At 58.6% G+C, this 54,644-nt stretch carries 61 protein-coding genes and 2 tRNA genes (1 of these 63 running past the window's edge); 26 read left to right on the forward strand and 37 right to left on the reverse strand.

Going from position 1 to position 54,644, the window contains the following annotated elements; translation table 11 throughout:
* The 3 genes from tig to ACIONG_RS08115 form a co-directional block, all read right to left on the reverse strand.
* Nucleotides 1-750: trigger factor (gene tig / locus ACIONG_RS08105; protein ID WP_401298031.1), on the reverse strand; the 750-nt coding region annotated here is incomplete at its 3' end.
* Nucleotides 751-1,152: 402 nt separating this feature from the next.
* Nucleotides 1,153-1,228, reverse strand: a tRNA-His gene (locus ACIONG_RS08110).
* A gap of 32 nt (nt 1,229-1,260) precedes the next feature.
* A tRNA-Arg gene (locus ACIONG_RS08115) sits at nt 1,261-1,337 on the reverse strand.
* 275 nt (nt 1,338-1,612) lie between these two features.
* On the opposite strand from ACIONG_RS08115, the gene folD reads away from it, so the two are divergent.
* Both folD and pbpG read left to right on the forward strand, forming a co-directional pair.
* Complete coding sequence (gene folD / locus ACIONG_RS08120) at nt 1,613-2,467, forward strand: bifunctional methylenetetrahydrofolate dehydrogenase/methenyltetrahydrofolate cyclohydrolase FolD (RefSeq protein WP_064389226.1); 855 nt, start codon at nt 1,613-1,615, stop codon at nt 2,465-2,467.
* A gap of 230 nt (nt 2,468-2,697) precedes the next feature.
* Nucleotides 2,698-3,636, forward strand: a complete 939-nt coding sequence (gene pbpG, locus ACIONG_RS08125; RefSeq protein ID WP_103305229.1) for a D-alanyl-D-alanine endopeptidase — start codon at nt 2,698-2,700, stop codon at nt 3,634-3,636.
* Nucleotides 3,637-3,688: 52 nt separating this feature from the next.
* Here pbpG and ACIONG_RS08130 read toward each other — a convergent pair whose 3' ends face one another.
* The 3 genes from ACIONG_RS08130 to ACIONG_RS08140 form a co-directional block, all read right to left on the reverse strand.
* Nucleotides 3,689-3,892, reverse strand: a complete 204-nt coding sequence (locus tag ACIONG_RS08130; RefSeq protein ID WP_103305228.1) for a hypothetical protein — start codon at nt 3,890-3,892, stop codon at nt 3,689-3,691.
* A gap of 12 nt (nt 3,893-3,904) precedes the next feature.
* A complete protein-coding gene (locus ACIONG_RS08135; RefSeq protein WP_103305227.1) occupies nt 3,905-4,111 on the reverse strand; it encodes a DUF6021 family protein in 207 nt (68 codons plus the stop codon).
* Between the two features lie 89 nt (nt 4,112-4,200).
* On the reverse strand, nt 4,201-4,872 hold the full coding sequence (locus ACIONG_RS08140) for a peptidase C39 family protein (RefSeq protein WP_103305226.1): 672 nt from the start codon (nt 4,870-4,872) through the stop codon (nt 4,201-4,203).
* A 233-nt stretch (nt 4,873-5,105) separates the two neighbouring features.
* On the opposite strand from ACIONG_RS08140, the gene ACIONG_RS08145 reads away from it, so the two are divergent.
* Nucleotides 5,106-5,273: a hypothetical protein gene (locus ACIONG_RS08145; RefSeq protein ID WP_177431430.1), complete on the forward strand. Its 168-nt coding sequence runs from the start codon at nt 5,106-5,108 to the stop codon at nt 5,271-5,273.
* Between the two features lie 243 nt (nt 5,274-5,516).
* On the opposite strand, the gene ACIONG_RS08150 is transcribed toward ACIONG_RS08145, so the two are convergent.
* Together ACIONG_RS08150 and ACIONG_RS08155 are read right to left on the reverse strand one after the other, a co-directional pair.
* Complete coding sequence (locus tag ACIONG_RS08150) at nt 5,517-6,266, reverse strand: TerC family protein (protein WP_103305225.1); 750 nt, start codon at nt 6,264-6,266, stop codon at nt 5,517-5,519.
* Nucleotides 6,267-6,295: 29 nt separating this feature from the next.
* Nucleotides 6,296-6,538, reverse strand: coding sequence for a hypothetical protein (locus ACIONG_RS08155; protein ID WP_103305224.1), 243 nt, complete (start codon nt 6,536-6,538; stop codon nt 6,296-6,298).
* Between the two features lie 143 nt (nt 6,539-6,681).
* On the opposite strand from ACIONG_RS08155, the gene nhaR reads away from it, so the two are divergent.
* Entirely contained in the window at nt 6,682-7,581 is a 900-nt protein-coding gene (gene nhaR, locus ACIONG_RS08160; protein ID WP_401298037.1) for a transcriptional activator NhaR, read from the forward strand.
* On the opposite strand, the gene ACIONG_RS08165 is transcribed toward nhaR, so the two are convergent.
* Nucleotides 7,576-8,739: an MFS transporter gene (locus ACIONG_RS08165; RefSeq protein ID WP_103305222.1), complete on the reverse strand. Its 1,164-nt coding sequence runs from the start codon at nt 8,737-8,739 to the stop codon at nt 7,576-7,578. The genes nhaR and ACIONG_RS08165 overlap by 6 nt on opposite strands.
* A gap of 338 nt (nt 8,740-9,077) precedes the next feature.
* Between ACIONG_RS08165 and sstT the strand changes: the two genes are divergently transcribed.
* The gene (gene sstT, locus ACIONG_RS08170) at nt 9,078-10,310 is read left to right on the forward strand and encodes a serine/threonine transporter SstT (RefSeq protein ID WP_103305221.1); all 1,233 of its coding nucleotides are present in this window, start codon (nt 9,078-9,080) and stop codon (nt 10,308-10,310) included.
* Between the two features lie 255 nt (nt 10,311-10,565).
* Here the strand turns inward: sstT and ACIONG_RS08175 are convergent, their stop codons facing one another.
* Nucleotides 10,566-11,075 (reverse strand): DUF1993 family protein, encoded by a 510-nt coding sequence (locus ACIONG_RS08175; RefSeq protein WP_123529389.1) that lies wholly within the window; start codon nt 11,073-11,075, stop codon nt 10,566-10,568.
* Between the two features lie 125 nt (nt 11,076-11,200).
* On the opposite strand from ACIONG_RS08175, the gene ACIONG_RS08180 reads away from it, so the two are divergent.
* Complete coding sequence (locus ACIONG_RS08180) at nt 11,201-11,845, forward strand: YceH family protein (RefSeq protein WP_103306619.1); 645 nt, start codon at nt 11,201-11,203, stop codon at nt 11,843-11,845.
* A 117-nt stretch (nt 11,846-11,962) separates the two neighbouring features.
* On the opposite strand, the gene ACIONG_RS08185 is transcribed toward ACIONG_RS08180, so the two are convergent.
* Nucleotides 11,963-12,481, reverse strand: coding sequence for a cupin domain-containing protein (locus tag ACIONG_RS08185; protein ID WP_401298042.1), 519 nt, complete (start codon nt 12,479-12,481; stop codon nt 11,963-11,965).
* Between the two features lie 346 nt (nt 12,482-12,827).
* Nucleotides 12,828-13,646, reverse strand: coding sequence for a shikimate 5-dehydrogenase (locus tag ACIONG_RS08190; protein WP_401298045.1), 819 nt, complete (start codon nt 13,644-13,646; stop codon nt 12,828-12,830).
* 256 nt (nt 13,647-13,902) lie between these two features.
* Here ACIONG_RS08190 and ACIONG_RS08195 point away from each other — a divergent pair, with 256 nt between their 5' ends.
* From ACIONG_RS08195 to ACIONG_RS08205, 3 genes are all read left to right on the forward strand, one after another.
* Nucleotides 13,903-14,262: a hypothetical protein gene (locus ACIONG_RS08195; RefSeq protein WP_212809588.1), complete on the forward strand. Its 360-nt coding sequence runs from the start codon at nt 13,903-13,905 to the stop codon at nt 14,260-14,262.
* 230 nt (nt 14,263-14,492) lie between these two features.
* Complete coding sequence (locus ACIONG_RS08200; RefSeq protein WP_103306624.1) at nt 14,493-14,687, forward strand: hypothetical protein; 195 nt, start codon at nt 14,493-14,495, stop codon at nt 14,685-14,687.
* 102 nt (nt 14,688-14,789) lie between these two features.
* Complete coding sequence (locus ACIONG_RS08205) at nt 14,790-14,972, forward strand: hypothetical protein (protein WP_103306625.1); 183 nt, start codon at nt 14,790-14,792, stop codon at nt 14,970-14,972.
* Here ACIONG_RS08205 and ACIONG_RS08210 read toward each other — a convergent pair.
* Complete coding sequence (locus ACIONG_RS08210) at nt 14,969-16,030, reverse strand: AI-2E family transporter (RefSeq protein ID WP_103306626.1); 1,062 nt, start codon at nt 16,028-16,030, stop codon at nt 14,969-14,971. The genes ACIONG_RS08205 and ACIONG_RS08210 overlap by 4 nt on opposite strands.
* Before the next feature lie 111 nt (nt 16,031-16,141).
* On the reverse strand, nt 16,142-16,828 hold the full coding sequence (locus ACIONG_RS08215) for a cysteine hydrolase family protein (protein ID WP_401298051.1): 687 nt from the start codon (nt 16,826-16,828) through the stop codon (nt 16,142-16,144).
* Between the two features lie 190 nt (nt 16,829-17,018).
* On the opposite strand from ACIONG_RS08215, the gene yegQ reads away from it, so the two are divergent.
* On the forward strand, nt 17,019-18,356 hold the full coding sequence (gene yegQ / locus ACIONG_RS08220) for a tRNA 5-hydroxyuridine modification protein YegQ (RefSeq protein ID WP_401298054.1): 1,338 nt from the start codon (nt 17,019-17,021) through the stop codon (nt 18,354-18,356).
* A gap of 178 nt (nt 18,357-18,534) precedes the next feature.
* On the opposite strand, the gene ACIONG_RS08225 is transcribed toward yegQ, so the two are convergent.
* A complete protein-coding gene (locus ACIONG_RS08225) occupies nt 18,535-19,401 on the reverse strand; it encodes a LysR family transcriptional regulator (RefSeq protein WP_401298057.1) in 867 nt (288 codons plus the stop codon).
* 100 nt (nt 19,402-19,501) lie between these two features.
* Here ACIONG_RS08225 and ACIONG_RS08230 point away from each other — a divergent pair, with 100 nt between their 5' ends.
* The gene (locus tag ACIONG_RS08230; RefSeq protein ID WP_401298059.1) at nt 19,502-20,398 is read left to right on the forward strand and encodes a DMT family transporter; all 897 of its coding nucleotides are present in this window, start codon (nt 19,502-19,504) and stop codon (nt 20,396-20,398) included.
* A gap of 198 nt (nt 20,399-20,596) precedes the next feature.
* On the opposite strand, the gene ACIONG_RS08235 is transcribed toward ACIONG_RS08230, so the two are convergent.
* Nucleotides 20,597-20,827, reverse strand: coding sequence for a hypothetical protein (locus ACIONG_RS08235; RefSeq protein ID WP_401298062.1), 231 nt, complete (start codon nt 20,825-20,827; stop codon nt 20,597-20,599).
* Nucleotides 20,828-20,919: 92 nt separating this feature from the next.
* On the reverse strand, nt 20,920-21,633 hold the full coding sequence (locus ACIONG_RS08240; RefSeq protein WP_103306632.1) for a FadR/GntR family transcriptional regulator: 714 nt from the start codon (nt 21,631-21,633) through the stop codon (nt 20,920-20,922).
* 355 nt (nt 21,634-21,988) lie between these two features.
* On the opposite strand from ACIONG_RS08240, the gene ACIONG_RS08245 reads away from it, so the two are divergent.
* Both ACIONG_RS08245 and gudD read left to right on the forward strand, forming a co-directional pair.
* A complete protein-coding gene (locus ACIONG_RS08245; protein ID WP_401298066.1) occupies nt 21,989-23,335 on the forward strand; it encodes an MFS transporter in 1,347 nt (448 codons plus the stop codon).
* A gap of 25 nt (nt 23,336-23,360) precedes the next feature.
* Nucleotides 23,361-24,704 carry a glucarate dehydratase gene (gene gudD, locus ACIONG_RS08250; RefSeq protein WP_401298069.1) on the forward strand — a complete coding sequence of 448 codons (1,344 nt, stop codon included), beginning with the start codon at nt 23,361-23,363 and terminating at the stop codon, nt 24,702-24,704.
* Between the two features lie 120 nt (nt 24,705-24,824).
* On the opposite strand, the gene ACIONG_RS08255 is transcribed toward gudD, so the two are convergent.
* Nucleotides 24,825-25,703 (reverse strand): LysR family transcriptional regulator, encoded by an 879-nt coding sequence (locus tag ACIONG_RS08255; RefSeq protein WP_401298071.1) that lies wholly within the window; start codon nt 25,701-25,703, stop codon nt 24,825-24,827.
* A gap of 160 nt (nt 25,704-25,863) precedes the next feature.
* Here ACIONG_RS08255 and ampC point away from each other — a divergent pair, with 160 nt between their 5' ends.
* Nucleotides 25,864-27,030 (forward strand): class C beta-lactamase, encoded by a 1,167-nt coding sequence (gene ampC / locus ACIONG_RS08260; protein ID WP_401298074.1) that lies wholly within the window; start codon nt 25,864-25,866, stop codon nt 27,028-27,030.
* An 80-nt stretch (nt 27,031-27,110) separates the two neighbouring features.
* Here ampC and ACIONG_RS08265 read toward each other — a convergent pair whose 3' ends face one another.
* The 4 genes from ACIONG_RS08265 to ACIONG_RS08280 form a co-directional block, all read right to left on the reverse strand.
* Nucleotides 27,111-27,377 (reverse strand): hypothetical protein, encoded by a 267-nt coding sequence (locus ACIONG_RS08265; protein ID WP_103306637.1) that lies wholly within the window; start codon nt 27,375-27,377, stop codon nt 27,111-27,113.
* 16 nt (nt 27,378-27,393) lie between these two features.
* The gene (locus tag ACIONG_RS08270) at nt 27,394-27,687 is read right to left on the reverse strand and encodes a DUF6124 family protein (protein WP_401298077.1); all 294 of its coding nucleotides are present in this window, start codon (nt 27,685-27,687) and stop codon (nt 27,394-27,396) included.
* 231 nt (nt 27,688-27,918) lie between these two features.
* A complete protein-coding gene (locus ACIONG_RS08275) occupies nt 27,919-28,146 on the reverse strand; it encodes a hypothetical protein (protein ID WP_401298080.1) in 228 nt (75 codons plus the stop codon).
* A 22-nt stretch (nt 28,147-28,168) separates the two neighbouring features.
* A complete protein-coding gene (locus ACIONG_RS08280) occupies nt 28,169-28,738 on the reverse strand; it encodes a DUF4174 domain-containing protein (RefSeq protein ID WP_401298083.1) in 570 nt (189 codons plus the stop codon).
* Between the two features lie 208 nt (nt 28,739-28,946).
* Between ACIONG_RS08280 and ACIONG_RS08285 the strand changes: the two genes are divergently transcribed.
* Nucleotides 28,947-29,411 carry a GNAT family N-acetyltransferase gene (locus ACIONG_RS08285; RefSeq protein WP_401298086.1) on the forward strand — a complete coding sequence of 155 codons (465 nt, stop codon included), beginning with the start codon at nt 28,947-28,949 and terminating at the stop codon, nt 29,409-29,411.
* 28 nt (nt 29,412-29,439) lie between these two features.
* Here the strand turns inward: ACIONG_RS08285 and ACIONG_RS08290 are convergent, their stop codons facing one another.
* The 4 genes from ACIONG_RS08290 to ACIONG_RS08305 all read right to left on the reverse strand — a co-directional run bounded on the left by ACIONG_RS08290 (nt 29,440) and on the right by ACIONG_RS08305 (nt 32,960).
* The gene (locus ACIONG_RS08290; RefSeq protein WP_103306643.1) at nt 29,440-29,766 is read right to left on the reverse strand and encodes a hypothetical protein; all 327 of its coding nucleotides are present in this window, start codon (nt 29,764-29,766) and stop codon (nt 29,440-29,442) included.
* A 9-nt stretch (nt 29,767-29,775) separates the two neighbouring features.
* On the reverse strand, nt 29,776-30,561 hold the full coding sequence (locus ACIONG_RS08295) for a sulfite exporter TauE/SafE family protein (RefSeq protein WP_103306644.1): 786 nt from the start codon (nt 30,559-30,561) through the stop codon (nt 29,776-29,778).
* Nucleotides 30,562-30,791: 230 nt separating this feature from the next.
* Nucleotides 30,792-32,006: an MFS transporter gene (locus ACIONG_RS08300; RefSeq protein ID WP_401298090.1), complete on the reverse strand. Its 1,215-nt coding sequence runs from the start codon at nt 32,004-32,006 to the stop codon at nt 30,792-30,794.
* A 204-nt stretch (nt 32,007-32,210) separates the two neighbouring features.
* A complete protein-coding gene (locus ACIONG_RS08305) occupies nt 32,211-32,960 on the reverse strand; it encodes a hypothetical protein (protein WP_401298093.1) in 750 nt (249 codons plus the stop codon).
* Between the two features lie 272 nt (nt 32,961-33,232).
* Here ACIONG_RS08305 and ACIONG_RS08310 point away from each other — a divergent pair, with 272 nt between their 5' ends.
* On the forward strand, nt 33,233-34,381 hold the full coding sequence (locus tag ACIONG_RS08310; protein WP_401298096.1) for an aldose epimerase family protein: 1,149 nt from the start codon (nt 33,233-33,235) through the stop codon (nt 34,379-34,381).
* A 59-nt stretch (nt 34,382-34,440) separates the two neighbouring features.
* On the opposite strand, the gene ACIONG_RS08315 is transcribed toward ACIONG_RS08310, so the two are convergent.
* From ACIONG_RS08315 to ACIONG_RS08340, 6 genes are all read right to left on the reverse strand, one after another.
* Nucleotides 34,441-34,968 carry an Imm15 family immunity protein gene (locus ACIONG_RS08315; RefSeq protein WP_401298099.1) on the reverse strand — a complete coding sequence of 176 codons (528 nt, stop codon included), beginning with the start codon at nt 34,966-34,968 and terminating at the stop codon, nt 34,441-34,443.
* A 62-nt stretch (nt 34,969-35,030) separates the two neighbouring features.
* The gene (locus ACIONG_RS08320) at nt 35,031-35,537 is read right to left on the reverse strand and encodes a DUF4265 domain-containing protein (protein ID WP_401298101.1); all 507 of its coding nucleotides are present in this window, start codon (nt 35,535-35,537) and stop codon (nt 35,031-35,033) included.
* Nucleotides 35,538-35,597: 60 nt separating this feature from the next.
* Nucleotides 35,598-36,062, reverse strand: a complete 465-nt coding sequence (locus tag ACIONG_RS08325; protein WP_401298104.1) for a hypothetical protein — start codon at nt 36,060-36,062, stop codon at nt 35,598-35,600.
* Nucleotides 36,063-36,206: 144 nt separating this feature from the next.
* Complete coding sequence (locus ACIONG_RS08330; protein ID WP_401298106.1) at nt 36,207-36,611, reverse strand: hypothetical protein; 405 nt, start codon at nt 36,609-36,611, stop codon at nt 36,207-36,209.
* A 41-nt stretch (nt 36,612-36,652) separates the two neighbouring features.
* Nucleotides 36,653-37,057 carry a hypothetical protein gene (locus tag ACIONG_RS08335; protein WP_401298109.1) on the reverse strand — a complete coding sequence of 135 codons (405 nt, stop codon included), beginning with the start codon at nt 37,055-37,057 and terminating at the stop codon, nt 36,653-36,655.
* Nucleotides 37,058-37,155: 98 nt separating this feature from the next.
* Nucleotides 37,156-37,752: a hypothetical protein gene (locus ACIONG_RS08340; protein ID WP_401298112.1), complete on the reverse strand. Its 597-nt coding sequence runs from the start codon at nt 37,750-37,752 to the stop codon at nt 37,156-37,158.
* Nucleotides 37,753-38,377: 625 nt separating this feature from the next.
* On the opposite strand from ACIONG_RS08340, the gene ACIONG_RS08345 reads away from it, so the two are divergent.
* Both ACIONG_RS08345 and ACIONG_RS08350 read left to right on the forward strand, forming a co-directional pair.
* The gene (locus tag ACIONG_RS08345) at nt 38,378-39,199 is read left to right on the forward strand and encodes an aldo/keto reductase (RefSeq protein ID WP_401298114.1); all 822 of its coding nucleotides are present in this window, start codon (nt 38,378-38,380) and stop codon (nt 39,197-39,199) included.
* 25 nt (nt 39,200-39,224) lie between these two features.
* On the forward strand, nt 39,225-39,695 hold the full coding sequence (locus ACIONG_RS08350; protein ID WP_401298117.1) for a DUF1810 domain-containing protein: 471 nt from the start codon (nt 39,225-39,227) through the stop codon (nt 39,693-39,695).
* Here the strand turns inward: ACIONG_RS08350 and ACIONG_RS08355 are convergent.
* On the reverse strand, nt 39,660-42,020 hold the full coding sequence (locus ACIONG_RS08355; RefSeq protein ID WP_401298120.1) for a DNA polymerase II: 2,361 nt from the start codon (nt 42,018-42,020) through the stop codon (nt 39,660-39,662). The genes ACIONG_RS08350 and ACIONG_RS08355 overlap by 36 nt on opposite strands.
* 363 nt (nt 42,021-42,383) lie before the next feature.
* Between ACIONG_RS08355 and ACIONG_RS08360 the strand changes: the two genes are divergently transcribed.
* Nucleotides 42,384-42,824, forward strand: a complete 441-nt coding sequence (locus ACIONG_RS08360; protein ID WP_103306656.1) for a CBS domain-containing protein — start codon at nt 42,384-42,386, stop codon at nt 42,822-42,824.
* 104 nt (nt 42,825-42,928) lie between these two features.
* On the opposite strand, the gene ACIONG_RS08365 is transcribed toward ACIONG_RS08360, so the two are convergent.
* Complete coding sequence (locus ACIONG_RS08365; RefSeq protein WP_212809646.1) at nt 42,929-43,552, reverse strand: glutathione S-transferase; 624 nt, start codon at nt 43,550-43,552, stop codon at nt 42,929-42,931.
* A gap of 463 nt (nt 43,553-44,015) precedes the next feature.
* Here ACIONG_RS08365 and ACIONG_RS08370 point away from each other — a divergent pair, with 463 nt between their 5' ends.
* The 4 genes from ACIONG_RS08370 to ACIONG_RS08385 all read left to right on the forward strand — a co-directional run bounded on the left by ACIONG_RS08370 (nt 44,016) and on the right by ACIONG_RS08385 (nt 46,531).
* A complete protein-coding gene (locus ACIONG_RS08370) occupies nt 44,016-44,537 on the forward strand; it encodes a DUF3455 domain-containing protein (protein WP_401298124.1) in 522 nt (173 codons plus the stop codon).
* A 156-nt stretch (nt 44,538-44,693) separates the two neighbouring features.
* The gene (locus tag ACIONG_RS08375) at nt 44,694-45,230 is read left to right on the forward strand and encodes a sigma-70 family RNA polymerase sigma factor (protein ID WP_401298127.1); all 537 of its coding nucleotides are present in this window, start codon (nt 44,694-44,696) and stop codon (nt 45,228-45,230) included.
* Nucleotides 45,227-45,919 (forward strand): anti-sigma factor domain-containing protein, encoded by a 693-nt coding sequence (locus tag ACIONG_RS08380; protein ID WP_401298130.1) that lies wholly within the window; start codon nt 45,227-45,229, stop codon nt 45,917-45,919. Before ACIONG_RS08375 ends, ACIONG_RS08380 begins: the two co-directional genes overlap by 4 nt.
* 132 nt (nt 45,920-46,051) lie before the next feature.
* Nucleotides 46,052-46,531: a hypothetical protein gene (locus ACIONG_RS08385; RefSeq protein WP_401298133.1), complete on the forward strand. Its 480-nt coding sequence runs from the start codon at nt 46,052-46,054 to the stop codon at nt 46,529-46,531.
* A gap of 71 nt (nt 46,532-46,602) precedes the next feature.
* Here the strand turns inward: ACIONG_RS08385 and ACIONG_RS08390 are convergent, their stop codons facing one another.
* Nucleotides 46,603-47,694 (reverse strand): DUF1615 domain-containing protein, encoded by a 1,092-nt coding sequence (locus tag ACIONG_RS08390; RefSeq protein ID WP_401298136.1) that lies wholly within the window; start codon nt 47,692-47,694, stop codon nt 46,603-46,605.
* Between the two features lie 362 nt (nt 47,695-48,056).
* Here ACIONG_RS08390 and ACIONG_RS08395 point away from each other — a divergent pair, with 362 nt between their 5' ends.
* Both ACIONG_RS08395 and ACIONG_RS08400 read left to right on the forward strand, forming a co-directional pair.
* Nucleotides 48,057-50,261 carry a TonB-dependent receptor gene (locus tag ACIONG_RS08395; protein ID WP_401298139.1) on the forward strand — a complete coding sequence of 735 codons (2,205 nt, stop codon included), beginning with the start codon at nt 48,057-48,059 and terminating at the stop codon, nt 50,259-50,261.
* Between the two features lie 252 nt (nt 50,262-50,513).
* Nucleotides 50,514-52,049, forward strand: a complete 1,536-nt coding sequence (locus ACIONG_RS08400; RefSeq protein ID WP_401298142.1) for an FAD-dependent oxidoreductase — start codon at nt 50,514-50,516, stop codon at nt 52,047-52,049.
* A 128-nt stretch (nt 52,050-52,177) separates the two neighbouring features.
* Here ACIONG_RS08400 and hemB read toward each other — a convergent pair whose 3' ends face one another.
* On the reverse strand, nt 52,178-53,152 hold the full coding sequence (gene hemB, locus ACIONG_RS08405) for a porphobilinogen synthase (protein WP_123529451.1): 975 nt from the start codon (nt 53,150-53,152) through the stop codon (nt 52,178-52,180).
* A gap of 243 nt (nt 53,153-53,395) precedes the next feature.
* Nucleotides 53,396-54,094: a glutathione binding-like protein gene (locus ACIONG_RS08410; protein WP_315448999.1), complete on the reverse strand. Its 699-nt coding sequence runs from the start codon at nt 54,092-54,094 to the stop codon at nt 53,396-53,398.
* A 345-nt stretch (nt 54,095-54,439) separates the two neighbouring features.
* Here ACIONG_RS08410 and ACIONG_RS08415 point away from each other — a divergent pair, with 345 nt between their 5' ends.
* A protein-coding gene (locus ACIONG_RS08415; RefSeq protein ID WP_103306668.1) for a histidine phosphatase family protein crosses the window boundary here: on the forward strand, nt 54,440-54,644 show its 5' end (the start). The gene runs 470 nt beyond the window's last position; 205 of the gene's 675 nt are visible here — the first part of the coding sequence; the start codon lies at nt 54,440-54,442; its stop codon lies off the right edge, out of view.

Here is a 54,644-nt window from a genome sequence, read left to right on the forward strand (position 1 = left end):
TTCGTTCAGCTCAGGCAGTTTTGGCTCGGAAACGGTGTTTACAGTGACGGTGAACTCGGCGGTTTTGCCAGCCAGGTCCAGGTTCTGATAGTCCTCAGGGAAAGTCAGGTTCAGAACGCGTTCTTCGCCAGCTTTAGCACCTACCAGACCTTCTTCGAAGCCCGGGATCATGCGGCCGGAACCCAGCACCAGCTGAGTGCCCTTGGCGGAGCCGCCAGCGAATGCTTCGCCGTCAACCTTGCCAACGAAATCGATGTTCAGTTGGTCTTCGTTCTGGGCAGCGCGATCGGCCACTTCGAAACGGGTGTTCTGCTTGCGCAGGATGTCGAGCATCTTGTCCAGATCAGCGTCAGCCACGTCAGCGCTCAGGCGCTCAACGGTGATGCCTTCGAAGCCGGCAACGGTGAACTCAGGGAACACTTCGAATACAGCAACGTATTCCAGATCCTTGCCAGCTTCGAGCGACTTAGGCTCGATCGATGGCGAACCTGCCGGGTTCAGCTTTTGCTCAACCACTGCTTCATAGAAGGAGGACTGGATGACATCACCAACAGCTTCCTGACGAGCATCAGCACCGAAACGGCGCTTGATTTCGCTCATTGGCACTTTGCCTGGACGGAAGCCAGCAATCTTGGCCTTTTGGGCAGTCTGCTGCAGACGCTTGTTGACCTGAGTCTCGATGCGCTCTGCCGGCACGGTGACGCTCATGCGGCGCTCGAGAGCAGTAGTATTTTCAACAGAAACTTGCATGGATATTCCTCGTTGCACAGACGTTAGCCGGCCGTTTCCGACCCCAGAATCAAGGGCATGCATTCTAGTGGGTCAAACTCAAGAAGTCACCCTACTGAAAACGGGTAAAAAAACAGCGGGCAATTTATAGGGATAGATGCACAGATGCAGCGCGTCCCACAGGCGAATACAACCAATCACGCCAAGGCTCTGCGCCGACCTCTTCTATATATAGAAGGGACTGCCCATCACTCCTTGACGGCCGTTCTTGCAAGCAAGCCCGGCGAGCAGTGCAGCATCATCGAGCAACATAAATACGACGAAGCGCCCTGCCCCTGCGACCGAAAACCGGCAAGCGCCGGTTTTTGAAACCGCAAAAACAAAAAAGGCGCCAGACTGTTAAATCTGGCGCCTTTCGAAATATGGGGTGGACGATGGGGATCGAACCCACGACAACGGGAGTCACAATCCCGTGCTCTACCAACTGAGCTACGCCCACCATATAACGCTACTTGTGCCAAAGCTGCCTAATGGCGCACCCGGCAGGACTCGAACCTGCGACCATCCGCTTAGAAGGCGGATGCTCTATCCAGCTGAGCTACGGGCGCCTTATTAATCTGTACTCTTAAAGGACTACAAACTAAGTGCTTTCCAGTGTTGCAGAACGTTGATTCCGCCTCACCTTCTTAACCAGTGCTAGGCTGTGCCCGACAAGTGCGACGAATAGTATAGAGCGCTCCGAAGGTCGTCAAATCATTTTTGAAAAAAATTCATTTAATTAAAGGAGTTAGGGGAATTTGCTGACCAAGCGCCTTTGCCCTCACCGCTCGACATGCGAGAATGCGTTCTCTTTTTTTCCCCTCTCGATGGTTAATCACGCGCAATGACTGCACAACTAATCGACGGCAAATCGATCGCCGCCAGCCTGCGCCAGCAGATCGCCCAACGAGTTGCCGAGCGTCGCCAGCAAGGCCTGCGCACTCCCGGCCTCGCGGTGATCCTGGTCGGCAGCGATCCTGCCTCTCAGGTTTATGTCTCGCACAAGCGTAAAGACTGTGAAGAGGTCGGCTTCCTCTCTCAAGCCTACGACCTGCCCTCTGAAACCACTCAGCAGGCGCTGACCGATCTGATCGATCGTCTCAATGACGACCCGGCAATCGACGGCATCCTGCTTCAACTGCCGCTGCCCGAGCATCTGGACGCCTCCAAGCTGCTGGAGCGCATCCGCCCGGACAAAGACGTTGACGGTTTCCATCCTTATAACGTCGGTCGCCTGGCCCAGCGCATTCCGCTGCTACGCCCGTGCACGCCTAAAGGCATCATGACCTTGCTGGAAAGCACGGGTGCTGATCTTTATGGCATGGACGCCGTCGTTGTCGGCGCGTCCAACATCGTCGGTCGCCCGATGGCGATGGAGCTGCTGCTGGCCGGTTGCACCGTGACCGTGACCCACCGCTTCACCAAGGATCTGGCTGGCCACGTCGGCCGTGCTGACCTGGTGGTCGTGGCCGCCGGCAAGCCGGGGCTGGTCAAAGGCGAGTGGATCAAGGAAGGCGCGATCGTCATCGACGTTGGTATCAACCGTCAGGACGACGGCAAACTGGTCGGTGACGTTGTCTACGAAACCGCCCTGCCGCGCGCCGGCTGGATTACTCCGGTTCCGGGCGGTGTAGGCCCGATGACCCGCGCCTGCCTGCTGGAAAATACGCTTTATGCAGCGGAAACCCTGCACGCTTAAACCGTATTTTTCGCAGTACCGAAACCCCGCCCCGTGCGGGGTTTTTCATGCCTGAGAAAAAACACTAACCGTTCGCCGGAAACCCCTCTTTTTTCAGGCCTTTTCACGAGATTTTCAGGTCTTCCAAACAACCATCGACAGTTCTTCAGCCATACTCCTAAAATGCGCCGGTTTTAAGAAATAACCCGTTACAAACTAACGGAATATCCAACCTTTATGAGTTTGCCAGCGTGAAAATTCGTCTTTCGATTCTGAGCCTGTTTTTTGCTTTTACAGGCACATTCATCACGCCAACGATCAACGCTGCGGAAACCACCGCTGCCCCACGTGACGCTTCGACATTGAAGATCGCTTCCGGCAGCGCCCTGCTCATGGATATGCAGACCAACAAAGTCATCTACTCCAGCAACCCTGACGTGATCGTGCCGATCGCTTCCGTCAGTAAGCTGATGACTGGATTGGTAGTGGTTGAAGCCCGACAGAACATGGACGAATGGATCGATGTCGATATCAGCCACACGCCGGAAATGAAGGGCGTGTTTTCCCGAGTCAAACTCAAGAGTGAGCTGCCGCGCCGCGAGATGCTGCTGATTGCCCTGATGTCCTCGGAAAACCGTGCGGCCGCCAGCCTCGCGCATCACTACCCGGGTGGATATGTCGCTTTTATCGCGGCGATGAACGCCAAGGCCAGGGCACTGGGCATGACCAACACCCACTACGTCGAGCCGACCGGTCTGTCGGAGCGCAACGTTTCCACTGCCCGCGATCTGAGCAAGTTGCTGGTGGCCGCGAGCAAATATCCGATCCTCAGCGAACTCACCACCACCAAGGAAAAAACCGTCTCTTTCCGCAAACCCAATTACACCCTGGGTTTCCGCAATACCGATCACTTGGTCAATAAGGCCGACTGGGATATCAAGATCACCAAAACCGGCTTCACCAATCCCGCCGGCCATTGCCTGGTATTGGTGACGAAGATGGGCAACCGTCCGGTGGCGCTGGTGATTCTCGACGCGTTTGGCAAGTACACGCATTTTGCCGATGCCAGCCGCATTCGCAGCTGGATGGAAACCGGCAAGAGCGCCAGTGTTCCGGCGGTGGCTCAGCAATACAAAGCCGAGAAAAACCTCAAGGCGCGCCAGAGCGGCGTGGTTGAAGCGTCCAAGTAAATCGCAGCATAAGAAAAAGCCCCGAATCTTCGGGGCTTTTTTCGTCTGTGAATCAGTCGTTGGGCAGTGGCATCTTGTCGTCATCAGGAATGCCATCGCCCTTGCTCGGATCCGGCGCAAGCCCTGGTGCTACCAGAGGCCGAGCCAATGGATCGCGCATCGGACTGTCCGGGTCCAGCACCGGATCGACGCCCTCTTCCGGCGTGGTCGGCACACTATCGGGCTTTTGGTCATCGAAGCTTGAATCGGTACTCATACGCACCTCACCTCAAGGTTTGAGATCGGCTAACGGATCGTAGGGTTTGGACGGTTTCTTGTTGTCCTCACCGGGCTGTACATCCTTGGGCGCCTTGGCGGGCCCCACAGGATCGACTTGCGGATCATCGAGATCCGGGGAGTCCGGGTCGAATCCGAGATCATCGCCTGAGGAATGCTCGGAAGAATGCGGGCCTTGCGGAGATGGGGAATCTGTCATGTCGCCTCCTGATTCACCCGCGAACAACGGGCTATAAGCGTAGGAGGCTTGCCGGGCGCAGTCGTGCCCGGCAAATGACGAACGGAACGTCAGTGCGCAGCCAGCGCCTTGCGCGCCTGCGCCGCTTCCGGTTCCTGACCGGCACGGGACAACTCATCGGCCGCTTTCAGCCATCGCTGACTATCAACGGCTGCCGGGATCTGCGAGGGCTTCTGGATCAGGATGGCCCACCCGCCAGACTTTTCGAAAGCCGACTCGAAGGCACTGAACCCCATCAATTCGCGGCGATTCATACCGGCGCGCAGGAGCACTTTCTGTTTGTTGCGGTCGTAGCCGGAAAGGATTGCGTAACGCGGTTCGGCCCAGAATGCCGAGCCTTCGCTAAAGCGCACCATCACCGGATACCCGGCGGCGACCTGTGTCAGCAAGGCTGGCAGATTCTTGTCCAGCGGATAGACAACCATGCCGTATTCCCGGGCAAGGTTCTGCATGTTCTCTTGCAGCTTGTCTTCGGCACCGGGCAGGTGCAGTGGTTTCTCCAGCAGCCCCGGGGTGATCACGATCCCTTGCTGCGACAACAGGCTGGCGAGCACCTGCGGCCCGGACTGGTTGGCCTCACCCCTATAGAACGTGCCACTGAGCTCGACCCGCTCCGGCAGGCGCTTGACCTCTGGCGCCACACTGCCCGCACACCCGGCCAACACCGCCACGCAGCCAGCGACCAGCAACGCCGCACGCATTCGAGAAAATACCTGGACCATCGTCACTCTCTGTTCAGACACCGGTCATCGTGTTCCGGCAACGCCAGCGATCATAGGGCCGCGAACGGCTGCGGTATAGCTCTAAACCGTAGACGCATCGATTGCATAGAGCGAACTGATTGGTCACCACCGACCTTTGGTCAATAGCCTGAAACACGGCGTTGACTAGACTGTCACTGAAACAGAGCGAATTGAAAAGTGTGCGCCCGATGCAGGGCGAAGAGGAGGCACTGATGAGCCTGACCATGACCATCGTAATGTTGATTGCCGGCTGGCTGGCTGTTGCCGCCGCCATGCTTTGGGGGGTGTTGCGGATTGCGCGGCGTCATCACCCTCCGGTTCACACCACGCCCATTGAAAAAGTTGAAAAGCAACGCGTTCGCCACGCGACTGCGCACTGAAGCAAAAAGCCCCCCACCCTAGCCCTCTCCCAGAGGAAAAGGGAACTGACTGGGTTGCTCATCCGAAGTACATCGACCTGAAATATCGAGTCGAACTCAGGTTTGAAAACAACAAAAGATCGGCTCCCTCTCCCTCGGGAGAGGGCTGGGGTGAGGGGTTGGCTCCGATGCGCAGCACAACTCCTGAGCAAAAAAAAACCGCCTGAACTTCAATAGCTCAGGCGGTTTTTGCATTTTCAGCGTTTACACCTGCTCAGCCACTTTCTTCTGCCGAGCCCGGCGCGACATCATGTTCAACACTTCAATCGCCGCCGAGAACGCCATCGCGGCATACACATAACCTTTCGGTACGTGGGCACCGAAGCCTTCGGCGATCAGCGTCATGCCGATCATGATCAGGAAGCCCAGGGCCAGCATCACCACCGTCGGGTTGTCGTTGATGAACTTGGCCAGCGGGTCAGCCGCCAGCAACATCACCAGCACCGAGACCACCACCGCGATGATCATGATCGGCAAATGTTCGGTCATGCCGACCGCGGTAATGATGCTGTCGATCGAGAACACCATGTCGAGCATCAGGATCTGGCCGATAGCGGCCGCGAAGCCCAGGGTCACCGTCGACGTGGCCGACTTCGGATCTTCCGGTGCCGGGTCCATGCTGTGATGGATTTCTGTCGTTGCCTTCCACACCAGGAACAGACCACCGGCAATCAGGATCATGTCCTTCCAGGAGAAGGCCTGGCCAAGGATTTCGATCACCGGCGCAGTCAACTGCACGATGAATGCGATGGTGCTCAACAGCGCCAGTCGCAGGATCAACGCCATGCCAATACCGATGCGGCGCGCTTTCTGCCGGTGCTGTTCGGGCAGCTTGTTGGTCAGGATCGAGATAAAGATCAGGTTATCGATGCCGAGCACGATCTCCATCACCACCAGTGTGGCCAAAGCAACCCAGGCGGTGGGGCTGGCGGCGAGTTCTAACAGATATTCCATGGGTCAGTCCTGACTCTGTGTAAGACGAATTAGATGGTCTTGGAGGAAGATTCGGATTTTTCCGAGTCTTTTTCCGGGGTTTCTTTTTTCTCGATCAGCCCGCCGGTGGCATCGCTGAGCGCTTGTTCGGCAGCCTTGTGGGTGTCGTCGATGGCCTGTTTGGCACTTTCGGCGGCTTTGCCCATCAACTGCTGGGCGCTTTTTTCGGCCTGATCGCAACCGGTCAGAACCAGTAAAGACGTAAACAACAACGCTGGGAGTGTGTATTTCATGGGGCTTCCTTCGAATGAACAGACAGGGTCACAGACCGGCCGTCGATGGCTGGGCATTCTAGGGAGACAAACACTTCAGGAAAATTCGTATTTTCAGCGACTATACTTCGTTTTTTACGAATCCGCACACCAGGGACGCACCGATGCTCAATTACCGACAACTGCATTACTTCTGGGTGGTGGCCAAGACTGGCAGCATCGTGCGTGCCTGCGAGCAACTGAACCTGACACCGCAGACCATCAGCGGACAGATCTCCCTGCTCGAACAAACCTACGGCATCAATTTGTTTAAACGGGTGGGAAGACAACTCGAACTCACCGAAGCCGGGCGCCAGGCCCTGCCCTACGCCGAGCAGATGTTTCAGTTGGGCGGCGAACTGGAGTTGATGCTACGCGCCCAGCCCAACGAACAGCAGATCCTGTTCCGCGTCGGCGTCGCCGATGTGGTGCCAAAATCCATCGTTTATCGCCTGATCGCGCCGACCATGGAGCTGAACGAGCCGCTGCGCATCACCTGTCGCGAGGACAAACTCGAACGCTTGCTGGCGGATCTGGCAATTCAACGTCTCGATCTGGTGATCTCCGACAGTCCGATGCCGTCGCACCTCGACATCAAGGGCTACAGCCAGAAGCTCGGCGAGTGCGGGATCAGTTTCTTCGCCACCGCCGAACTCGCCGAGCGTTACGGGCAGGACTTTCCGCGCAGCCTGCACGGCGCGCCACTGTTGATTCCCGGGGCGGAAACCGTGGTGCGCAGCCGTTTACAGCGCTGGTTTGCCGAGCAGCAGATCCAGCCGCAAATCGTTGGGGAGTTCGATGACAGTGCCTTGATGCAGGCATTCGGCCAATCCGGCAGCGGGATTTTTATCGGCCCCAGCGTGATTGCCGATGAGGTGAGGCGCCAGTATGGCGTCGAGCTGATTGGCCAGACCGATGCCGTGACCGAGTCGTTTTACGCCATTTCGGTGGAGCGCAAGGTCAAGCACCCCGGCATCGTTGCGATTACCGAAGGTGCCCGACGCGAGCTGTTTACCGCGTTATGACGCCTCTGCGCACATTTCGCGCGGCTTGAGCGTCATCAAGACCATGGCGAGGAATACCGACAGCAGAATGAACCCGGCGGCAGCAAAGCCAAGGAAGCCTAGACCTGCGCTGTCGATGACCCGGCCACCGACCATGGCGCCCAGGCCAATCCCCAGATTGGCCCCGGCGATATTCAACGAGGCGGCAAAGGCTGGCGCTTCTGGCGCGGCTTTCATCAGACGCACATGGCTGACCAGGAACAGCGCCGCCTGGGTCACGCCCCAGATGCCCATCGCCACGGCCAGGCCCAACGGCGAATGAATGTTCGGCACCAGCGACACCATGCCGGCAATCATGAACGCACAGAACAACACCGACGCCCCCAGCGGATGGCGGTCCACGGCACGCCCGCCCAAGGAGTTGCCGATTAGCCCGACCGCGCCGAAGCCCATCAGGCACCAGCCGACCACCGTGCCGTTGAATCCGGCCAGGCGTTCAAGAATGTCGGCCAGATAGGTGTAAGCGGTAAACATGCCGCTGAACACCAGAATCGACAGCAGGATGTGGCCGATCATCAACGGACTGCGCAGGATCTTGAACTGTGAGCGGAAGCTGACCTGGTGCTGGTGCAGATCGGTTTTTGGCAGGTAGACAAACAACAACAGCGCCTTGGCAAACGCGATAACCGCGAGAATGCCGAAAGCACTGCGCCAGCCGAATGCGTCGGAAATCAGCGTGCCGACCGGAATGCCAAACACCGTGGCGCAGACAATGCCGAAGCCGATCTTGGCGATGGCGCGACCGGCATAGTCCGGGCCGACGATGTCCACCGCCGTTTCACTGGCAAGCGCCCAGAACACCGGCAGCCCCAGTGCCGGGATCAAGCGGGCAATCGCCATCACCCAAATGTTCGGCGCCAGCGCGGCCACGGTATTGGCCAGGCCGAACATGATCAGGATGGTGATAAACAGTTTGCGCCGTTCGAAGCGGGCGAAATACGCAGTCAAGAATGGGCCGAACATCGCCACGGTAAAAGCAAATAGAGTCACCAGCAGACCGGCCTGCGGGATCGTGACTTCAAGGTCGCGGGCAATCGACGGCAGCAGGCCGACGATGACGAACTCCGTGGTCAGCACCGTGAAGCCGGCGGCAGACAACAGAAGGATGGGCAACAGCATGGGGAACTCCAGCAAAACGACGACACCAGCGTTGACCGTAAGGCCCGCTGGCAGAACTTGAAAATGAGGATGGAGAATCTTAACAGAGTGTTTCGAGACTGACTTGCACAAACCTGCCGATCTTGAAGGTCAGTCGGGTGGCAGATCGTCACAGGCCTGAAGGATAAAGCCTACGCTGTGATAAAGTCCGCGCCCTGAAAAACGTACAGCCTATTCAGCGTCGTGTTTAAAAGCGCTGATGTCGCGTCAGACCTTTCGGCTCGTGACGGTGGCCTGCCCCTGATATTGCCACCGCTTTCGCGCAGCCTTGCACCCTATAAAAAATCAGAGATGCCGTTATGACCGCTTCTTCCCCTTCTCTATTGCACCGCCTCAAGAACCTGAGCCTGGTCACGCAGATCCTGATCGGTCTGATTGCCGGTATCGCCCTGGCGATGTTCGCCCCGGATGCGGCGAAAAGCACTGCATTTATCGGCAAGGTATTTGTCTCGGCGCTGAAAGCCGTGGCACCGATTCTGGTGTTCGTGCTGGTGATGGCCTCGATTGCCAATCACAAACACGGCCAGGAAACCCATATTCGGCCGATTCTGTTTCTGTATCTGCTGGGCACGTTCGCTGCGGCGGTAGTCGCGGTGGTTGCCAGCATGGCGTTTCCGTCGCACCTGGTGCTGTCGACCGACAATATTGCCGTGACCGCACCGGGGGGCATCGCCGAAGTGCTGCAAAGCCTGCTGCTGAGCGTGGTCGACAACCCGGTGACCGCGCTGATGAACGCCAACTTCATCGGCATTCTGGCGTGGGCGATCGGCATGGGGGTCGCGATCCGGCATGCCGGTGACACCACCCGCGAAGTGCTGGGTGACCTGTCCAATGGCGTGACCCTGATTGTACGCGTGGTGATTCGCTTCGCGCCGCTGGGCATTTTCGGCCTGGTCGCCTCGACCCTCGCCACCTCGGGCTTCGGCGCGCTGATCGGTTACGCGCATCTGCTGGCCGTGCTGCTCGGCTGCATGCTGTTCGTGGCGCTGGTGATGAACCCGATGATCGTGTTCTGGAAACTGCGTCGCAACCCCTACCCGCTGACCCTCCAGTGCCTGCGCGAAAGCGGCATCACCGCGTTCTTCACCCGCAGTTCGGCGGCGAACATTCCGGTCAACCTGGAATTGAGCAAGCGTCTGGGCCTGCATGAAGATACGTACTCGGTGTCGATCCCGCTGGGCGCGACCATCAACATGGCCGGTGCGGCGATTACTATCACTGTGCTGACCCTGGCGGCCGTGCACACGTTGGGCATTGCCGTGGATATCCCGACCGCAATCCTGCTCAGCGTCGTAGCGGCGATCTGCGCGTGCGGTGCGTCGGGCGTAGCCGGTGGTTCGCTGCTGCTGATCCCGCTGGCGTGCAGCCTGTTCGGTATTCCGAGCGAGATCGCCATGCAGGTGGTCGCGGTTGGTTTCATTATTGGGGTGTTGCAGGATTCGGCGGAGACGGCGTTGAATTCGTCGACTGATGTTTTGTTTACCGCAGCAGCCTGTCTGGGTGAGGAAGAGAAGGCCCAACGCGCCGCGTAATAATCGCTGCAATGAAAAGCCCGCCGAGGTGTGAACCTGGGCGGGCTTTTTTGTGGCTGAGATCTTTACCCCCTCACCCCAACCCTCTCCCCCAAGGGGGCGAGGGGGAAAGGGAGCTGATCGGGGGCTGTTCAGATTCTGAGTTCGACTCGATGGATCAGGTCGATGCAGGACGCAAGAACACAGCGATCAGTCCCCTCTCCCTCCGGGAGAGGGTTAGGCGGGCGGCGTTCCGATTAGGGGCTCTTCAGCGATTTAGAACGCGCCCATGTAATCACGCTTGCCCACTTCAACACCGTTATGGCGCAGCAGCGCGTAGGTGGTGGTGACGTGGAAGAAGAACTGCGGCAGACCGTAAGTCAGCAGGTAAGCCTGGCCGCTGAAGCGCTTCTCTTTCGGCGTGCCCGGGCGGGTGACGATTTCGATACCTTCCTTGCCATTGATCTGCTCAGGCTTGATCTCGCCGATGTAGGCGAGAACCTTGGCAATCAGCGCTTGCAGCTCGGCGAAAGTGGTTTCAGTGTCGTCGTACTTCGGCACTTCGACTTCAGCCAGACGCGAGGAAACGCCCTTGGCGAAGTCGACCGCGATCTGTACCTGACGCACCAGCGGGAACATGTCCGGGTACAGGCGTGCTTGCAGGAAGGCGTTCGGGTCGATGTTTTTCTCGGTGGCGTGGGCTTCAGCCTTTTTCAGCACATCGCTCAGGGCGTTGAGCATTTGTTGAAAAACCGGGACGGATGCGGCGTACAGGGAAATGGTCATGGCAGTCTCGTGTAGTGGCTGGGTGGATCGTGGGGGCGATTATAGCCATGCTTGATGACCACACGGCTTGCCTTTTGTTTGGCAAGGATTAGGCTAAGCGCCTTCGACTGCAAAGGGAACGCGCGATGACCACCGAACAAGAATCCACCTTTGACGAGCCACGGCTCAACGCCACGGAAATCCGTATTCTGGGTTCGCTGATCGAGAAACAGGCGACCAGCCCGGAAACCTATCCGCTGACCCTCAACGCGCTGGTAACGGCCTGCAATCAGAAAACCAGCCGCGAACCGGTGATGAACCTCACCCAGGGCCAGGTCGGCCAGAGCCTGCGCGCCCTCGAAGGGCGTGGTTTCGCCAAACTGGTCATGGGCAGCCGCGCCGACCGCTGGGAGCACAAGGTCGACAAGGCGCTGGAACTGGTGCCGGCACAGGTGATTCTGAGTGGCTTGATGTTTCTACGCGGCCCGCAAACCATCAACGAATTACTGACCCGCAGCGGACGCATGCATGATTTTGAAGATGCCGAGCAGGTGGTGCATCAGCTGGAGCGCTTGATTGCGCGCGGGCTGGCGGTGTTGATTCCGCGTCAGGCGGGGCAGCGCGAGGATCGCTATACCCATGCGCTGGGTGATCCGGCGGATATCGAGGCGATTCTGGCGGCTCGGCAGAATCCGGGGGAACGTGCGAGCGGCGGTGTTTCGGTGGAACGAATCGAAGAGCTGGAAGCGCGGATTGCAGCGCTGGAAGAACGCCTGGCGCGCCTCGAATAACCACCACAAATCCAAGGTAGGAGTGAGCCTGCTCGCGATAGCGGAATGTCATCCAAAGATGATGTGACTGACACGACGCCATCGCGAGCAGGCTCACTCCTACAGGGGATCTACGTTTTATTCCCCATCCCAGTAATCAACGCCATCCGCCTGCCGTGCCACGGCGACAAAGCCTGAGGTGTTGCCCTCGGCATCGACACTGAAGTTGTCCATCACTGCGTACTTGTTCGAATCCGGGTATTCACAGATGTCCGGTTGCTGCTGGGTGCTGACTGCCAGATAACGTAATTCAGTCTGGCTGGTATTGATGATCTGATGCGCCTTTTCCGGGCCACCCGCCGGGCAAGCGATCACGTCTCCGGCGCGGATCGGGAAGCGCTCGGCGCCGAGGCGCACCTCGCCCTCCCCGGCCACCACGTAAAACATCTCTTCATTGACCCGATGACTGTGAAACGGGCTGCCGCGCATGCCCGGCGGCAACGCATACAAACGATAACCGAGCTTCTGCGCACCGAGTTGCTGACCGATTCGGGCCATGCGCTGCTGGTAGCGCCCGGCGGTTTCGCCTTCTGGCGCCAGGGCTGCGGGAAGCGGTTCGAGTTCGACCTGATGCAGGTTGAGGATGGGCGGATGCATGCTGACCTCGGTTTTTTTGTGGGTGGGCAAGTCTGTGCTTGCTGGGAGATTCAGTGTAGGCAACCGATAAACCGCGGTGACTTCATCGCTGGCAAGCCAGCTCCCACAGGTATCGGGGTGGAATACAAATATGTGAACAGTCCCCGGCATTGTGAGAGCTGGCTTGCCAGCTCTCACAGGTATCGGGGTGGAATACAAGTATGTGAACAGTCCCCGGCATTGTGGAGCTGGCTTGCCAGCTCTCACAGGTATCGGGGTGGAATACAAGTATGTGAACAGTCCTCGGCATTGTGGGAGCTGGCTTGCCAGCGATGGGGCCCGCTCGTTCACCACAGAATCTGCAGCATCAGCTACGTGCGAAATTCACCGCTGCCTGAAACTGCTCCTCGGTCGGCCGCACACCGGTGTACAACACAAACTGCTCCAGCGCCTGGATCGCAATCACCTCAAGTCCGGTAATCACCCGCTTGCCTTCGGCCCGACCACGCACGATCAACGGTGTTTCCGACGGAATCGCTACCACATCGAACACCGTCTCTGCGGCCGCGATCACCTCAGGCTCAAACGCCAACTGCCCCGCTTCCGGGCCGCCATCCATACCAACCGGGGTAACGTTGATCAGCATCTGCACACGTTCATCGCCCAGTTCAGCCTGCCAGCGATAGCCCAGCGAGTCCGCCAGCGCACGCCCGGCGTGCTCGTTGCGGGCGATGATCAAACCGTTTTTATAGCCACCATCGCGCAAGGCACTGGCCACCGCTTTGGCCATGCCGCCGCTGCCGCGCAGAGCGAAAGTCGATGTCTTGGGCACCGCATGGGTTTCCAGCAACTGCGCGACGGCGATGTAATCGGTGTTGTAGGCCTTGAGATGGCCCTTTGTGTTGACGATGGTGTTGATCGACTGGATCGCCGCCGCCGAGGCATCCAGCTCATCGACCAGCGCGATGCAGGCTTCCTTGAACGGCATCGACACACCGCAGCCACGAATGCCCAACGCCCGAATTCCGCCGACTGCGCCGGTCAGGTCCTGGCTGCTGAAGGCCTTGTAGTAGAAATTCAGGCCCAACTGCTCATACAAATGGTTATGAAAACGCAGACCAAAATTCCCGGGACGTCCCGACAGGGACATGCACAGCTGGGTGTCTTTGTTCGGATTCATCTGCATGAAACTTCTCCTTCAAACGCACTTTCGGATGGACGGGATTAGCCAGCCCATCGGGTTCTGAACGATCATAGCGGCCTGTCTGCACGGTGCTGAGCGGCCATGGCATGGCCCGGTAAAGAAGCCGGTACAGACCTTACACAAAATTTACTCAGTGACCGTGCTGTTTTTCAAAATGTTGCTGTCTTAGAAGTATCCCCGCGACAACTGTGGGCCTGGTGCAGGCCCGGACGCCGGGTCGAAGAACCGAGGATTTATCATGATTCGTAAACTCCCCATTATGGCCTTACTGATTGGCGCACTCGCGGTCACAGGCCAGGCAGAAGCCGGTGGTGGCCATGGCTGGCAAGGCCCTGCGGTGTTTGGTGCGATCGTCGGCTCGGCCATCATCGGCTCGGCGCTGATCAACCAGGACCGGCCGGTGTACGTGCAGCAACAGCCGGTTTACGTTCAGCCACAACCGGTCTACGTGCAGCAACCGCCTCCACCGGTCTACTACCAGCCAGCCCCGGTTTATGTGCAACAACCGGTGTATGTGCAACCGGCCCCGGTTTACTACGGCCCTCCGCGTGGTTACTACGGCCATCCGCACGGCTACTACGGCGGCCCACGCTGGTAATCGAAAACAAAGCCCCGCTTTTATAGCGGGGCTTTTTTATGACCGTCGGTCGGCCAACGTCTGAAAAAATCTCGCAAAGGTCGCTGTGAGGACAGTTTCAACCGTTAAAGTCGGCATGATTGAGTCGACCGTTCGCATCTTTCGCTTGAAATGGTCATTTTTTTGTCATGACGGAACCGCACTCTGAATCCGTCCGTAAACAACAGGTTGATAACAACAAGGACGACTCCATGCCTACACAAAATCCGCACCGCATCGTCGGCTTGTGCACCTCCAGCAAGGTGTACAACGTTTTGACCGAGCTCAAGCACCTGGAAGGTCACCGCTGCGCCAAGTTACTTTCGCTGCTGGCGGAAAATCTGGTGCACAAGGGCCTGCTCAATGAGCACGAAGTGGTGCACATGCTTGACCAGGTTGTCGATTGAAACAGCCCTCACTGTTATCAATGACCACTATCGAAAGCGTTGATTGTCCCTGAGAACGGCGAGTCCCTAAGGTAGCCCCATCGTTTGATGGAGGTACGCGTCATGGCTCAGGTTCAAATCATGTCAGTGATCGGCAGCGCCGTTCCCGCACCACTCAGAGAGCTGGGATTGCTCGCCTGTTGGTACGTAGTGCGTGACGGCGAGGCGATCAGCGGCCCGTTGACTTCCTTGCCGGCCGCCCAAGCCCTGTCGCAAAAGATCGTCGGCAGCGCGTTTCACGCCTAAGGCAGCTGGACTTTGGGTTTTGTCTCGATGAACAAGGCCCAGCTCGACATGAACAGCGCGGCAATCAACGGCCCGATGACAAAGCCGTTCAAGCCGAACACCGCCAGCCCGCCCAAGGTCGAGATCAGAATCAGGTAATCAGGCATGCGCGTGTCCTTGCCCACCAGAATCGGGCGCAGCACGTTGTCCACCAAACCGATCACGAACACCCCGAACAAGCCCAGCACCACGCCCTGCCAGATCATCCCGCTGAGCAGGAAGTACACCGCCACCGGCGCCCAGACAATCCCCGCCCCCACCGCTGGCAACAGCGACAGAAACGCCATCAACACCGCCCAGAGCAATGCGCTGGGGATATCGAGAAACCAGAAAATCGCCCCACCCAGTGCGCCTTGCGTGATCGCCACGACCAGGTTGCCCTTGACCGTCGCCCGCACCACCCGGTTGAACTTCAGTTGCAGGCGACGTTTGTGATGCTCTTCCAACGGCACCGCGATGCGTATCTTGCGCACCAGCTCCGCGCCATCGCGCAGAAAGAAAAACAGCAGATACAGCATGATGAAAAAGCTCACCACAAACTCGAACGTGCCCTGGCCAAAACTGAACGCCTGACTCGCCAGCACCTGGCTGCCCTGCATCGCTGCTTTGACGATTTTCTCGCGCACGCCGTTGAGTTCGCCCATGCCGAAGCGGTCGAGCAGATTCTGGAAGTAATGCGGCAGGCTGTGTTTGAACTGCGCCAGATACGCCGCGATATCAAGTTTGCCGCTTTCAATATTGCTGTAGAGCGTCGCGCCTTCCTGCACCAGCAGCACACTGAGAATGATCACCGGCAAAATCGCAATCACCAGGCAGATGCTCAACGTACACAGCGAAGTCAGGTTGCGTTGCCAGCCGAATTTCATCTGCAAGCGGCGTTGCATCGGCGCAAACAGAATGCCGAGGATTACCGCCCAGAACACCGCACCGTAAAACGGCAGCAGAATCCAGATGAAGGCCACCGTGACCAGCACCAGCAGCACGGTCAGGGATTTGAATTGAAGACTTTTTACGTTCATGTCCGGTCCATGTCAGTCAGGCGTCATGCACGCCCCGGTTGTTAGTCAGCCGGAGCGTGCACGAGTGCCATCTTTATTCATGGAGCATAGTTGCGGATCAGCGCAGGCTGATTAGCGAACCGGCAGTTTGATGATCTGCGCGGTGCTCAGCACGTCACCAAAGGTGTCTTCGACTTCCGCCAGCGCCGCGTTGTGCAGTGAATCCTTGTCGATGGAAGCACCATTGGCACGAGTGATTGCGCGGGTCGCCGAGGCATCCGACGCGACGATCACGTTGTAACCCAGCGGCGCGGCATCACGCGCGGCACCGGCGACGCAGGCGTGGGTCATCAGGCCGGCGATGATTACGGTTTCAATTCCGGATTTCTTCAGGCCCTCGTTGAGATCGGTGCTGCCGAACACGCTGACCGTGGTCTTTTGCAGCACAACATCGTTGGCGCGTGGCTGCATGTCCTTATGAAACTTCACCGTTTCGCCATCGATCGCAAACACCGCCGAACCGGCCGGGGCGACATGCTGAACGTGGTAGACCGGGATCTTGTGGCGATCAGCGAAGGCAATCAGCTCGCGGGTTTTCGCCAGTGCGGCGGCACCGTCGGGGATTGGCATCTTGCCGGTGAAGTATTCGTTCTGGAAATCGATCACCAACAGTGCGGATTTACCCGCCGGCAAATGATCGGTCGGCGTGGCGCCGGACATCGCCCGGATGGTCGGCTGGCTGTTCGCCACAGCGGCGGCGCTGGCCAACACACCGGAAAATGCACAAGCGGCAAGAAAACGACGGGTAAAACGTTGCATGGGACTTCCTTTTGCTATCGAGTGGGTGGGCAAAGGTTAGCGCGCATCGCCCCATCGAACACAGCGCAACCGGCACATGATCTGTGCTGTTTTTGCACAGATTCCCGCCACTCGCTGAAACATAGATCCAGATCAACAAAGCCGATCTGCAAGCGCATTACCCTGCCGCGCTTTTGCGATCGACGCCGCCATGAACCCCACGCCTGCCCTCGCCGCCCCGGAACTGCTCGCCCCCGCCGGCACCCTGAAAAACATGCGTTATGCCTTCGCCTACGGCGCCGATGCGGTCTACGCCGGCCAGCCCCGTTACAGCCTGCGAGTGCGCAACAATGAGTTCGATCACGCCAATCTGGCACTGGGCATTCGCGAGGCGCAGAGGCAGGGCAAGCGTTTCTATGTGGTGGTCAACATCGCCCCGCACAACGCCAAACTGAAGACCTTTCTCAAGGACCTGGCACCGGTCATCGAGATGGCGCCGGATGCGCTGATCATGTCTGACCCGGGGCTGATCATGCTGGTGCGCCGGCATTTCCCACAGATGCCGATCCACCTCTCGGTACAGGCCAACACGGTGAACTGGGCCAGCGTCGAGTTCTGGCAGCAACAGGGCCTGAGCCGGATCATCCTGTCGCGGGAATTGTCGCTGGAGGAAATAGGCGAAATCCGCGAACAGGTGCCGGGCATGGAGCTGGAAGTGTTTGTCCACGGCGCACTGTGCATGGCCTATTCCGGGCGCTGCCTGCTGTCGGGGTACATGAACAAGCGCGATGCCAATCAGGGCACCTGCACCAACGCCTGCCGCTGGAAATACTCGGCCCAGGAGGCCACGGAAAACCAGCTCGGCGAGATCGTCCAGATCTTTCAGCCCGAACCGACCCTCGGCCTCGGCGCGCCAACCGACCAGGTGTTCCTGTTGCAGGAAGCCAACCGCCCCGACGAACTGATGCCGGCCTTCGAAGACGAGCACGGCACCTACATCATGAACGCCAAGGACCTGCGCGCAGTGCAGCATGTCGAACGCCTGACACGCATGGGCGTGCATTCATTGAAGATCGAGGGCCGGACCAAATCGCACTTCTATTGCGCGCGCACCACTCAGGTCTATCGGCGGGCCATCGATGATGCAGTGGCCGGGCGCGAGTTTGATCGAAGTTTGATGCTTGATCTGGAATCGCTGGCCCAGCGCGGTTACACCGAAGGTTTCCTGCGCCGTCATGTACATGACGAGTACCAGAATTATCAGCACGGCAGCTCCGTGTCGGAGCGCCAGCAATTTGTTGGCGAGCTGACCGGCGAGCGGCGTGATCGTCTGGTCGAGGTCAAGGTGAAGAACCGTTTTGCCTTGGGCGATCATCTGGAATTGATGACGCCCAAGGGCAACTTTCACTTTGATCTGCATGAACTGCACAACCTCAAGGGTGAAGCGATCGAGGTGGCGCCGGGGGATGGGCATACGGTGTATGTGCCGATTCCGGATGCGGTGGATTTGCGGTTCGGGTTGTTGATGCGCGATTTGCGTGATGCCTGAAAAGCCCCTCACCCTAACCCTCTCCCCGAGGGAGAGGGGATTGATTGGGGGATATTGCAGAGGTACGCCGACCTGGACGCGCAGCGGTGAATCCATAATCGACTCGCTTACTCAGGTCGATGTACAGCGTCAGACACCTCGGGCGGCACGGGCGGCCTTCCGATGAAGGCAGCTTTTCTTACGCCACAAACTCTTCACGCAACATCGCCACAAACGCTTCGCGCGCCGGGTGTACCCCGGCGTTTTCATGCCAGTAAAACAGGTTTTCGATGGCGGTCAGTTCAGGAAACTCAAAGCCCACGCACCCCGCGCCTTTGGCGTATTGCTCGAATACGCCTTTGGGCACCAGCGCCACGCCAGCCCCCGCACTCACGCAGCCGACAATCGCACCGTAACTGGCCAGGCTGACTATCGGCAGCGCCTGCCCCTGACGCAACAACCAATGCTCCAGCGCCGCCCGATACGGACAACCTTGCGGCCACATGAACACGGTTTTGTCTTGCAGATCATTGATATCGCGCACCGGCCCGAACGAGGTCGAAGCGATCAACAGCAACTCTTCGCGATACATTGGTGTGCGCTTGAGCTGCGAGCGTTCGACGTCCACCGCGACAATCGCCCCGTCGAGCCGATGACTGACCGTGTCGTCGAGCAACTGCCCCCAAGTGCCGGTGGTGAGTTCCAGCGCCACCTGCGGATAACGCTTGTGAAACTTCGCCAGCAGCCGTGGCAAGCGCCCAGTGGCTGACGACTCGATCGCGCCGATGCGCAGCGGCCCCGAGGGTTCGGCCGGTGGATCGACGGCGCGCTTGGCTTCTGCCGTCAGCGCGAGAATCTTTTCGGCATAGGCGAGAAACGTCTGCCCCGCCGGACTGATCCGCAGCCCCCGCCCCTCACGCAGAAACAGCGCCACACCCAGCTCGGCCTCCAGCGCCTTGATTCGCGCGGTGATGTTCGACGGTACACAAAACAGCTTTTCTGCCGCTCGCGCAATGCTGCCAACCTCGGCCACGGTCTTGAACATACGGATTTGTGCCAGCTCCATACCCATCACTCTGAGTGAACATTCAGCGCAGTATAAGTCAGTTGTGGCGAATGATCGGCCGCCCGGATACTCGGCGCATCAACCCCTCGGTGCCTCAATCATGCAGCCTCCCTCTTCCGTGAAAATTGTTCTGGCCATGGCTTTCGTCGTTGGCTGCTGGGCCTATTCGCCGACCGGCATTCACGTCGGCCTGCAAGCCTACGATCCCGGGCATCTGGCGCTGATGAGGTTTCTGCTGGCATCCGTGTTCATGGCAGTCATCGCCGCATTCAAAGGCATTCGCCTGCCGCGCCTGAACGATGTGCCGCTGCTGTTCGCCTTGGGCTTTTTTGCGGTCAGCCTGCATCACGTCGCGCTGAACATCGGCCAGCAAAGTGTCAGTGCCGGGGCGTCGAGTGTGCTGGCGCAATCGAGTCCGTTGTTCAGCACGTTGCTCGCGCGGTTCGTGTTCAAGGATCAGATCAGCGCCTGGCGTTGGGGTTGTGTGTTGCTCGGGCTTGTCGGCGTGGTGATTGTGGTCAGTGGCGATAGCGGCCTCGGCGAAATGGACGCGCATGGCTTGCTGATCCTGCTGGCGGCGCTGTCGTGGAGCATTTATTTCGCCCTGCAAAAGCACCATGCCCGCCGCTATGACGGCTTGAGCCTGGTGTGCTACGCGGTGTGGTCAGGGACGTTGTTGCTGATGGTTTATCTGCCGGGGCTGAGCGAGACCGTGATGAAAGCGCCGTTGCGAGTGCAATGGGCGGTGTTGGCGCTGGGGATTTTTCCCAGTGCACTGGCTTATCTGGCGTGGGGTTTTGTGCTCAGGCACGTGGATTTGAGTCGGGCGACGATGACGCTGTACCTGATTCCGCCGACAGCGATGGCTATTGCTTCGGTGGGATTGGGCGAGCGGCCGAGCATGATGGTGCTGGTCGGCTCAGCGGTGGTGCTGATCAGTGTGCTGGCGTTGAATCTGGAACAACGGATTTCGCTGGGGCGGACGGCTGGAGTTTGATCCAGGACTGTGCCGAGGCTGATGCCGCCATCGCTGGCAAGCCAGCTCCCACAGGGTTCAAAGATGTACATGGCAGTCACGTACACCCACAGAATTCAGGAGTGTATATAACTGCCGAGTACTCCCGCATAAGTGTGGGAGCTGGCTTGCCAGCGATGAGGCCGATGCAGACAACACATCAGGTAAACCAGATGCTGATCAGCGCCTGTCATCCGACAACGGCGTCGGTTCATCCGCAGGTGGCACATCCTCGACCGCTGGCGGATCCTTCCAGTCTTCCGGCCGGTCAACATCGCTCAACGGATCACGCCCCGGAGCCATCCCCGGCGGCACATCGTGATCGACCAGTGTCGGCTCATCCGTGCCAGGCATCGGGCGGGTCGGGTCGGTGGGGAGAACCCCACCCTGAAACAGCAAATCGTTAGCCATGACGCACCTCACCAGGGAGGTCCGGAAAACCCGGGCCGTACAGGTTGGAATCCCGCCTGTGTGAGCCGTGCTATCGAACGGACCAACGGCGATCAGCCTTGTGCAATGAAGCGGTCACGGCTGTTGCTCAGGTGCAGCCACATGGCGGCACGCGCCGCATCCGGATCCTGGCGCTTGATCGCATTCAGAATCGCCTCGTGCTCAAGGTTCGCCAATTGCCCCAGTTTGCTCAAGTCCGCCGCGCCCCGTTCGACGGCATTGACCCGTGCACGGGGAATCATCGCGCTGCCCAGTTGTTGCATGATCTCGCTGAAGCAGACGTTGCCGGTGGCCTCAGCGATCAGCAGATGAAAGCGCCGGTCCGCTTCGACGCAACTGTCGTTGTTGGCCAGCAGCCGTTGATAGTCGTCGAGCGCCTGACGCATCTGCAGCAATTGCTGTTCGCTGCGTCGCTGTGCAGCCAGTGCAGCGGCCTGCGTTTCCAGGCCCATGCGCAATTCGAGAATGCTGCGCACCCCCAGCGCCGTATCCACATTCAGACGTAGCCCCTGCTCCGGTGCACGCTCAATGACGAACGTGCCGATGCCGTGGCGCGTCTCGACCAACCCCGAAGCCTGCAATTTGGAAATCGCCTCGCGCACCACCGTGCGGCTGACCCCATGCTCTTGAACGATGGCGTTTTCCGACGGCAGCTTGTCGCCGGGCGACATCTGCCCGAGCAGGATGCTTTGAGTGAGTTTTTCCACCAGATCATGCGCGAGGTTATGCACGCGTTTTCGGGCGGGAGCGTCGAGGTCTTCTTGCATGGTCGGTTCCGCTGAGGGGGCTTGCGGATCGTAGCACTGAGCGGGTGGCTGACAAGCTTGATTCTAGCTCGGAACGTTATCGAACTTGTATGACAACAATCAATACCTATCGATTTCTCAGTACACTCTACAATTCAAAACAGCGAGAACCAAGCGATAAGCAACTACATCACTTCGCTATTCCGACCAATAAAACCGGGAATAAAACCCGAAATAGCATAAAAATGATTCCCATCAGAGGAAATTAATCGGTCCTCCCCACTTGTAGGACAAAAAAATCAAGTTGTATGATGTCTATCAACATCGCAACACACAGACCTACCCCGCATAAAAATAATCAGTGGGAGAAAACCAAGTGAAAACCTCCGTCTCCGGGATGAACGAGGGCGTTGATTCAACGCTGGCGTCCGCCATCTCGAAAGTGAAACGCCACGTCCTGCCGCTCTTCGTGATCATGTTCATCGTCAATTACATTGACCGGGTGAACATCGGCTTCGTCCGCACCCACATGGAACACGACCTGGGCATCGGCGCCGCCGCTTACGGCTTCGGCGCCGGCCTGTTCTTCATCGGTTACGCGCTGTTCGAAGTGCCCTCCAACATGCTTTTGCAGAAAGTCGGCGCGCGCATCTGGCTGACTCGCATCATGCTCACCTGGGGACTGGTCGCCGCCGGCATGGCGTTCATCCAGAACGAAACCCACTTCTACGTTCTGCGCTTTCTGCTCGGCGTGGCCGAAGCCGGGTTCTTTCCCGGGGTGATTTATTACTTCACCCGTTGGCTGCCAGGCGTGGAACGCGGCAAAGCCATTGCGATTTTCCTCAGTGGTTCGGCCGTGGCGTCGCTGATCTCGGGCCCGCTGTCCGGGCTGCTCCTGCAAATCGAAGGTCTGGGCCTGCACGGCTGGCAATGGATGTATTTCATTGAGGGGATGTTTTCGGTGTGCCTGTGCGTGTTCGTCTGGTTCTGGCTCGACGCCAAACCCCACGACGCAAAATGGCTGACCCGCGCCGAACAGGATGCGCTGGTCACGGCCATCGACGACGAACAGAAGGCCCGCGAGGCCGCCACACCGATCCGGCCATCGATGGGCAAACTGCTCAAGGATCGCCAGATCATTCTGTTCTGCCTGATCTACTTTTTCATTCAACTGACGATCTACGCCGCGACCTTCTGGCTGCCGAGCATCATCAAGAAGATGGGCGAAATGAGCGACTTCCAGGTCGGCTTGTTCAATTCGATCCCGTGGCTGCTGTCGATTGTCGGCATGTATGCCTTCGCCACGTTCTCGGCCAAGTGGAAACACCAGCAGGCATGGGTCGCCACCGCCCTGTTGATCGCTGCGGCGGGGATGTTCATGTCCACCACCGGCGGGCCGATCTTCGCCTTCGTCGCGATCTGCTTTGCGGCGCTGGGTTTCAAATCCGCCTCGTCGCTGTTCTGGCCCATTCCCCAGGCGTATCTGGATGCGCGCATCGCCGCCGCAGTCATCGCCTTGATCAACTCGGTGGGCAACCTCGGCGGCTTCGTCGCGCCGACCACGTTCGGCCTGCTCGAACAACACACCGGCTCGATTCAGGGTGGGCTCTATGGCCTGGCCGCGACCTCGATCATCGCTGCAATCATCGTGTTCTTCGCACGGACTACAGCGAAACCCGCACCGGCCATCGCCGTGGCCGACGCCACGCCGAAACACGCCTGACTTTCCGTTTCCAGGGATAAAAACAATGAACGCACACGACACCGCCAAAGCCCCGATCATTACCGCCATGCAAGTCGTCCCGGTGGCCGGTCACGACGGCATGCTGCTCAACCTCAGCGGCGCCCACGGACCTTTCTTCACCCGCAACATTGTCATTCTCAAGGACAACGCCGGGCACACCGGCGTCGGCGAGGTGCCCGGAGGCGAACGCATTCGCCAGACCCTGGAAGACGCACGCAGCCTGGTGATCGGCAGCCCGATCGGCACGTATCAAAAGATCCTCAACCAAGTGCGTCAGACCTTCGCCGACCGCGACGCCGGCGGCCGTGGCCTGCAAACCTTCGACCTGCGCATCACCATCCACGCGGTCACCGGCCTCGAAGCCGCCCTGCTCGACCTGCTCGGCCAGCACCTCGACGTACCGGTCGCGGCGCTGCTCGGCGAAGGTCAGCAGCGTGATCAAGTGAAGATGCTCGGCTACCTGTTTTATGTCGGCGATCAGCGCGAAACCGACCTCGCCTATCGCAGCGAACCGGATGCGGATAATGACTGGTTTCGCCTGCGTCACGAGAAGGCCATGACCGCCGAAGCCTTGGTACGTCTGGCTGAAGCCGCGCATGCGAAGTACGGCTTCAAGGACTTCAAGCTCAAGGGCGGCGTCCTCAGTGGCGATGCCGAAATCGAAGCGGTGACGGCACTGGCCGAGCGCTTCCCGGAGGCGCGAATCACCCTCGATCCGAACGGCGCATGGTCACTGAAAGAAGCGATTCGTCTGTGCCGTGATCAGCATCATGTGCTGGCTTACGCAGAAGACCCGTGCGGTGCGGAAAACGGTTATTCCGGTCGCGAAGTGATGGCCGAATTCCGCCGCGCCACCGGGCTGAAAACCGCCACCAACATGATCGCCACCGACTGGCGCGAGATGGGTCACGCGATCCAGTTGCAGTCTGTCGACATCCCGTTGGCCGACCCGCATTTCTGGACCATGCAGGGTTCGGTGCGCGTGGCGCAGATGTGCCATGAGTGGGGCCTGACCTGGGGCTCGCATTCCAATAATCACTTCGATATTTCCCTGGCGATGTTCACCCACGTCGCAGCGGCTGCACCGGGTGAAATTACCGCCATCGACACCCACTGGATCTGGCAGGACGGCCAGCGCCTGACCAAAGCGCCGCTGCAAATCGTCGACGGTTGCGTGCAAGTGCCGCAGAAACCGGGGCTGGGCGTAGAGCTGGACATGGACCAATTGGCCAAGGCCCACGAACTGTATAAAGGCATGGGCCTGGGCGCACGGGATGACAGCGTGGCGATGCAGTTTTTGATTCCCGGGTGGAAGTTCGATAACAAGCGGCCGTGTCTGGTGCGCTGACGCTTTCAATGCAAACTCCACCGTCCCTGTGGGAGCTGGCTTGCCAGCGATGGTGGTGGATCAGCTAAATAAATGTCGACAGACCTGACGCCATCGCGGGCAAGCCCGCTCCCACAGGGTTCAGGGCTGCCCTGAGATTTGTAGCAGCCAGTTTTTGAACGCGAGCATCGCCGCGCTCTCCGGCCGCGACTGCAACCGCGTCAGCCAATAACTGCCGGTGGTGATCTCGACGGCAAACGGCTGGCAAATCGCATCGGCCGCCAATTGCCGGGCGAACATCAGCGGCGGCGCCAATGCCACCCCGCCGCCCTGCAACGCCGCTTCCATCATTGCCAGTGACGAGTCGAAGACGATGCTCTGCGGCGGCGCTGCCTGGGTCGCCAAACCCGCCGCCTGAAACCACTCCGGCCATTCATCGGTGCGATAGGAACGCAGCAAGGTCTGCTGCAACAAATCCCCGGGCGTGTGCAATTGCCGGGCGATTTCCGGCACGCACAACACCGACAACGGCGCGTCGAGCAACCGCGTCGCTTCGATACCATGCCAGGCGCCAGCGCCGAAACGGATCGCGTAATCCAGCCCTTCAGCGGCAACATCCACCCGGTTGTTATTAGTCGACAGGCGTAAATCTATGAGCGGATGTTTCAATCGAAAGTCCGCCAGCCTCGGCAACAGCCAACCTACGGCGAATGTGCCTACCGCGCCAACAGTCAACATCTCGCGGTACTGTCCCCCGGCAAGGCGCTCAAGAATCTGCGCGATGTGGTCAAACGAAGTGCTCAACACCGGCAACAAGGTTTCGCCTTCACTGGTCAGCATCAGCCCGCGGGGCAAGCGTTTGAACAGGGTTACGCTGAGCTGCGCTTCAAGGCTTTTGACCTGATGGCTGACGGCGGCCTGGGTCACGCACAGTTCCACGGCAGCGCGGGTGAAGCTCAAATGACGCGCCGACGCCTCGAAAGCGCGCAGTGCGTTGAGCGGCAATTGCGGTCGAATCATGCCCAGCCCTCAATTTTTCTAATGGCTCATCCGAGTTTTCATCGTTTGTCGATGAATGCCAGACTGCCTAAATTGTCGGCGCTGATCAGCCACCTGACGTTTCAATTGCCCGCAGTCTAGCGGGATAACGCCATCAACACTCATGGAGAGTGGTTCACTCATGTCATTCATCAACCCAAGCAAAGTCATTTCCCGCAGCGCTTTCGGCCTGTTCTTCGGCGCCGCTGCCTGCGTTGCCGCACCGCAAACCGACGAACAACTGCAAGCAGTGGTCAACGCTGCTGTCACGCCCGTGATGCAACAACAGAACATTCCTGGCCTGGCCATCGCCCTGACCGTCAACGGTAAGGCGCATTACTTTAACTACGGCGTCGCCGCCAAGGACACCGGGCAGAAAGTCAGCGAAAACACCCTGTTTGAAATTGGCTCGGTGAGCAAAACCTTCACCGCAACGCTCGCCGGCTACGCCCAGGCGACGGGCAAACTGGACCTGTCGACCAAGGCCAGCCAACTCTGGCCGGAACTAAAAGACAGTGCCTTCGACAACATCAGCGTGCTGCAACTGGGCACCTACAGCGCCGGCGGTTTGCCGCTGCAATTCCCCGCAGAGGCGGATTCGGCGGACAAGATGCTCGGCTATTACCAACAATGGAAACCGGCTTATCCGCCCGGCAGTCATCGTCAGTATTCCAATCCCAGCCTGGGTTTGTTCGGTTACCTGACGGCAAAGAGCCTTGGCCAGCCGTTTGATCAGGCCATGAGCGAAACCCTGCTACCGAAACTGGGCCTCAAGCACACCTACATTCAAGTGCCCGCGTCCGAAGAGCACCTGTATGCCAAGGGATATGACAAGCAGGATCAACCGGTTCGCGTGAGTCCGGGAGCATTGGATTCCGAAGCCTACGGCATCAAAACCAGCGCGGCGGACATGCTCCGTTACGTCGAAGCCAACCTGAAACCCGCGAGCCTGCAACAGCCGCTGCAAAACGCCGTCGCCGCGACCCACACCGGTTATTACAGTGTGGGCGACATGACTCAAGGCCTGGGCTGGGAGCGCTATGCCTACCCGATCAGCCTGAGCAAACTGCAGGCCGGCAACTCGACAAAGATGGTGACGGACGCGCACAAGGCCAATTGGCTGAATCCGCCACAGCCTGAACCGGCCAATGTGCTGTACAACAAAACCGGCGCAACCGGTGGATTTGGCGCGTACGTGGCGTTTGTGCCGTCGAAGGATCTGGGCATCGTGATCCTGGCCAACAAGAATTACCCGAATGCGGAACGGGTGAAAATTGCGCATGAAATCTTCAGCACCCTGACTGAATGACATAAATCCCCTCACCACAGGGTTCTCTACTCACAAAAAAAATGGGCGACCTCTTGAGGTCGCCCATTTCGTTTCAGCGCTTAAAGCTGCGCCTGCAACCGCCACCCGATGACATCCATCAAGTCACAACTGTCACGCAATGGAATCGCCAACACCCGGGCGAAATCCTGCAACAACAAGGCATCGTGTCCCTTGCCCTCCTCCAGCGACAGGGTTTCCATCAACTGCGTCACGCAGCGCAAGCGATACGCGGCCGTACCGTGCAACACGTCAATGGGGGCTTCGCTGTCGATCAGCAAACATGGAATCTTGCAGTCGATACCGGTGATGGGGATGTAGCGCGCCATGCTTGAACCTCCGTGTTCAATGTTGAGTTGCGATGTGCAGTGGGTCGAAATTGTCCAGTGCGCGGTTGACCAGCAACTCGCCAATCACGGCCAACTGCTGAATCGCCAAGGCGAGGCTGCGCTGGGAATCGTCCAGTTTGCAGGCCATGTCGGTGGTCAGAACGTTAAGTGAGGCGAGGGTTTCGCAGGCGTGGGTGAGTAGCGTGGGGGTGTCGATGTCGGGGCGGAGGGTGAAGACGTAGCTGACGGGATCGGGGTGATTGGGGGCGCGGAGGCGATTGTTGCGGGAGTCGAAGGATCCTGAAGTCATGGGAGATTCAGGAGGACTCGGTGTGTGTTTTTTCATGTGAAAAAGTTCTCTATTGAATTTTATGGAGCCACCCACTCACTTCCACATGAAAGGTGGCAGCTGTACGCAGGTGTGGAAGACCTGGGAGAGAACGAAACCCCGGCGCACTCGAAAGTGCTCCCGCGCACAGCCGCCATAAAACGCGGCGATGTTGACATAAAAATGTCTACCTGCGCTTCATGAAAGCTTGTTTCATTCTCTCTCCAGCGGACTTCCACATCCGACCACTGTTTTTTTCAGCGGCCAAAGAAGGTTATCCCCCTGCCCCACAGCGCACCAGTTCACCACCGCCGCCGCGACTTGCAGGAAAAATCCACGGCAGACGCAGGCCTTTGCCTCAGACATTTCTGTAGGAATATGCTGCAACGAATTTTTGATCAGCAGGCAAATAAAAATGGGCGACCTGCTGAGGTCGCCCATTTTTTTGATTCAGGCCATGCCTTCAATCATCCGGCATTTCCGGTGGCTTGCTCGGTTTTGCAGGCTTGGTCGGCTTGGCGCCTTTTGCACCTTTGGCCGGTTCCGGCACGGCGGCGGCCGGGGCCTGTGCGGCGGCTGCAGCGGCCGCTTCCTTCTCGGCCATTGGCATGGCGTCGATGGTGTCGAAGATTTTCTTCAGGTCCACCGACTTCGCTTCATCCCCCGATGCCGAGAGTTTGGTCTCACCGTCCTTGCCCACCAGGAACACTTTCGGATATGCCCCGGCACCCAGCTTCAGCGAGCGCAGCAGTGCCATGGTGTCCTGCTGGCCGAGATCCTTGCCGTCGAGCTGACCGGTCATGTTGAGGATGGTGTAAACCTTGATGTTGCGGTCGGCCACACCTTTTTTGTTGGCAGGATCCTCCAGCGACTTTTTCAGGCTCACCCACACGGGGTCAACGGTGCTTTGCGCGATGACGATCAGCGGTCGGGCGCGGCCCAAGTCTCCAGCAGTCGGCGAATCGTTGTCAGCGGCGAACAAGGGGCCGGCAATCGCCAGCAAGAGTGTCAGGGTCATTGACCTGATGAGCATGCGCATCTCCTTTTGATATCCACGCTCTAATGATTGCGCATCGTGGCGATTGTTCCGGGGTGAGCCGGCAAATATGTTTCGCCTTGTCAGAAGCTTAGGTCAGCCCGGACATTGCGCAACCGGATGCGCGCAATCGTGACGTGGATTTGATTACCTTGCATGAGCGCATTAGGGTGGCAGTTCTGCCGACGAAACGGAGTTCACCCGCATGCACATCGACTATCTTTGCGATCACCCCGAACTGATTGAAGAACTGGCCGAACTCAACTTCAAGGAGTGGGGTGAGTTCCGGACAGGTGACACCCTTGAGGCGCGCACCGAACGCATGCGCGCGGCATGCGGCAAGGGTGCGATTCCCAGCGTCGTGGTGGCGATCGAAGACGGCAAGTTACTCGGTGGCGCGCTGCTGATCGACAGCGATATGAAAACCCGCCCGGACCTGACGCCGTGGCTGGCCGGGGTTTATGTGAAAGCCGGAGAACGTGGACGCGGGATTGCTTCGCAACTGGTCAATCGGATTGTTGAAGAGGCTGCGGGGCTGGGTGTGCGGGAGTTGTATCTGTACACCGACGCCGCGCAATCACTTTATGCGCGGCTGGGTTGGGAGGTGGTCGAGGATCTGGTCTACGAAGATTTGCCGGTGACGATCATGAAGTACACTTTCGCCGACTGAGACAATCTCTGTGGCGTGGGTGCTTGTCTCAGCCCAGTGCCAAATCGAGTGCCGCCAGTAATTGTGACGGTTCAATGCAGTGCTCGCCGAGTCTGAGTACCCCGCCGTCGAGATCAACGCTCAGCATTACCGATGCGCGATCTCCAGGATATTTGCGCAGGAGCAAGTCGATGCCACTGGCTGTCTCGTCCGCCGTGCCGATCAAATCCCATAGGCTGTCGCCAAGATCCAGCAACACTTGCTGACGCTGCTGATCAACCACAAGCGGCGCATACAGCCAATGGCTCATGCGCATTTCTCGCGGTTCGACGGTAATTGCGATGCGGCCATCGCAATGAAAGGTGGTTTCACTCATGGTCTTTCATCAAAACGCCAATTTGTAACCGATCAACACCAGCATCGTCGCCAGGCATGGGCGCAGCACTTCATCGGAGATGCGCCCGGTCAGGTGACTGCCGAGCCAGATGCCCGGCAACGAACCCACCAGCAAAAAGCCCAGCACGCCCCAATCCATGTTGCCCATGCTCGCGTGGCCAAGACCTGCCACCAGTGTCAGCGGCACGGCGTGAGCGATTTCGGTGCCGACCAGACGGCGCGTTGGCAACAGCGGGTAGAGGATGAACAGCGCGACCGTGCCCAGGGCGCCAGCGCCGATCGAGGTCAGGGCAACCATGGTGCCGAGGATCAGACCGGTGATCACCGTCATCACGTTCAGCCGCGAACCGCTGGGGTTGTAGTTGCCACCCGCGCGTTTGTGGGCGAATTCGAGCAGGCGCTTCTTGAAAAAAATCGCCAGCGCCGTCGCGAACAGTACAAAACCCAACGCCTGCTTGATGATGGCGTTCATCGCGTCCGGCGCGGTGTGCAGGGTGCTGAGGAACCACAGGGTCATGGCCACCGCCGGCACGCTGCCGAGGGTCAGCCAGCCGGTAATGGCCCAATCGATGTTCTTGTTCTTTCTATGGACGAGCACACCACTGGATTTGGTAATGGCCGCGTACAGCAGGTCGGTGCCCACCGCTGTCGCCGGGTTGATGCCGAACCACAGCAGGATCGGCGTCATCAAGGAACCGCCGCCGACACCGGTCATGCCGACGATAAAACCCACCACCAGCCCGGCAATCACCAGGCCGAAATTTGCCAAATCCATTAAGACGTCCAGAAAAACGACAGGAAAAAACTGGCCCGCAGCATAGCGATTTTTCTTATAACCACATATATCGATGCGGTCTATCGTTATGCCATATCGAACTCGCAATCGCTCTACTGTAGGAGTGAGCCTGCTCGCGATAGCGGTTTATCAGTGACCGATTCAGTGACTGACCCAACGCTATCGCGAGCAGGCTCACTCCTACAGGGGGTATTTTGGTGAGCCGCAGATTAGTGCACTCGCCGACCCGGTTTGAAGCTGTGGGTTTTGTTGATCCACACCGTCGCCAAGGCGATCAGCGAAAGGATCAGCAGCGCCCACGGAAACGACATCGCGCCTGCCCGATTCAGTAACAAGCCGCCAAACAATCCGCCGCCGGCAATCGCCACGTTCCAGGAGGTGGTGAGCATCGCTTGCACCACGTCGACATGCTCACCGGCCGAGTCCGCCGCCGAGGTCAGTAGCAAGGTGGCCGAGCCGCCAAACGACAAGCCCCACACCGCCATGCAGGCATAAATGAGCAATGCTGACGGTGTAATCAGCGCCAACACCAGTGCCGTCAGTGCAAATACCGCGAGACTGATCAGCGTCAGCCAGCGCAACCAGCGATCCACCAACGAGCCGATGATCCAGATCCCCACCAGCGAACACAGGCCGAACACCAGCAACACCAGATCGACCCGGTCCGCGAGACCGGCCTGCAGCAGAAACGGTGAGATGTAGGTGTAGAGAATGTTGTGCCCGAGCATCCACGTCAGCACCACGAACAGCACCGGCCGCACGCCCGGCAGGCGCAACGATTCGAGCAATGGCAGACGTTCATCACTGGCCTGCCCCGGTCGATCCGGCACTGCGATGACGATCCACGCCGCCAGCACCAGGGCCAGCGCCGACATGATCCCGAACGAGGCACGCCAGCCGATCAGATTGCCCAGCCATGTCCCCGCCGGCGTGCCCAACGACAACGCCACTGGTGTGCCGAGCATGGCAATCGCCAGCGCCCGCCCCTGTTGATGCACCGGCACGATCCCGCGTGCATACCCGGCCATGATCCCCCACGACAGCCCCGCCGCCATCCCGGCGAGAAAGCGCGAAGCCAGGGTCAAACCGTAATGGCTGGAAAACGTGGTGATGGTGTTGAACAGCAGAAACCCGCCCACCGTCATCAGCAACACACGCCGCCGAGGCCAGCCACGCGTGGCAACGGTCAGGGGAATCGCCGCGACAATCGAGCCCAGCGCATACAGCGTCACCAGTTGTCCGGCGAGCACTTCGCTGACGTTCAGCCCTGCGCCGATCTGTGGCAGCAGCCCGGCCGGCAGGGTTTCGGTGAGGATGGCGATGAAACCGGTCATGGCGAACGCCAGCAACGCGGCATAGGGCAGTTTGTCGGCACGGGCGGTGCGATCGACACGGCTGAAATCGGCGCTTGCGGGGTGGGTCATGAGGGGTGCGGCTCCATTTTGATCAATAGCGGCGATGGATTGTATACAAAAAACCGCACTGGCTATCCGTCAATGTGGGAGCTGGCTTGCCAGCGATGAGGTCGGGTCAGGCGACGTTGTTTTGTCTGACCCACCGCCATCGCTGGCAAGCCAGCTCCCACAGGGATTTGTGCTGCATTGATCAGCATCACCGCCCAACCGAACTCACTGCACCGGCAAGAAATTCAGGAACAACAGACTCTGCGCGTAATTCAGACCGATCCGCCGGTAGCGCTCATCGAGCATTTGCGTCAGCAAATCCAGGCGCGCGACGATTTTGCTGAACTCGGTGGCGAAGCTCAGGTTGCTGCCCTCCTCCGAGATCTCATTGGAGAACAACAACGGCTGGCCTTCCTTGTTCTGCCGTTGCGACAGAATCCACATGGCCTTCTCAATATTGCGCGCAGAGTTGTGCACAAACGTCGGGTTGATCGCATCGGTCATGTAGAACTCGGTGCGATTGCCATGGGCAGTCACCAGCATGCTGCCAATGGCATAGATGAACGCACCGACCCGGTCACCGAGAAACTCCGGGCTCATCGCATAGCTGAGCGCGGCCAGATCCTTGCGACCGCCGAGCACCGGCAGCGGCTGTTGCTGCTCGATCGCCAAGCGCAACTGTTTCACCGCCGTGTTGATATTGAGGAAACCGGATTTGCGCAGCTCCTCGGGGTTGCGCAGGTACAGCTTGCCCATCAAGCGGTAGAGGCTGTTGAGGTTGTCGCGCATCGCCATCGTGGCCATGCGATCGACGCTGGTCTGCAGGAATTCCTGCGGCTGACCTTCACGCATCTGATTGAAGAAACCGTTGCCGTCCTGATGGCTGCAACCGCTGAACAACAGCGACGACAGACACACCAGCAGCAAGCACGGTCGGCGAAAAAATACGGTGATCAGGTCAAAAACGCTCGGCATGAATTCTCGAACAGGCACATTCCTGTGCGGCGGGAGTCACCGCATCCTGGCCATGGATAGAGCCGCCGATTGCAAAAAAGTGCAGTGCTCACAGTGTTTCCCGACCTTCGGCAACCATTTAGTCCGACTTTATCATTGCAATAAACGCTTAATCGGCTATAAATTTTCACTCAAATCTTAAATAGCATGACTATTACCATCCCTATGTAGGAACGGCCTGCGGCAGCTCCTATACCGGGATTTGAAAACAACAACAAAAAGGAAGGTCAACCATGCTTCAATCCCGTCACCTGCTCTCCGGCCTCGGACTCTCTCTGATGATCGCCACCCTTTCCGCCAACGCGGCGGGCCTCAGCGCCGAACACAAAGCCTTCGGCAAAACCAATGACGGCACGCCCGTCGAGCAATACATCCTGCGCAACAGCCATGGCATGCAAGCCACCGTCATCACCTACGGCGCGACCCTGCAATCGCTGAAAGTGGCGGACAAGCACGGCAAGTTCGACGACGTCGTGCTCGGCTTCGATGATGTGCAGGGCTATCAGAAAGGCACCGCGTATTTCGGCGCGACCATCGGCCGCTTCGGCAATCGCCTCGCCGAGGGCGCGTTCGAACTCGATGGCAAGCGCTATCAAGTGCCACAGAACGACAAGACCAACGCGCTGCACGGCGGCACATCAGGCTTCGATAAAAAGGTCTGGAAAGCGCAGGAAACCAAGGACAAGGATTCGGTCGGCGTGACCCTGACCTATCTGTCGGCGGACGGCGAAATGGGCTTTCCAGGCAACCTCACCACTGAGGTGACCTATCGCCTCACCGACAACAACGAACTGCGCATCGACTACAAGGCCAGCACCGACAAACCGACGGTGCTCAACCTGACCAATCACAGTTACTTCAATTTGGCCGGCGCGGGAAATGGCGACATTCTCAAACAGGTCGCGACCCTGCATGCCAGTCATTACACCCCCGTCACGGCCAAGTTGATCCCGACCGGCGAACTGGCGCCGGTAGCCGGCTCGCCGATGGATTTCAGCAAACCGACAGCGATTGGCACGCATATAAAAGCTGATCATCCGCAGTTGAAATTCGCCGAACCAAAACAGGGCGGCTTCGATTTCAATTGGGCGCTGGATACCAAGGGTGATGTAAACAAGGTCGCCGCTGAAGTCAGCGATCCGCAGTCCGGCCGGCATCTGCAACTGTTTACCAACGAACCGGGCGTGCAGTTCTACACCAGCAACTTCCTCGACGGCACGGTCAAGGGCAAGGGTGGCAAGGTGTATCCGCATTGGGGGGCGTTTACTCTGGAGACGCAGCACTATCCTGACTCGCCGAACCAGCCGGACTTCCCGAGTACGCGTCTGGACCCAGGGCAGACTTACACCCAAAGCGTGGTGCTGAAGTTCTCCACAAAATAGATCCACACTGGATCTGTGGCGAGGGAGCTTGCTCCCGCCGGGCCGCTAAGCGGCCCCCGTCATCTATCGTTTTCGAAGCTCTTGGGAACGGCAAAAACCCTGACAATATCCTCACCACAGGCAACGTCATAAAACCTGCTTTCGTAGAAATCAAAGAGCGTCTCTACACCGCAGTTGGAAAAATGCCTTCTGACTTCTTCCATCTCTCGCGACACCGATGCGACGGGGTCACTCTTTAATTTCTCCACAAAACCATTAGAGGATGGTTTTGGATAAACAAAGATATTGGGGATCGCTACACCCTGCTCCTCCAGAGCTTCGAAATCGGTGTAACTCACAGCATAAAAGTGCTTGTTATCAGTGCCCGTCGCAGTCAACGCCTTTATTGAGTTCAGAAGAAACACGGCGAGACCGGTCAGAAAATCGGAGACTCGGTCACTGCTCATCTGCGCCTGCAAAAACGCCAATCGGCTGTATCGTGAAACAAGCGGTATCTCTTCAAAACTCTCATAGCTTGAAAAGAACACCCCCATATCGTTATAGGGTTCCTGGCTAATCACCTTGCTGTAAAAGTCTGTCAGCTTCATCTTCCCGAACATTCCATCAGATCTCAAAACCCTCTACTGTCCGCTGTGCAATGCTGGGCCGATTAATTTGTCGTACTGTTCGCGCCATCGCCCAGCCACCAGTAGAGAAGCGTTTCGTCTTCTATATCATCGATATTCTTGTAAACGTTCGCGTAATACCATTGAAGCCCGGTCTCCTCGCGGAACGCGTCGAAGAACAGTGCGATGTTATCCATTCCGGTCTTCGCGGGAATGGCCAAAGTCAAATTCCCTTTGTATACGCCGTCCAAGGCACCGTTGAGATGGTTGGCAACGTCCGCCTCCAGCCTCGCCAGACGCTCTGGCGAAATGTGGCTGGAATAGATGTGAATACAGAAATTACCTCCCCTTCTCAGTACCTCGGCGTGTGTCTGAGAATTTTCCAGGGAAACCACATCGCCTCTGGCCAGATTCAACGCCAGCCCCGGTGATGAAAGCAATTCATAGGTATGCTCAGCCAGTTTTCTCGCGGGTAAAGATTCAAACACCGCCCCTTTGGAGTTCTTTCCGGCATACACGCGAATATGTTTTACAGATCCTTCGTCTACCATCCAATACTCCTAACCTGGTGCTCTAAAGCAAAATCAGACCCTGTACACACAGAGCGAGGATCAAATGCGGTGCTCAAGAAAGCTGTAGAAATTGCTGATGAAGTCTCTCCGTAGACCCGGCAGTATCCTCTTCAAGATCAGGAAATAAAGATAGACCGGTGTGCCGCCATCCCCTTCCTCTTCCCAGATTTCCTCTGTCCCAAAGCAACAGAGCACAGCCCGAACAAAATTTGCAAAACACTCATCCGTCTTACGGTACTGCTGCTCCATCTGCCAGAGTTCAACCTTGAGCTTCTTTCGGAATGCCTCATCACTTTCTATTCTTTCCCGCGAGAGGCCTGCCTTCAGATAGGGAAGCAACAACTCCAATTTGGCACTGGAAATAGCGTGAAGCTTGCCTCTCTGGATAAGACCCAATAGATAACGAGTGTACTCACAGGTCATTTCTCCAAAAGACACACTCGCCTCAAGCAGCTGTTCTTCCAGGCGATCAAACTCATTATTTTCCAAACTATCCAGCATCATAAAATGCTTCTTCCATTCCTGACCGATGCGTGGCTACAGCAGACGCAGTTGTCGACTGTTACAGAAAAAGGCCCACTCTTTACTGGGCCTTTAAATCACAGACGCTCGCGTTCAGTGAGCGTCTGTTGTATCTGACCAGTCAGATCATCCCTCGATCAGCCCGGCGCTTTTCAAGCCCTCGCGCATGCCCTGATCCGCCTGTTCGCACCACTGCTTGAGCGTCAGGTCCGATGGCAGGTTGGCTTCCAGCTTCTGGTATTTACCTTCCGTCAGCACTTCCCCCTTACGACCGTTGGCTTCGCTCTTGTCGCCTTCGCTCTTGTCCATCTCACCCGGCATCTCGGAGACAAACCCCACCATTTTATTGGCGTTATCCACGCTGTCAGCTTTCAGCAAGCCCTTGTCAACGCAATGCTTGATCAGGCCGGCCGTGTTACGCCCCATGTCGTAAATCCCCTTCAGCGTGACAGCGTCCGGCCCCTCCGCGTGGGCAACATTGACGGTGCCGAAAGCGGCGGTGATTGCAAAAATGAAAGCGGCTTTTTTCATGTTTATTCCTTTAAAGATGAGGCGGGTTGTTGAATACAGAACTATGACTGAGGCTTCCTACTTGCGAAATTATATCTCGCCATACTGACAACGCTTTCACTCTCGTCCTCAAGCAGCTTCTCCAGGATTGCAATAGGCGCTTTTCTATTTGCAGCTATTGCCCCCCTGACAAGAGAATTGGGGTCTTGAGAAAGACGCTCAAACAATGTTTGCGATAACTTTCGCTTTGAAGCAACAAAATACCGGACGTCATCGAATACACACAGCTCTTCAAGAATTTCCACCGGCACCGTTTTATTGTGCGCAACCCATCTTCTGTACTCGGGGAATTTCTCGATCACCTCACGCCATACCGAAATCGGCGCCTCTTCCATAGCGGCTCGATCGTACTCGTCTTTCACTTCACTGCCACGCAGCGCCACAAACTCTTCAGCAGAGCTAATCATATTGCTTCCTTACATTCATTGCAGTGACCTTATGCACCGTCACTACCAGGTACGTCATCCGTAAACTGCTTCATGGCAAGCCTGACCAGCAGTGCGGATTAGAGCGCTGCAATCAAACGATTAAATGCACGTGCGCAGCGCCGTTGTTTTGCATCTCTAATCATCGAATCGTGAGTGAACGGTTCAAACGTTTCGCGAACCGCTTTCTTAGCTATTGCATTGAAGTGTGCATTATCAAAATCACACTCCAGCGTTGAAACCGTATAAGAATTGCGCTTGGACCACTGATCGAATCGTATTACGATTTTTTCGTCAAAAATCAGTGCCCCATCACTTTTATCCTCGAAAAAGAAGAACTCCTTACGATTCGTATCGACATGCCCCGTTGATGTAGCAAATGGCTGCATCCTTAAAAGCGAAGTCAGCCTTACCCCACCTGCAATACCAAGACCTCCTCCCAGACTCTCACTCGCGAAAAAATACTGCTTGAAAACAACCATTATTTTTCTACGAAAATAAGGAACTTCGTACGCTTTCTCGAAAGAATGAAATCCATTCGGATCGCCGATCAGTTCAAAATCGGCGCTTATCAAATCCGCCCCGGAGAAGCCTTTCAACCCAAAAATACCCGGCTGAAGATTACCCGCCCCCTCTATAAACAACTGAACAAGCTGATGAAAATCATTAGAAATCACATATTCCCTTATTACGCGCTACCGGCGTTCGTACCCGCGGCATGCTCCTCACTAACAATGGCTCCCAGCTGTCTCAGTTCAGGCACACGCGAAGAGTCTGGATCGGAATCGATGCCCGCTCGTGCGGATTTCTTGAGCCGATCCACACTCATCGTTTTATCAAGGCATCTTAAAACACACGCACAGGCTGGCGCTATTGCCGGTCAGAGTGGCGATGAGTCATCAAACTTCATGCCAGATATCACAAAGCCCCTGCGGATCAAGGTCCTGAGCAAAACCTACCGTCTTCCTGCGTCACTTGAACCGAAACAAACAACGAAAAGTGCGCAACTTCTTGCGCAGTGGTGTGCAAGAAGTTGCGCACTTGGCTACAGGCCATGTATTACGTGGGCTGTAGCGCATTTACCCAGTCAAAACAGGCAGAGCACTGCGCAACTTCTTGCGCACTTGCCCGGGCAGGTGTTTAACGAAAAATTGTTAAATGAAAAGCGCAAGATCGAAAGATCGCAGCGTTCGGCCAGGAGCTGCCGAAGGCTGCGATCTTTTGCGTTTTGAGCCTCATGGAACCCCTGCGCTATCCTGCTGCCCACTAAAAGGTATCGACACGTTCAGAAAGGAGGATTGCATGCGTACTCTCGAGTTGGCCGGTGTGCAGGTGCCGGTGATTGGCCAGGGCACCTGGCGCATGGGCGAAGACCGTTCGGCGCACACGCGTGAAGTGGCGGCGCTGCGCACGGGTATTGAGTTGGGCATGACCCTGATCGATACAGCGGAGATGTACGCCGAGGGCGGTGCCGAAACAGTCGTCGGCGAGGCCATCGCCGGGCTGCGCGATCAGGTGTTTCTGGTGAGCAAGGTCTACCCGCACAACGCCAGCCGCGCAGGCATCCCGCAGGCTTGTGAGCGTAGCCTGCGTCGGCTCGACACCGATTACATCGACCTCTATCTGTTGCATTGGCGCGGCCAGTATCCGCTGGAAGAAACCGTCGAAGCGTTCGAACGCCTGCGCGAAGAAGGCAAGATCGGCCGCTGGGGTGTGTCGAATTTCGATGTCGACGACCTCGAAGAACTCTCCAGTTCAGCCTGTGCGACCAATCAGGTGCTCTACAACCTGGAAGAGCGTGGCATCGAATTCGGTCTGCTGCCGTGGTGCCAACACCAGCGCATGCCGTTGATGGCCTACTGTCCGATTGGCCAGGGTGGCGCGATGCTGGCTGAACCGCTGCTGAAGCAGATCGCCATTCGTCATGGCGTCACTCCCGCACAGGTTTCGCTGGCGTGGATTCTGCGTCAGGATGGTGTGATTGCGATTCCCAAGGCTGTGCGACCGGAACATGTGCAACTCAATGCACAAGCGGCGCAGCTGCAATTGGAGGCCGGGGATCTGGCGGCGCTGGACCAGGTGTTTCAAGCGCCACAACGCAAGCAGCGACTGGCCATGGTCTGAGCCAGCGGCTGGCGAGGGCTTCGCGATGAGAAGCACTGATCAGTACGACCCCTTCAACCTGCAACGATTTGTCCAGGCCCAGGACCCGGTGATCGAACGGGTCCAGCGTGAACTCGACGAGGGCCGCAAACGCAGCCACTGGATGTGGTTTGTCTTCCCGCAGTTCGCCGGGCTGGGCGGCAGCGAAATGTCCCGACGCTATGCCATCGGTTCGGCCGAAGAGGCCCGAGCCTATCTCGATCATCCATTGCTCGGGGCGCGGCTGCGCACCTGCACGCAACTTGTATTGAATGTGCAGCTACGCTCGATCGCCGAGATTTTCGGCCATCCCGATGACTTGAAATTTCACTCCTCGATGACGCTATTCGCCCAGTTCACCGCTGACGACAGCCTGTTCAATCAGGCGCTGGAACGCTATTTCCACGGCATTCTCGATGAATGGACGCTGCAACTGCTCGACTCAAAACAGGCCCAGTTGCCCCCCGATCAGGGTTGAGAAATCGTCGTCGACAAACGGCAGAATCGCATCCGCCACCGGTTGCAGTTGCCGGGTGATGTAGTGGTCGTAATCGATGGCGGCGCGGCGCACTTCCAGCGGCTCGGGGCCGGCCAGGGTGATGACGTAGCTGATCCAGCCACCGTTCTGGTATTGCCGAGGGCGCCCGTGCTGGGCGTTGTAATCGTCCGCCAGGCGCGCCGCACGCACGTGCGGCGGGACGTTGCGCTCGTAATCGTCGAGTGTGCGGCGCAGGCGCTTGCGGTAGACCAGTCGCTCGTCGAATTCACCGGCGAGGGTTTTGCGCACGTAGTCGCGTACGTAGTCCTGATACGGCTTGCGCTGGAAGATCCGCTCGTAGAGTTCCTGCTGAAATTGCCGGGCCAACAGCGACCAGTCGGTGCGCACGGTTTCCAGGCCTTTGTAGACCATTTCCTCAGTACCGTCGGCGCGGGTGACGAGACCGGCGTAGCGCTTCTTGCTGCCCTCCTCCGCGCCGCGAATGGTCGGCATCAGAAAGCGTTTGTAGTGAATTTCGAATTGCAGTTCGAGGGCGCTTTCCAGACCGTACTCATCACGTACATGCGCACGCCACCAGTCGTTGACGTGTTTGACCAGCGCATGGCCGATGGTTGCCGCTTCTTCTTGCCCGTGCGGGCGACGCAGCCAGACGAAGGTTGAGTCGGTATCGCCATAGATCACCGCGTGACCCTGCTCTTCGATCAGCTTGCGCGTGCGCAGCATGATCTCGTGGCCGCGCAGGGTGATTGATGAGGCCAGCCGCGTATCGAAGAAGCGGCAGCCGCTGGAGCCGAGCACGCCGTAGAAGGCGTTCATGATGATTTTCAGCGCCTGCGACAACGGCGCGTTGTGCTCGCGCTTGGCCGTCTCGCGGCCCTCGGCGACCCGCGAGACGATGGCCGGCAGGCAATGGCGGGTGCGCGAGAAACGTGCGCCCCTGAATCCCGGCACTGAATCGGCGTCGTCGGGGTGCTGCAAACCTTCGATCAGCCCCACAGGGTCGATCAAAAAGGTGCGGATGATCGACGGATACAAACTCTTGTAATCGAGCACCAGCACCGATTCATACAGGCCCGGTTGCGAGTCCATGACAAAACCACCGGGACTGGCCTGCGGCGGGTTGGTGCCGAGGTTCGGCGCAACAAACCCCTGTCGATGCATCAACGGCATATACAAATGGGTGAACGCCGCCACCGAACCGCCGCTGCGATCCGCCGGTAGCCCGGTGACGCTGGCGCGCTCCAGCAAAAAGGTCAGCAGTTCAGTCTTGGCGAAGATCCGCGTGACCAGTTCGCAGTCCTTGAGGTTGTATTTGGCCAGCGCCGGTTTGTCCTCGGCGAACATGCGGTTGATTTCGTCCATACGCTGGTACGGATTGTCGATGGACTTGCCTTCGCCAAGCAGGGTCTGCGCGACGTTCTCAAGGCTGAACGAAGGAAAACTCCAGGTCGCCGAGCGCAGCGATTCGATGCCATCGATGATCAGCCGCCCCGCCGCCGAAGCGAAGTAGTGATTGCGACTGCCGTGTTCGCGCCACTGCATCTCTTCGCCGCCACGGCCGATTTTCAGCGGCACGCCGAGGCGTCGCGCGTGTTCGTGGAGGATGCGCAGATCGAACTGGACGACGTTCCAGCCAATGATCGCGTCGGGGTCGTGCCGCGCAAACCAGTCGTTGAGTTTCTTCAGGATGAGCGTGCGCGAGTCGCAGTATTCGAGGTCGAAGTCGACGATGCTGGCGTCACCGTTCGGCGCACCGAGCATGTACACCTGGCGCTCGCCGCAGCCTTCCAGGGCGATGGAATACAACTCACCGGTTTCGGTGGTTTCGATGTCCAGCGAGACCAGGCGCAGTGTCGGCCGGTACTTGGGGTCGGGTTTCAATTGCGCGTTGAGCAATACGCCGTCGGTATCGGCGGTACCGTTGAACAGTACCGGCGCGGTGATGAAACGCTCCATCAGATAGCGTTCCGGCGGGCGCACATCAGCTTCGAAGACATCGACACCGGCACGATTGAGCGCGGTTTCCAGGCGCATCAACTGGCCGTGCTGCTGGCAATACAGGCCAAGCACCGGGCGATGCTCGAAATCCTGCAGGGCCAACGGGCGCAGTTCGACATTCTTTTCGTCGTGCAGCAGGCGTTCGGCCGCCTCACGCTGTTCGGCGGGGATAAACGCCACCGACGGCTGATGCGGCAAACGCACACGGCGCGGACCGGCGTCGGTCGCCAGCCAGAACTCGACTTCGGTGCCGGCCGGGGTATCGCGCCAATGCCGGGTCAGGACGAAGCCCTGCTGTAAATCCACCACTGCGACCTCAGGAATTGAAACAGAGGGGCATTCTACGCTGCCCTTTCTGAGATAACCCCATCCCCTGTGGTGAGGGGATTTAGCGAAACGTCGCACCGCCCCGATGGGTTGCGAAGCAGCCCCAAAACCATCCGACACGGTGTGTCAGGCAAGTCCGGCGGGCTGATTCTGGGCCTGCTGCGCAGGCCATCGGGGATGAATCCCCTCGCCACAAGGCTCCACTGGCCCCAAAGCCTCTTTGCAGGTTGAGAAAATCGAGTAAATGACGTTTTTTGCGTGTTATCTGCCGCTTTGCCACCTTGCTCTGCGCGCTTGCGTCTACGATGCTTGGATAACAACGACAACACCTGAGTAACCGCCATGAAGACCGTCGCCCAACTGCTCAAGCTCAAAGATCAGAAAAATCAGGAAGTACACCAGATCAAGCCTGATCACATGGTGCTCGAAGCGCTGATGAAGATGGCCGAGAAAAACGTCGGCGCCTTGCTGGTGGTGGAAAACGACGAAGTGGTCGGCATCATCAGCGAACGCGATTACGCGCGCAAACTGGTGCTGCATGGCCGCTCATCGGTGGGCACGCCGGTTCGCGACATCATGGTGGCGAACGTGATCACCGTCGACACTCACCAGACTGTCGACACCTGCCTGGGCATCATGTCCGACAAACGTCTGCGCCACTTGCCGGTGGTGGAGAACGGCAAGCTGATCGGCTTGCTGTCAATTGGTGACCTGGTCAAGGAAGCGATTGCCGAACAGGCTGAGCTGATCAAGCAGTTGGAGCAGTACATTCGCGGGGAGTGACCCTCGTCCGCCTCATGATCGTTCTCACGCTCCGCGTGGGCATGCCTCCGGTGACGCTCTGCGTCACGCTTTGGGACGCAGAGCGTGGGAACGATCCTCTTGAGTCAGGCTGGCCAATGCCGGGCGAAGACTGGCGCCAGCACCGGGTGCCGGTCGATCCGCTGTAACCACGCATAAAACCCCGGCCGAGTCTGACGCAAATGCTCGCGGCTCCCGGCCCAGCGCGTCACCACCGCCGCCAGCACATCCAGCGCCCCCGGCGTTTCGTCATCCAGATACAACTCCGCTGAAAACTGATCAGCAAACACCTCCCAACTCCAATGCAAACGTTCTCGAGCGCCGGCAATCAGGTTTTGCCGCGACGCTTCGTCGGGCATCACCAGCCAGCGCTCGGGGTAATCGATGACGCCGATCGCCGAGTAACAATTGCTGACGATGTAGACCAGACCACGAATCGCCTGATCGCGATCCTCCGCCTTGACCGGCAATAAACCGGACTTGGGAAAGGTCAGGCCCAGATGAATCAGAATCGCCGCGCTTTCGGTGATGGCGCTGCCATCGGGCAGTTGCAGAGTCGGAATCTGCTTCAGTGGATTGAGCTGCGCCAACGCCTCGGCGGCTTCGGTACTGGCTTCGACATCAATGAAGCGATAAGCGATCTGACACAACTCCAACGCCGCTTCGATGGCGGCTGCGCCTGAATTTCTGTGCCCATACAGTTGATACATAAATCCCCCCTTCTACTGGCTACCCATCCCCTGTGGCGAGGGAGCTTGTCGGAACGCCGCCCGTCCCGCTTGGCTGCGCAGCAGTCATAAAATCAGAGACTGCGGTGTATCAGTTGTAGTGCATTTACCGGGTTTGGGCCTGCTTCGCAGCCCGGCGGGACGGGCGGCATTCCGACAAGCTCCCTCGCCACAAGAGCGAATTTGTCAGCAGTTGTATCGGTATTGGCACGTTTTCCCATGCACTCGCGACTTGCGAATTCAAACCTCGCAAGACAGCGCTGGCGGTGCCCATCCCGCACCAAGTGCATCAAGAACGCGTGGGAGCTGGTTTGCCAGTTACCACAAGTAACGAGGTGATTGAAAAATATTTGTCGGGTACTGCATCCAAATGCCTCCGCAACGGGTAGTCCCTGTAACAGCCCTCCTCGGCTGCCAGCGGTCTACCCTTTTCGGAGAAACACTGATGAACATCACCCAGCTGATTGGCCTCACCGGTTTGCTCGCCCTCTCCTCGACAACCTTCGCCCAAAGCAGTTACCCCGACGCGATCAAAGTCCCGGATGGCCACAAGATCGCGATGGAAACCACCGGAGTCGGCGAGATCACCTATGAGTGCCGCGACAAGCCCAATATGGCCGGGCAGACCGAGTGGACCTTTGTCGGTCCGAAAGCGGTGCTCAATGACCGCAGCGGTAAACAGGTGGGCACCTACTTCGGCCCGCCCGCCACTTGGCAGGCCAAGGACGGTTCGAAAATCACCGGTACGCAGTTGGCCGTGGCGCCGTCGAGCCCGGGTAACCTGCCTTATCAACTGGTCAAGGCCAACCCGGCCGAAGGTAAGGGCGCGATGAGTGGCGTGAGTTACGTCCAGCGCGTTGCGCTCAAGGGCGGCGTGGCGCCGGGGAGCGAATGCACGGCGGCGAACAAGGGCAAGCAGGAAGTGGTGAAGTACCAGGCCGATTACATTTTCTGGGCGGCGAACTGAAGTCACAGGCCCAACACAAAACCTGTGGGAGCGGGCTTGCCCGCGATAGCGGTAGATCAGTGAAGTAGAAGTTGGCTGACACGACGCCATCGCGGGCAAGCCCGCTCCCACAGGGGTTCTGTGTGCTGAAGTTAAATGTGAGCTAGATTGCACGACATGTCTTTGCCTGAATCGGTGTTCGATTATGAAGCCCGTCTCGCTGCCTGTGCTCGCGGCGAGCGGACCGCCCTGCGCGATTTGTATGTGCAGGAAGGCCCACGCCTGCTCGGCGTGGCCAGGCGACTGGTGCGCGACACCGCGCTGGCGGAGGACATCGTGCATGAGGCATTCATCAAGATCTGGAACGGTGCCGCCGGGTTTGACCCGGCGCGCGGTTCGGCACGGGGCTGGATGTTCAGCGTGACCCGGCATCTGGCGCTCAATCTGCTGCGTGATCAGGGTCGGGAAACGCCGTTCAGCGAAGACCATGAAGTGCCGACACACGACGATGATGCCTTCGATGCGCACTCACACTCGGCGCGCATCCATCGCTGTCTCGAACAGCTCGATGCGCAACGTCGACGCTGCATCCTCCACGCCTATGTCGACGGCTACAGCCACGCGCAAATATCGGCGCGCCTCGACACACCGCTGGGCACCGTCAAAGCCTGGATCAAGCGCAGCCTTAACGCGTTGCGGGAGTGCATGGGATGACCACCGAATCGGCTCAGGAACGCGATGAACTGGCCGGCGAATACGTGCTCGGCACGCTCTCTGCCGAACAGCGGCGCGAAGTGCAGAAACGTCTGGCGCATGAGCCGCCACTGCGTGCGGCAGTGGATGCCTGGGAGCGACGGCTGCTGGAGTTGACGGACTATGCCGAATCGCAGCAACCGTCGGCGCAGTTATGGCCACGGATTGAACGCAGTGTCGAGCGCTCGACGCACAAAGCGCCCTCAACTTCCTGGTGGAATCTGCTGCCATTGTGGCGCGGGCTGAGCGCTGCCGGGCTGACCGCGACCTTGATTCTGGGCGCGATCCTGCTGACCCAGACCACACCGAAACCGAGTTATCTGGTGGTTTTGGTCGCGCCGCAGGACAAGGCGCCGGGCTGGGTGATCCAGGCCAGCAATGCACACGAGATTCAGTTGATTCCACTGGGTGTGGTCGAGGTGCCGGCGGACAAGGCACTGGAGTTCTGGACCAAGGCTGACGGCTGGCAAGGGCCGGTGTCACTGGGTCTGGTCAAGCCGGGGCAAGCGCTGTCGGTACCGCTGGACAAGTTGCCGCCACTGCAACCCAACCAGCTATTCGAGCTGACGCTGGAGGGCGCCAACGGCTCGCCAATCGGCAAGCCGACCGGGCCGATTCAGGCGATCGGGCGCGCGGTGAAGGTGTTGTAAGGCTCTGGCGCGGGGGTTCTGGCAATCATCATTGGCGTCGATGTTCACCATTACATCAATGAAGTTCTCATAAAAAATCCCCGGCGTAACATCCGCTCCATACCAACCAACAACACCCCGGAGCACACCATCATGAAACGCCAGACTCTTCTCAGCATCGCTTTCTCGGTTTTCGCAGTAAACGCTTTCGCCGCCACGCCAGCTCACACGATGATCGCCGCTGATGGCTCGGATCGTCTGTATCAAAACGCTGTTGCGGCTGATGGTTCCGATCGTCTGCAAGGCAACACCGTCGCCGCTGATGGTTCCGATCGTCTGCAAGGCAACACCGTTGCCGCCGATGGCTCCGATCGTCTGCAAGGCAACACCGTTGCCGCCGATGGCTCCGATCGTCTGCAAGGCAACACCGTTGCCGCCGATGGCTCCGATCGCCTGCAAGGCAACACCGTCGCCGCTGATGGTTCCGATCGTCTGCAAGGCAACACCGTCGCCGCCGATGGCTCCGATCGCCTGCAAGGCAACACCGTCGCCGCTGATGGTTCCGATCGTCTGCAAGGCAACACAGTTGCCGAAGGTGGTTCGGATCGTCTGAACGAACGTCGCGCTGTTTGAATGAATGGCGTTACCGCAACAACCCAGAGAAACCCGGCTCCCGTCAGCCGGGTTTTTTACGTCTGCGTGAATCAGCCGCCCTTGGCCATGCAGCGCTTGTAACGTTCATCCACGCGCTTGGCGAACCAGGCAGTGGTCAATTTTCGGGTGATTTTCGGGCTCTGCAGCACGATCCCCGGCAACACCGCACGCGGCAGTGGTTTACCTTCTGCCTTCTCCGCCAGCTCGAACACGCGTTGATAGAGTCTGGTCTCTTCGAACTCCAGGGTTTTGCCCTTCTCCAATTGATCGCGAATGGTCGGGTTGCGCATGCCCAGCGATTTGCCGAGGGTGCGTACCGCCAGTTCCGTGCCGCCGGGCATGATCGAGTCGTAGCGGATCAAGTCGCCGTCCAGCGCCAGCGAGATGCCCGAAGCGCGGCTCACCGCATTCTGGAATGCCGCATTGCGACTGGCGTACCACCCGGCATTGAAGTCGGCGAAGCGGTACAGCGGCTCGCGATAGCTAACCGGATAACCGAGCAGATGCGCGATGCCGAAATACATGCCACCGCGCCGGCTGAACACCTCGCGGCGGATGGTGCCGTCCACCGGGTACGGATAATCCTTGGCGTGCTGTTCGGCAAATTCGATGCTGACCTGCATCGGCCCGCCGGTGTGCACCGGGTTGAAGCCGCCGAACAACGTGCGGCCCATCGGCACCCGGCCGATAAAGTCATCGAAAATGGCACTCAACTCTTTTTCGCTGCGCGCCGCGCTCAGGCGTTCGCTGTAGGTTTTGCCGTTGGTCGAACGCACTTGCAGGGCGCCGCTGACCAGCAGGCTGGGGATGTGCACTTTGGCGGCGCGGCGGTCGATTTCGTCACGGGCAATTTTGCCGAGGCCGGGCACTGTCGGGTCGGCTTGAAAGGTGGATTCCTGTTCGGCCACGGCGAGCACCGAACAGAGATTCTGTGTGGTCGGGCTGATGTTCTGCGCGGCGAACGCGGCATAGATATCCGTGGCCCAGCCCTGGCGGTCGGCGGTTTTGGCGGGCATCAGCCGCACGATCTCGGCCTTCACTTCGGCGGGGGCACGGGGTGCAGGCTCGCTGCTGCGCTGACCGGCACAACCGGCCAGCACCAGCAGCGCGGCGAGGGTGATCAGTAATCGAGAGTTGTGCATGAAGCTTCATCCAGTCCGTTGAGGCGGGTTCACCATACGATCAATGGGGTTCCACAAACCAGACTTACACAGACCTTGTGGCGAGGGGATTTATCTGTGGCGAGGGGATTTATCCCCGATGGACTGCGCAGCAGTCCCCTTGGAAATCAAAAACGGGGGCCGCTTCGCGCCCCATCGGGGATAAATCCCCTCGCCACAAGGAAGCAAATCAAGCCGTGGATTAGAGGTTTCAGCCGTAATGACAAACTGATTGCAAAACGTTACTGAGAAAAACTATCATTTGTGTCTGGAGTCGCATTTGCGCAAGGAGTTCCCGCGCCGCCCTTACTTTTCTCACTGGCCGTGCGCCTCCAGGTACAAAAATGCCCGCTCCAGCTCGACTTGCCGTGCCCTTTCGCCCGACGCTTCTCGCCCTGCTGTGCTCCCTGACCATCACCGCCCACGCTGCTGAAAAAGACAACAAAGCGCTGGTGCTGGACGACGTCAACGTCAACGCTCAAGCCCCGATACCCAACGCCCTGCCCCCGGTCTACTCCGGTGGTCAGGTCGCACGCGGCGGCCAACTTGGCGTGCTGGGCAATCAGGACATGATGGACGTGCCGTTCAGCGCGGCCTCCTACACCGAGCAACTGATCCAGGATCAGCAAGCCGAAGACGTCGCCGATGTGCTGCTCAACGATTCCTCGGTGCGCCAGGCTTCCGGTTTCTCCAACCAGGCACAGGTCTTCATGATTCGTGGCCTGCCGCTCAATGGCGACGATATTTCCTATAACGGCCTCTACGGCGTACTGCCTCGGCAGATCATCTCCACCGCCGCCCTGGAGCGCGTGGAAGTGTTCAAAGGCCCGAACGCCTTTATCAACGGCGTGACCCCGACCGGTTCCGGCATCGGCGGCGGCGTCAACCTGCAGCCAAAACGCGCCGGCGACGTGCCGCTGCGCCGCTATACCACCGACATCAACAGTGAAGGTCGCGTCGGGCATCATTTCGATATCGGCCAGCGTTTCGGTGAAGACAACCGCTTCGGCGCGCGGATCAACCTGTCGCAACGTGAAGGCGATACCGGCATCGATCACGAAAACCAACGCTCGAAACTTTTCGCCATCGGCCTCGACTATCGCGGCGATGCGCTGCGGATTTCCGGCGACTTCGCCTATCAGAAAGAACGCGTCAACGGTGGTCGCAACTCGGTCAACCTCGGCACCGCCACGCATATTCCGGACGCACCATCGGCCGACACCAACTACGCGCCGAAGTGGGGCTACACCGATATCGAAGACACCTTCGGCATGCTTCGCGCCGAATATGACCTCAACGACAACTGGACCGCTTACGCGGCCGGTGGCGCCAAACACACCCGTGAAGTCGGGCGCTACAACTCGACCACGCTGGTCGGCAACAGCGGCGCATCGTTCACCACTGGTTCGTTCATCCCTCACGATGAAGACAACACCAGTGTGATGGCCGGTCTCAATGGCAAGTTCAACACCGGCCCTGTCAGCCACAAGCTGAACTTCGGCCTGACCGGCATCTGGGCCGAGCAGCGCAGCGCCTATGACTTCGACCTGACCAAGTACGCCAACAACATCTACCACCCGGTGGAAACCCCGGCGCCGGTCGGCAACTTTTCCGGCGGCGACCTCAATGACCCGGGCATCGTCGGCAAGACCTTCAACCGCAGCCTGGCGATTTCCGACACCCTCGGCTTCTTCGATGATCGTCTGCTGATAACCGCCGGCCTGCGTCGTCAGCAAATGGTGGTGCAAGGCTACAACTACGCCAGTTGGGGCAGCGGCGACCGTAAATCGAGCTACGACGAGTCGATCACCACACCGGTCTACGGCGTGGTGTTCAAGCCGTGGGAGCACGTGTCGTTCTATGCCAACCACATTGAAGGTCTGGCCCAGGGCCCGACTTCGCCGACCAGCAGCGGCGGCTTTCGTGTGACCAATGGCAACGAAGTCTACGCACCGGCACGTTCCAAGCAGACCGAAGCCGGGGTGAAAGTCGACATGGGCACCTACGGCGCGAGCCTGGGGGTGTATCGCATCGAGCAACCGAGTGACGGTTACTGTGAAATCAACAGCGCCACCACTTGCACCTACGTGCGTGAAGGCGAGCAGGTCAACAAAGGCGTGGAACTGAACGTGTTCGGCGAGCCGATCAATGGTCTGCGCCTGATCAGCGGCCTGACGTTGATGGACACCGAACTGAAAAACACCCTCAATGGCGCCAACGACGGCAACCGTGCAATTGGCGTACCGACCTTCCAGTTCAACGCTGGTGCCGACTGGGACGTACCGGGCCTGCAAGGTGTAGCGCTGAATGCGCGGATGCTGCGTACCGGCGGCCAATACGCTGACGCCGCGAACAACCTCAGCCTGCCAACCTGGAACCGCTTTGACGCCGGCGCGCGTTATGCCTTCAAGGTGTCGGAGAAAGACGTGACGCTGCGTCTGGGCGTCGAGAATCTGGCGAACAAGAAGTACTGGGAATCGGCTCAGGGCGGCTACCTGACTCAGGGTGAGCCGCGAGTGGCGAAGTTGTCGGGGACGATCGACTTCTAAACCGCTGTCGAACACACACCTGTGGCCAGGGAGCTTGCTCCCGCTGGGTCGCGAAGCGGCCCCCGCTTCTTTGACAGAAGCGGACTGCTGCGCCGTCCGGCGGGGGCAAGCGCCCTCGCCACAGAATCTCTGCCAGGAATCAAAAAGGCCCCGCCGCCGCAACGCTGCGGGGCCTTTTTCCGTCTGGCTGATCAACTGGCCACCCTCTCCTTCTGATCCATACTTGCTGCACAGCAAACGGAGAACAGGCCCATGAACCGCAGCGACGTCCTGATCATTGGCGCCGGCCCGACCGGCCTGGTGCTCGCCCTGTGGCTGAGCAAACTGGGCGTGCAGGTGCGCATCATCGACAAAACCTCCGCCCCCGGCACCACCTCCCGGGCGCTGGCGGTGCAGGCGCGCACGCTGGAGCTGTACCGGCAACTGGATCTGGCCGACACCATCGTGCGCAGCGGCCATCGCGTTGCGGCAGCCAATTTCTGGGTCAACGGTAAACCGGTCGCGCAACTGCCGCTCAATCGCATCGGCGAGGGCCTGACACCTTATGCGTTCATCGAAATCTTCCCGCAGGACGAGCACGAACGGCTGCTGATCGATCGGCTCGAAGACTATGGCGTGAGCGTCGAACGCAACACGACGCTGGAGAGTTTCGAGGAAACCGGCGACGGTCTCACCGTGCATTTACGCCTGCCCGATGGCGAACAGGAAATCTGCCAGGCCTGCTATCTGGCCGGTTGTGACGGCGCGCGATCGGTGGTGCGCAAAACCCTCGACACCGGTTTCCCCGGTGGCACCTATCAACAGATTTTCTACGTGGCAGATGTGCAGGCCAGCGGGCCGGCGATGAATGGCGAGTTGCATCTGGATCTGGACGAAGCGGACTTTCTCGCGGTGTTCCCGCTGGCCGGAGCAGGCCGCGCACGGCTGATCGGCACCGTACGCGACGAACGTGCGGAACGCGCCGAAACACTGGAGTTTTCCGACGTCAGCAGCCGCGCCATCGAGCACCTGAAAGTGCATATAGAAGAGGTCAACTGGTTCTCCACCTATCGCGTGCATCACCGAGTGGCGGAGCATTTTCGCAGTGGTCGCGCGTTCCTGCTCGGCGACGCGGCCCACGTGCACAGCCCGGCGGGCGGTCAGGGCATGAATACCGGCATCGGCGATGCGATCAATCTGGCGTGGAAACTCGCCGCGGTCATCAGCGGTGGCGCCGAGACCCGACTGCTCGACAGCTACGAAACCGAACGCATCGCCTTCGCCCGGCGGTTGGTCTCCACCACCGACAAAGTCTTCAGTTTCGTCACCGCTGAGGGGCGCATGGCTGATCTGCTGCGCATGCGTGTGGCACCGTTTCTGATCCCGAAAATGGCCTCATTCGAAGCGAGTCGCGAATTCCTCTTCCGCACGGTGTCGCAAGTCACCCTCAACTATCGCGGCATGTCGCTCAGCCAAGGCGTGGCCGGACACGTCCACGGTGGTGATCGCCTGCCGTGGGCGCATGACGGTGAAGGGGATAACTACGAGCCACTGCGTCAGCCTTGCTGGCAAGTGCATGTGTACGGTGACACCAGCGACGAGATGATCCAATGGTGCAACGAACATCACCTGCCGCTGCATGTGTTCGACTGGCGACCGGCGTTTGAGACGGCAGGATTGGGGCGCAACGGCTTCTACCTGCTGCGCCCGGATACCTATGTGGCGATTGCCGATAACAGCGCGGATCCGAAGGTAATCGAGCGCTACTTCCGTGATCAAGGCATCCGGCCGTTCTTCAATTGCGCGTAACCAAAGAACAACATAGAAACCTGTGGGAGCTGGCTTGCCAGCGATAGCGGTGGCTCAGTCAACATTGATTTTGAATGTGCTGGCCTCATCGCTGGCAAGCCAGCTCCCACAGGGTTACACGATGTGGCTTAGATCCCGGCCAGGGCCAGATCCATCGCAAAGTAAGTGAAGATCAGATCCGCACCCGCCCGCTTGATCGCGCCCAGGCTTTCACGCACCACACGATCCTCATCAATCGCCCCCGCCTGTGCGCCGAACTTGATCATCGCGTACTCACCGCTGACCTGGTACGCCGCCAGCGGCAGGTTCGAGGCCTCGCGAATATCGCGGATGATGTCGAGGTAGGCGCCGGCCGGTTTGACCATCAGCGCATCGGCGCCTTCCTGTTCGTCCAGCAGCGATTCGCGCAGGGCTTCACGGCGGTTCATCGGGTTCATCTGATAGCTTTTGCGGTCGCCCTTCAACGCGCTGCCACCGGCCTCGCGGAACGGGCCGTAGAGCGCCGAAGCGAACTTGGTCGAATAGGCCATGATCGGAATCTGGGTAAAACCGGCCGCATCGAGTGCCTGACGAATCGCCCGTACCTGACCGTCCATTGCCGCCGACGGCGCAATCACGTCAGCGCCGGCACGAGCCGCTGCCACAGCCTGTTTGCCGAGATTGATCAGAGTCTGGTCGTTGTCGACTTCATGGTTGTGCATCACGCCGCAATGGCCATGATCGGTGTACTCGCAGAAGCAGGTGTCGGACATCACGATCATTTCCGGCACGGCATCCTTGGCGATCCGCGACATGCGCGAAACCAGGCCGTTTTCACGCCAAGTGTCGCTGCCGTTGCTGTCCAGATGATGGGACACGCCGAAGGTCATTACCGACTTGATGCCGGCGCGAGCATAACGCTCGATCTCACTGGCCAGTTTGCGCTCGGGAATGCGCATCACGCCGGGCATGCTCTTGATCGGCACGAAGTCATCGATCTCTTCTTCGACGAAAATCGGCAGCACCAGATCGTTCAGGCTGAACTCGGTTTCCTGGAACAGACTGCGCAGGCTCGCATTGCGGCGCAGACGGCGGGGACGTGCTTCGGGGAACTGACTGGACATGGGGCTTTCCTGAAAACGCAAGATGAGACGAAAGTCGTAGGGGGCGAAGCTTATGCCTTGCGAGGGTTGGCGTACAAACCTGGATCAATCAAGAGTGCATTACTGAGCGCGCAACAATCCTCCAGACCACCATAAAACCCTGTGGGAACTGGCTTGCCAGCGATGGCGGTGGGTCAGTCAACATGGATGTCGACTTGCCGGCCTCATCGCTGGCAAGCCAGCTCCCACAGAGTCATGTGTCATTCAAGCAGGAATGGTCAGGCCTCGGGTGACCGCCGGCCGCGCCAGGAAGCGCTCGAGCACACGAGTCACATTGGGGAAGTTGCTGATGCCCACCAGATCGCCCGCTTCATAAAAACCAATCAAATTGCGCACCCACGGAAACGTCGCGATGTCGGCAATGGTGTAACGCTCGCCCATGATCCAGTCGCGGCCTTCCAGACGTGTGTCGAGCACCTTCAGCAGACGTTTGCTTTCGTCGACGTAGCGGTCACGCGGGCGCTTGTCCTCGTAGTCCTTACCAGCGAATTTGTTGAAGAAACCGAGCTGGCCGAACATCGGGCCGATACCGCCCATCTGGAACATCAGCCACTGAATGGTTTCGTAACGCAGCGCCCCCTCCTGGGCCAGCAACTGGCCGCTTTTGTCCGCCAGATAAATCAGGATGGCGCCGGACTCGAACAGCGGCAGCGGCTGATCTTCAGGGCCATGAGGGTCGAGGATCGCCGGGATCTTGTTGTTCGGGTTCAGCGACAGGAACTCCGGGGACAACTGGTCATTGGTGTCGAAACCGACACGGTGCGGCTCGTACGGCAGGCCGATCTCTTCAAGCATGATCGAGACCTTGACGCCGTTGGGGGTCGGCAGGGAATAGAGCTGAATCCAGTCAGGGTACTGCGCCGGCCATTTCTGGGTGATCGGGAACGCGGACAGATCGGTCATGGGAAGCATCCAGTCACAAATTAAAGGCTGATCATAATGTAGGGGCTGCCGAAGGCTGCGATCTTTTGATTTTGACCTTTGAAGCAAGATCAAAAGGTCGCAGCCTGCGGCAGCGTCTACAGGAACCGTAACATTCAGTGATTAATCTCCTCCGCAAGCCGATCCAGGTTGCCGTTAGAGTGCCGCGCACGCTTGCGGATCGAACCAAAAGGGCCTCAGGGGACTCTGAGCTATGCCCTTGTTGCAGAGGAAGCGCTTCACGACATGGAAACCACCCGGTGCTGGGAGCCCGTGGTGCAAAGGTTTGTCAGCCTTAATCGAACACGCTGAAGACTTTTTTATTTCATGACGAACCTTATGCGTTTCGCCAAACGTTTCAAACATCGCGCGTATGTGGCCCTGCCCTCCCTGTTGGCGGTCAGCGCGCTGTTCCTGTCGCTGGAATCCAGCGAAAGCCGTGCCCAAACCGTGGACGGCACCCAGACTTTGGTGTTCCTGCGTCACGCGGAAAAACCCGAAGGCGGTCTCGGCCAGCTCAATTGCCAAGGCC

The sequence above is a fragment of the Pseudomonas sp. NPDC087817 genome (genome assembly GCF_044742875.1).
Classification (GTDB): domain Bacteria; phylum Pseudomonadota; class Gammaproteobacteria; order Pseudomonadales; family Pseudomonadaceae; genus Aquipseudomonas.

Coding starts and splice junctions, on each gene's coding strand:
- folD (WP_064389226.1), top strand. CDS start 1,613: ATGACTGCACAACTAATCGACGGCAAATCGATCGCCGCCAGCCTGCGC.
- ACIONG_RS08130 (WP_103305228.1), bottom strand. CDS start 3,892: ATGAGTACCGATTCAAGCTTCGATGACCAAAAGCCCGATAGTGTGCCG.
- ACIONG_RS08135 (WP_103305227.1), bottom strand. CDS start 4,111: ATGACAGATTCCCCATCTCCGCAAGGCCCGCATTCTTCCGAGCATTCC.
- ACIONG_RS08140 (WP_103305226.1), bottom strand. CDS start 4,872: ATGGTCCAGGTATTTTCTCGAATGCGTGCGGCGTTGCTGGTCGCTGGC.
- ACIONG_RS08145 (WP_177431430.1), top strand. CDS start 5,106: ATGAGCCTGACCATGACCATCGTAATGTTGATTGCCGGCTGGCTGGCT.
- ACIONG_RS08150 (WP_103305225.1), bottom strand. CDS start 6,266: ATGGAATATCTGTTAGAACTCGCCGCCAGCCCCACCGCCTGGGTTGCT.
- ACIONG_RS08155 (WP_103305224.1), bottom strand. CDS start 6,538: ATGAAATACACACTCCCAGCGTTGTTGTTTACGTCTTTACTGGTTCTG.
- nhaR (WP_401298037.1), top strand. CDS start 6,682: ATGCTCAATTACCGACAACTGCATTACTTCTGGGTGGTGGCCAAGACT.
- ACIONG_RS08165 (WP_103305222.1), bottom strand. CDS start 8,739: ATGCTGTTGCCCATCCTTCTGTTGTCTGCCGCCGGCTTCACGGTGCTG.
- sstT (WP_103305221.1), top strand. CDS start 9,078: ATGACCGCTTCTTCCCCTTCTCTATTGCACCGCCTCAAGAACCTGAGC.
- ACIONG_RS08175 (WP_123529389.1), bottom strand. CDS start 11,075: ATGACCATTTCCCTGTACGCCGCATCCGTCCCGGTTTTTCAACAAATG.
- ACIONG_RS08180 (WP_103306619.1), top strand. CDS start 11,201: ATGACCACCGAACAAGAATCCACCTTTGACGAGCCACGGCTCAACGCC.
- ACIONG_RS08185 (WP_401298042.1), bottom strand. CDS start 12,481: ATGCATCCGCCCATCCTCAACCTGCATCAGGTCGAACTCGAACCGCTT.
- ACIONG_RS08190 (WP_401298045.1), bottom strand. CDS start 13,646: ATGCAGATGAATCCGAACAAAGACACCCAGCTGTGCATGTCCCTGTCG.
- ACIONG_RS08195 (WP_212809588.1), top strand. CDS start 13,903: ATGATTCGTAAACTCCCCATTATGGCCTTACTGATTGGCGCACTCGCG.
- ACIONG_RS08200 (WP_103306624.1), top strand. CDS start 14,493: ATGCCTACACAAAATCCGCACCGCATCGTCGGCTTGTGCACCTCCAGC.
- ACIONG_RS08205 (WP_103306625.1), top strand. CDS start 14,790: ATGGCTCAGGTTCAAATCATGTCAGTGATCGGCAGCGCCGTTCCCGCA.
- ACIONG_RS08210 (WP_103306626.1), bottom strand. CDS start 16,030: ATGAACGTAAAAAGTCTTCAATTCAAATCCCTGACCGTGCTGCTGGTG.
- ACIONG_RS08215 (WP_401298051.1), bottom strand. CDS start 16,828: ATGCAACGTTTTACCCGTCGTTTTCTTGCCGCTTGTGCATTTTCCGGT.
- yegQ (WP_401298054.1), top strand. CDS start 17,019: ATGAACCCCACGCCTGCCCTCGCCGCCCCGGAACTGCTCGCCCCCGCC.
- ACIONG_RS08225 (WP_401298057.1), bottom strand. CDS start 19,401: ATGGAGCTGGCACAAATCCGTATGTTCAAGACCGTGGCCGAGGTTGGC.
- ACIONG_RS08230 (WP_401298059.1), top strand. CDS start 19,502: ATGCAGCCTCCCTCTTCCGTGAAAATTGTTCTGGCCATGGCTTTCGTC.
- ACIONG_RS08235 (WP_401298062.1), bottom strand. CDS start 20,827: ATGGCTAACGATTTGCTGTTTCAGGGTGGGGTTCTCCCCACCGACCCG.
- ACIONG_RS08240 (WP_103306632.1), bottom strand. CDS start 21,633: ATGCAAGAAGACCTCGACGCTCCCGCCCGAAAACGCGTGCATAACCTC.
- gudD (WP_401298069.1), top strand. CDS start 23,361: ATGAACGCACACGACACCGCCAAAGCCCCGATCATTACCGCCATGCAA.
- ACIONG_RS08255 (WP_401298071.1), bottom strand. CDS start 25,703: ATGATTCGACCGCAATTGCCGCTCAACGCACTGCGCGCTTTCGAGGCG.
- ampC (WP_401298074.1), top strand. CDS start 25,864: ATGTCATTCATCAACCCAAGCAAAGTCATTTCCCGCAGCGCTTTCGGC.
- ACIONG_RS08265 (WP_103306637.1), bottom strand. CDS start 27,377: ATGGCGCGCTACATCCCCATCACCGGTATCGACTGCAAGATTCCATGT.
- ACIONG_RS08270 (WP_401298077.1), bottom strand. CDS start 27,687: ATGACTTCAGGATCCTTCGACTCCCGCAACAATCGCCTCCGCGCCCCC.
- ACIONG_RS08275 (WP_401298080.1), bottom strand. CDS start 28,146: ATGGGCGACCTCAGCAGGTCGCCCATTTTTATTTGCCTGCTGATCAAA.
- ACIONG_RS08280 (WP_401298083.1), bottom strand. CDS start 28,738: ATGCTCATCAGGTCAATGACCCTGACACTCTTGCTGGCGATTGCCGGC.
- ACIONG_RS08285 (WP_401298086.1), top strand. CDS start 28,947: ATGCACATCGACTATCTTTGCGATCACCCCGAACTGATTGAAGAACTG.
- ACIONG_RS08290 (WP_103306643.1), bottom strand. CDS start 29,766: ATGAGTGAAACCACCTTTCATTGCGATGGCCGCATCGCAATTACCGTC.
- ACIONG_RS08295 (WP_103306644.1), bottom strand. CDS start 30,561: ATGGATTTGGCAAATTTCGGCCTGGTGATTGCCGGGCTGGTGGTGGGT.
- ACIONG_RS08300 (WP_401298090.1), bottom strand. CDS start 32,006: ATGACCCACCCCGCAAGCGCCGATTTCAGCCGTGTCGATCGCACCGCC.
- ACIONG_RS08305 (WP_401298093.1), bottom strand. CDS start 32,960: ATGCCGAGCGTTTTTGACCTGATCACCGTATTTTTTCGCCGACCGTGC.
- ACIONG_RS08310 (WP_401298096.1), top strand. CDS start 33,233: ATGCTTCAATCCCGTCACCTGCTCTCCGGCCTCGGACTCTCTCTGATG.
- ACIONG_RS08315 (WP_401298099.1), bottom strand. CDS start 34,968: ATGAAGCTGACAGACTTTTACAGCAAGGTGATTAGCCAGGAACCCTAT.
- ACIONG_RS08320 (WP_401298101.1), bottom strand. CDS start 35,537: ATGGTAGACGAAGGATCTGTAAAACATATTCGCGTGTATGCCGGAAAG.
- ACIONG_RS08325 (WP_401298104.1), bottom strand. CDS start 36,062: ATGATGCTGGATAGTTTGGAAAATAATGAGTTTGATCGCCTGGAAGAA.
- ACIONG_RS08330 (WP_401298106.1), bottom strand. CDS start 36,611: ATGAAAAAAGCCGCTTTCATTTTTGCAATCACCGCCGCTTTCGGCACC.
- ACIONG_RS08335 (WP_401298109.1), bottom strand. CDS start 37,057: ATGATTAGCTCTGCTGAAGAGTTTGTGGCGCTGCGTGGCAGTGAAGTG.
- ACIONG_RS08345 (WP_401298114.1), top strand. CDS start 38,378: ATGCGTACTCTCGAGTTGGCCGGTGTGCAGGTGCCGGTGATTGGCCAG.
- ACIONG_RS08350 (WP_401298117.1), top strand. CDS start 39,225: ATGAGAAGCACTGATCAGTACGACCCCTTCAACCTGCAACGATTTGTC.
- ACIONG_RS08360 (WP_103306656.1), top strand. CDS start 42,384: ATGAAGACCGTCGCCCAACTGCTCAAGCTCAAAGATCAGAAAAATCAG.
- ACIONG_RS08365 (WP_212809646.1), bottom strand. CDS start 43,552: ATGTATCAACTGTATGGGCACAGAAATTCAGGCGCAGCCGCCATCGAA.
- ACIONG_RS08370 (WP_401298124.1), top strand. CDS start 44,016: ATGAACATCACCCAGCTGATTGGCCTCACCGGTTTGCTCGCCCTCTCC.
- ACIONG_RS08375 (WP_401298127.1), top strand. CDS start 44,694: ATGTCTTTGCCTGAATCGGTGTTCGATTATGAAGCCCGTCTCGCTGCC.
- ACIONG_RS08380 (WP_401298130.1), top strand. CDS start 45,227: ATGACCACCGAATCGGCTCAGGAACGCGATGAACTGGCCGGCGAATAC.
- ACIONG_RS08385 (WP_401298133.1), top strand. CDS start 46,052: ATGAAACGCCAGACTCTTCTCAGCATCGCTTTCTCGGTTTTCGCAGTA.
- ACIONG_RS08390 (WP_401298136.1), bottom strand. CDS start 47,694: ATGCACAACTCTCGATTACTGATCACCCTCGCCGCGCTGCTGGTGCTG.
- ACIONG_RS08395 (WP_401298139.1), top strand. CDS start 48,057: ATGCCCGCTCCAGCTCGACTTGCCGTGCCCTTTCGCCCGACGCTTCTC.
- ACIONG_RS08400 (WP_401298142.1), top strand. CDS start 50,514: ATGAACCGCAGCGACGTCCTGATCATTGGCGCCGGCCCGACCGGCCTG.
- hemB (WP_123529451.1), bottom strand. CDS start 53,152: ATGTCCAGTCAGTTCCCCGAAGCACGTCCCCGCCGTCTGCGCCGCAAT.
- ACIONG_RS08410 (WP_315448999.1), bottom strand. CDS start 54,094: ATGACCGATCTGTCCGCGTTCCCGATCACCCAGAAATGGCCGGCGCAG.